The organism is Streptomyces sp. NRRL F-5630, assembly GCF_000719475.1.
Lineage (GTDB): Bacteria > Actinomycetota > Actinomycetes > Streptomycetales > Streptomycetaceae > Streptomyces.
On sequence record NZ_JOGO01000007.1, the window covers coordinates 111,415 to 168,949 of the forward strand.

Consider the following 57,535-nt stretch of genomic DNA (forward strand, 5'->3'; position numbering starts at 1 on the left):
TCCCTGGAGGGCAAGGCGAACCGCCTCGCCACGATGATCCGCGGCAACCTCGGCATGGCCATGCAGGGCCTCGCCGTCGTCCCGCTCTTCGCCGGCTACGACGTCGACCGCGGCACCGGCCGCATCTTCTCCTACGACGTCGCGGGCGGCCGCTCCGAGGAGCACGGCTACGCCACGACGGGCTCGGGCTCGGTCTTCGCCCGGGGCGCGCTCAAGAAGCTCTACCGCCCCGGCCTCAGCGCCGAGGAGGCGAGCGTTCTCGCCATCCAGGCCCTCTACGACGCCGCCGACGACGACTCGGCGACCGGTGGCCCGGACCTCGGCCGCCGGATCTTCCCGATCATCAGCGTCATCACGGACGAGGGCTACCGCCGTGTCTCCGAGGAGGAGACCGCCCGTATCGCCGAGGACGTGCAGCGCCGCAGGCTCGCCCAGCCGGACGGGCCGCGCGCCGAACTGCTCTGACCCCCGGCACTCCGAAGACCTCCCCCGACCCCGACAGAAAGCGACGGTCAGCCGGTGTCCACGCCGTTCTACGTCTCACCCCAGCAGGCGATGGCCGACCGGGCGGAGTACGCCCGCAAGGGCATCGCCCGAGGCCGCAGCCTCGTCGTGCTCCAGTACGCCGACGGCATTGTCTTCGTCGGCGAGAACCCCTCCAGGGCCCTCCACAAGTTCAGCGAGATCTACGACCGCATCGCCTTCGCCGCGGCCGGCAAGTACAACGAGTACGAGAACCTGCGCATCGGCGGCGTCCGCTACGCCGACCTGCGCGGTTACACCTACGACCGCACCGACGTCACCGCGCGCGGACTCGCCAACGTCTACGCGCAGACGCTCGGCACCATCTTCTCCAGCGCGGCCGAGAAGCCGTACGAGGTGGAACTCGTCGTCGCCGAGGTCGGGGACACCCCCGAGGGCGACCAGATCTACCGGCTCCCGCACGACGGCTCGATCGTCGACGAGCACGGCTCGGTCGCGGTCGGCGGCAACGCGGAGCAGATCAGCGGCTGGCTCGACCAGCGCCACCGCGACGGGATGACCCTCGCCGAGGCCCTCAAGCTCGCCGTCCAAGCCCTGGCCCGCGATGCCAACGGCAGCGAGCGCGAGATCCCGGCCGAGCGCCTGGAGGTGGCCGTCCTCGACCGTACGAGGGCGCAGCAGCGCAAGTTCCGCCGCATCACCGGAACCCACCTGGCCCGCCTCCTCGCGGGCGAGGCGGTGCCGGACGACGCGGAGGAGACCGAGGCCCCGGCCGCTCCGGCCAAGGACGAGGACGCCGACGACAGCTGAGCCCCGGCGGGCGGCCGACGGCCGTCCGGGGGACCACCACGGCCCCGTGCCCCGCGTGGGCGCGGGGCCGTCGCGCGCGGCGGGGCAGGGGACGGGGCGTCAGGCGGGGGCCGGGCCCGTCGAGCCGCGTACGACGAGTTCCACAGGCAGCGGGTCCGTACGCGGCCGCGCGCCCTCCAGGAGCGCCAGCAGCGCGGTCATGCCGCGGGCGCCGAACTCCTCGGCGGGCAGCCGCACGGTGGTCAGCTCCGGGTCCAGGGCACGGGCGAGCGTGAGGTCGTCGACGCCCGTGACCGAGAGGTCCTCGGGCACCCGCAGGCCCAGGCCGCGCGCCGCCTTCAGGACGCCCGCCGCCATCAGGTCGTCGTCGCACACGACGGCCGTGGGCCGCTCGGGCGCGTCGAGCAGCCGCAGGGCCGCCTCGCGCGCGCCCGCGATCGACAGCGGCGCGGGCACGGTGGTCAGGCCCGCCCCGGACAGCGCCCCGGCGAGGGCGGCGGCTCGGCTCGTGAAGGTCCACGAGTCCACGTCGGCGGCGAGGTGAGCGAAGCGGCGGTGGCCGAGCGCGCGCAAGTGCGCGGCGATCTCGCGCATCCCGTCCGCGAGGGCGAGGTTGACCGTGGCGGTACGGGCCCCCGGCAGCGGCTCCGCGTCCAGCATCACCAGCGGGAGCGTGTCCCCGTGGATCGCCGCGAGCGCGTCCGCCGCCATCGAGGAGGCGAGGACCCCGTCGAGTGCCGCGCGCGCGGAGTCGAAGGGGTCGCGCGCGGGGCCGACACCCTCGGGCGAGGGGTAGAGCACGAGCCCCGTGCCGTGCGCGGCGGCGACCCGGGCGGCCCCCGTGTAGACACCGGCGAAGAACTCGCTCGTGAGCGCCGGCACGACGAGCAGCGCGGTGCGCGTGCGCCCCAGCCGCAGATTCCGCGCCGCGAGGTTCGGCCGGTACCCGAGCCCGTCGGCCGTCTCCCGCACCCGCTCCGCCGTGGCCGCCCCGACCCGCCCGCGCCACTTCCCGCTCAGCACGAGCGAGACGGCCGCCTGCGAGACCCCCGCCGCGCGGGCGACGTCTCGGCTGGTGGGGCGGGAGGCGGAGTCGGGCGGGGGGCTGCCTGAGACGGGCACGGAACTCCTTGGCGGCTGGACCGGGGGGCGAGGACATGGTACGTATGGGCCCGCACGTTATACGTACAACTGAAGGGTGGGGCGGCGATGGCGAGCGGTTACCTGGGGGTGTTGCGGGCTCCGTACGCGAGCCGGCTGCTCTCCTCGACACTCCTCGGGCGGCTGCCCAACGCGGTCGGGCACATCGCGATCGTCGTCCACGTGCGCGAGCAGGGCGGCGGCTACGCACTGGCAGGCGCCCTCGCCGCCGTCTACGGGCTCGCGACCGCCGCCGGGCAGCCGCTCCTCGGACGGGCCGTGGACCTGCGCGGGCAGCGCGCCGTACTGCTGCCCGCCTCCGGCCTCTCCGCGCTCGCCATGGCCGCGTTCGCGCTCGCCGGGCTCACGTCCCGCCCGCTCGCCTACCTCCTCGTGGGCCTCGCCGGGCTCACCACCCCGCCCCTGGAAGGGGCGCTGCGCGCGCTGTGGCCGAGCGTCCTGGGCCGCGCGGACCACGTCCACACCGCGTACGCCCTCGAAGCGGTGGCGCAGGAGGTGATGTTCACCGCGGGCCCGCTCCTCGTCACGCTGCTGGTCGCGCTCCGCTCGACGACGGCGGCGCTCCTCGTCGTCAACGTCCTCGGCGTCCTCGGCGCCCTCTCCGTCGTCCTCTCGCGGCCCTCGCGCGCCTGGCGCGGCGCCGCGCGCGAGGCGCACTGGCTCGGCGCGCTGCGCTCGCCCGGCCTCCTCGCGCTGCTCGGCGCCTTCCTCTTCGTCGGCGTCGCGCTCGGCTCCATCACGGTCTCCGCGCTCGCCTACTCCGACGGGGCGGGCGGCGAGACGGCGTACGGGTGGATCATGGCCGCGCTCGGCGCGGGCGCCCTCGTCGGCGGCATCGCCTACGGCGCGCGCGAGTGGACCGGGCGCCCCGAGCCCCGCCTGCGCCTGCTCGTCGCGCTGCTCGCCCTCGGCTACCTGCCCCTGCTCCTGACACCCGGCCGGTACGCGATGACCGGCCTCACCCTGCTCTCCGGGGTCTTCCTCGCGCCCTCGCTCGCCTGCGCCTTCGTCGCGGTGGACCGGCACGCCCCGCGCGGCACCGTGACCGAGGCGTTCTCCTGGCTCGTGACGACCTTCGGCGTCGGCAACGCGCTCGGCGCCGCGCTCGCGGGCCCCGCGCTCGACGCGGGCGGCGTCCGCGCCGGCTTCGCCGTGGCGGCCTGCGGCGGGGTGCTCGCGGCGCTCGTCCTCGTCGTCACCGCCCCCGCCCTGGAGGGCGGTACGGGCCCGGCGGTCGCGCCGGAAACGACCGGGCGCTGAAGGAGAGGCAGGTCGGGCGGGGGCGCCGCGCGGGGAAAATGATCCGAACCCTCACGCCCGAGCCGGTTTCAGAAAGTGGCCTGAGGCGTAATGTTCAAGCATGGACCGCCGCATTTTCGGGCTGGAGAACGAGTACGGCGTCACGTGCACGTTCCGGGGACAGCGCCGTCTGTCTCCGGACGAGGTGGCGCGGTACCTCTTCCGCCGTGTCGTGTCATGGGGCCGCAGCAGCAATGTCTTCCTGCGCAACGGCGCCCGGCTCTACCTGGACGTGGGCTCGCATCCGGAATACGCCACTCCCGAATGCGACAACATCACCGAACTGGTGACCCACGACAAGGCCGGTGAGCGCATCCTCGAAGGATTGCTCACCGACGCGGAACGCCGCCTGCACGAGGAGGGAATCGCGGGCGACGTCTATCTCTTCAAGAACAACACCGACTCAGCGGGCAACTCCTACGGCTGTCACGAGAACTACCTCGTGGCCCGGCACGGGGAGTTCTCCCGGCTCGCCGACATCCTGATTCCCTTCCTCGTCACCCGGCAGCTCTTGTGCGGGGCCGGGAAGGTGCTCCAGACGCCCAGGGGCGCGGTCTTCTGCGTCAGCCAGCGGGCGGAGCACATCTGGGAGGGCGTCAGTTCGGCGACCACCCGTTCCCGGCCGATCATCAACACCCGCGACGAGCCGCACGCCGACGCCGAGCGCTACCGCAGGCTCCACGTCATCGTCGGCGACTCGAACATGTCCGAGACCACCATGCTGCTCAAGGTCGGCGCCACCGACCTGGTGCTGCGCATGATCGAGGCCGGTACGGTCATGCGCGACCTCACCCTGGAGAACCCGATCCGGGCGATCCGCGAGGTCAGCCACGACATCACGGGCCGCCGCAAGGTGCGCCTCGCGAGCGGCAGGGAAGCCTCCGCGCTCGAAGTGCAGCGTGAGTACTACGAGAAGGCGCTCGACTTCTGCGAGCGCCGCGGCATCAACACCGGCGTCGTCGCCCAGGTCCTCGAACTGTGGGGCCGCACCCTCGACGCGATCGAGTCGGAGGACCTCGACCGGATCGGTACCGAGATCGACTGGGTCATGAAGTACAAGCTGATCGAGCGGTACCGCGCCAAGCACAACATGACGATGTCGAATCCGCGGGTCGCGCAGATAGACCTCGCCTATCACGACATCCACCGCCGCCGGGGGCTGTACTACCTCCTGGAGAAGAAGGGGCAGGCCGCGCGGGTCTGCAACGACCTGCGCATCTTCGAGGGCAAATCCGTTCCCCCGCAGACCACGCGGGCACGGCTGCGCGGCGATTTCATCCGCCGGGCGCAGGAGCAGCGGCGCGACTTCACGGTGGACTGGGTGCACCTCAAGCTCAATGACCAGGCGCAGCGCACGGTGCTGTGCAAGGACCCCTTCAGGTCGGTCGACGACCGGGTGGAGAAGCTGATCGCCGGAATGTGACCGGCGGTTTATGAAACAGGGCGCATTTCTTTTCCCTGTGGAGAGGCGCCGAAACCTGTGAAAAGGCCGGGCACACGCTGTGCCCGGCCTTTTCCGTTCCCCGGAGCCGGTGGTCCCACCGCCCTTGAGCTGCCCGTTTCTCCGCCGAGGAGCGCGGGGGGCCCGCCGCGCGCGCCGCCCGTGCCCGTACCGCGCCGAAAAGCGCCGCCGCGTTCTCTGTCGGCGTGGTGGAAGGGCCTAGAGTGACGGAACCGTATCCGCAACACTCTGGGGATCTTGTGCATCGCCGACTCGCAGCCTTCATCATCGTGCCCGCCCTGGCACTCGTCGCCACCGCCTGCGGTGGTGACGACGACAGCAAGGACAAGGCCGATTCGTCCAGCTCGCCCTCGGCGTCCGCTCCCGCCGAGTCCTCGGCGCCCAAGCCGGTCTCCTCGGCCTCGCCGATGCCCACGGTCTCCGGCGCCAAGGACAAGCAGCCCACGATCACGATCCCCAAGGGCGACCCGAGCAAGAAGTTCGTCGTCCACTCCGAGAGCCCGGGCGACGGCAAGACCGTGAAGAAGGGCGAGTTCGTCTCCTTCGACTTCACCGGCAAGATCTGGAAGGGCGCGAAGAAGTTCGGTTCGACGTACGAGAAGGGCGGCCAGCCCCAGGTCATCCAGGCCGGCTCCGCCGGGATCATCCCCGCCTTCGCGCAGTCCCTCGCCGGGCACAAGGAGGGCGAGCGCGTCCTCGTCGTCGCCCCGCCGTCGGCCGCCTTCGGCGCCCAGGGCAACCAGCAGGCCGGGGTCGCCGCCGACGACACGCTCGTCTTCGTCGTCGACATCAACAAGATCGTCCCGACCACCGAGGTCAAGGGCACCCAGGCGTCGATCCCCTCGGACCTGCCGCAGATCAAGGTCGACGACAAGACCCACAAGGCCGACATCACGATCCCGAAGAACGACCCGCCCAAGAAGCTCACCAGCAAGGTGCTCATCCAGGGCAAGGGCGAGAAGATCGAGTCCGGCAACAACGTGATCATGAACTACAGCGGCGCCGCCTGGAAGATCAACGAGGGCAAGAAGCCCGCGACCCTCTTCGACACCTCCGCCAACCGCGGCGAGCCCTTCGTCACGCCGATCGGCACCGGCGCCGTCATCCCCGGCTGGGACAAGGGCCTCGTCGGCAAGCACGTCGGCGACCGCGTCCTCCTCGTGATCCCCCCGGCCGACGGCTACGGCGACCAGGCCCAGGGCGACACCCTCCCGGCCAAGTCCACGCTCGTCTTCGCCGTCGACATCGTCGGCGTCGCGAAGTGAGCCCGCGCGGCGGGTGCGTACGGCCCCCGTCCGCACACCGCCGCGCCGCCCGGTGACAGACTGGGCCACGAACAACGGGCCGCCCCGCCGCCTGCGGCGGGGCGGCCCTCCTGCCAACACTGGAGCACACGTGAGCATCGAGAAGCCCGAGGTCGACTTCCCCGGTGGCGAGCCCCCGGCGGCGCTGGAGATCAAGGACATCTGGGAGGGCGACGGGCCCGTGGCGAAGGCCGGGGACAACGTCCGCGTCCACTACGTGGGTGTCGCCTTCTCCACCGGCGAGGAGTTCGACGCCAGCTGGAACCGCGGCGCTCCGCTCGCCTTCCCGCTCGGCGCCGGCCGCGTCATCGCGGGCTGGGACCAGGGTGTGCAGGGCATGAAGGTCGGCGGCCGCCGCCAGCTGATCATCCCCCCGCACCTGGCCTACGGCAGCCAGTCACCGAGCCCCCTGATCAAGCCCAACGAGACGCTGATCTTCGTCTGCGACCTCGTCTCCGTCTGAGCCGAGCGCCGTCCGCGCCCCCGGCCCCGGCCGCGCCGGGGCACGGACCCCGCGGCCCCGGTCCCGTACCCCCTCGGTACGGAACCGGGGCCGCGTGCGCGGGGACCCGCGCCCGAACTTTTCCCGCGCGCCCGTGGCGCTGTACGGTCGACGCGGACGAACAGCAGAAAGGGCGTCGATGGCGATCGCCAAGGCCGAGCGGCTCATGAACCTCGCGCTGTGCCTGCTCGGGACCCGCAGGCCGCTGAGCAAGCGGGAGCTGCGCGAGTCCATCGAGGCGTACCTCGAAGCGGCCTCGGACGAGGCGTTCAACCGCATGTTCGAGCGCGACAAGGACGATCTGCGCGAACTCGGGCTCGTCATCGAGACGGTCGAGGGACTCGACGGCGAGACCGGCTACCGCGCGGGCCGCGACAGCAACCGCCTGCCGCCCATCACGCTCGACGCCGAGGAGGCCGCGGCCCTCGGGCTGGCGGCCAAGGTCTGGCAGCAGGCCAGGCTCGCCGGGGCCGCGAGCGGCGCCCTCCAGAAGCTCCGCGCCGCGGGACTCCCCGAGGACGTCGACCCCTACGGCGCCCACACCGCGCTCGAACCGCGCATCCCCGTGCACGAGGCCGCCTTCGAACCCCTCATGCTCGCCTGCCGCGACCGCCGCCCCGTCGTCTTCGACTACCGCAAGTCCACCGCTCCGCGCCCCGAGTCCCGGCACGTCGAGCCCTGGGCCCTGGAGTGCTGGCGCGGCCACTGGTACCTCGCCGGGTACGACCGCGAGCGCGGCGCCGAGCGCGTCTTCCGCCTCTCCCGGATCACCGGCAGGGTCCGCGCCACGCGCGGCGCCTTCACCAGCGAGGTCCCCCCGGTCGTCACCGTCCGCGAGACCGTGGCCGCCTGGGCGGGCGAGAGCGCCGACCGCAGCGCCTTCATCCGGCTGCGCCCGGGGTCCGGCTACCCGCTGCGGGCCAAGGCCATCAACGTACGGTCCGTGGACGGCGCCTGGGACGAGCTGGAGATCCCCTACGGGCACGGGCTCGACGCCTGGCTCGCCGAGTTCGGCCCCGACGTGGTGGTCCTGGAACCGGCCGAGTTGCGCGCCGACGTCCTGGAGCGGCTGCGCGCCGTGGCCGGGAGCTGAGCGAGCCGCCCCGCCCGGGACGGGCCGCCCGCCCGCGCCCCGTACCCCGCGAAGCCCCCACCCCCACGCCCCCGACCACGAGAAGGAGGAGGCACATGGCGGCCAACGCCATCGACCAGACCCGGCGGATGCTCTCGCTCGTCACGTACCTGCGCGAGCGCCCGGGCGCCTATGTCGCCGACGTGGCCCGGGCCTTCGGCATCACCGAGGACGAACTCATCTCCGACCTCGACGTGCTGCCGCTGTGCGGCACCAGCTTCCGCGGCGGTGACCTCCTCGACATCGACACCGACGGCGAGCGCATCTGGTGGCACAACGCCGACGACGTCGCGGCCCCGCTCCGCCTCGCCGCCGACGAGGCCACCGCGCTCCTCGTCGCCGCCCGCGCCGTCACGACGCTGCCCGGCCTGCGCGAGAGCGACCGGCAGGCGCTCCTGCGCGCGACCGCCAAGCTGGAGGCCGCCGCGGGGGACACCGCGGGCGCGAGCAGCAGGCTCTCGGTGACCTTCGAGTCCGAGGGCGGCGTCTTCGCCGAGGTGGACCGCGCCATCGCGGAGCGGCGCCGCCTGTGGCTGCGCTACTACTCGCCCGCGCGCGACGAGCTGACCGAGCGCGAGGTGGACCCCATCCGGCTCTTCGCCGTCGGCCACACCTACATGGAGGCGTGGTGCCGCCTCTCCGAGGACCGGCGCACCTTCCGCCTCGACCGCGTCGCCGCGATCCGCATCCTCGACGAGCCCTCCGCGCCACCGGAGATGGAGCTGCGCGACCTGTCGGCCGGACTCGTGCAGCCCGCCGCCGATGACCCCGAGGTCACCGTCGAGGTCACCCCCGCCGGGCGCTGGGTCGCCGAGTACTACCCGCACGACAAGGCCGAGGAACTCCCCGACGGCGGACTGCGCATCACGCTGCGCACCCCCGACCCGGCGTCCCTGCGCCGCCTCGCCCTCCGGCTCGGCGCCGACGGCCGCATCGTCGCCCCCGCCGACCTGGCCGCGAGCGCCCGCGAGGCGGCGCGGCAGGCCCTCGCCGCGTACGGCGAAGAGCTGTGAAGCCCCGCACGCCCGCCCGAGACCGCGAGAGGGAGACAGCCCCGTGACGTCCGCCGAAGGAATCCTCGAAGCGACAGGCGACACCAACGGGCGCCTCTACCGCGCCGCGTGCCCCCAGTGCAAGGCCAGCTTCGAGCTCTCCGCCGCCGCGCTGCGGCTCGCCATCGGCGGCAGCCCCAAGACCACCTTCTACTCCTTCACCTGCCCCGAGTGCGGTGAGCCGGTCCGCAAGCCGGCCGGGGAGCGGATTGTGGAACTCCTCACAGAAGGCGGCGTCAGCACGCTGCGCCTGCACTCCGCCCTCTGACCCCGGCTCCCCGCACCCAAGGAACTAGGTTCGCCCCCATGCCCTCGCCCTCCGCTCTCTCCTGGTCCATGATCGCCGTCGCCCTCGGCTTCGCCGGACTCGCTGTCCTCGGGGTTCTCGGGGTGCGCGTGTGGATCGAGGTCCGCCGCCTGGGCGCCCAGGTGGCCCGCACCGCGCAGCGCGTCAGCGAGGCGACCGGGGACCTGGAGCGCGCGGCGACCGGGCTCGCCCGGACCTCGGGCAGCCTGCCGGTCCAGCGGAGGTGAGCGATACCGGCGCAGCGACCTGTCATAATCCGTGACCCGCCAGGTACGCTGCTGGCGCGGCCCGGAGCGAGGTGCGGGTCGTGAACCGGGGAATGCGCACAGGGATGGTCCCGTGTTCACCTGTGAGCGCTACGATCGCGGAGCGTACGGAAACCGGACGAATGTCCAGCTCCCGCTCGCAGCTCCCCGTCCCCGCCGCCTCGGTGAGAAGGTAGTACGCCTATGTTGTTCGGAAAGATCGGCGCCCCGGAGATCATCCTCATCCTCGTCGTCGTGGTGCTGCTGTTCGGCGCGAAGAAGCTTCCCGACATGGCCCGTTCGCTCGGCAAGTCCGCTCGCATCCTCAAGAGCGAGGCCAAGGCGATGAAGTCGGAGGGCAAGCAGGACGAGGCCGCCCCGGCCGACCCACCGGCCGACCAGGCGGTCCCGCGTACCATCCAGGCCGCCCCCGGTGACGTGAGCAGCTCCCGTCCGGTCGCCGAGCCCTCGGACACCACCAAGCGCTGAGCGCCCACGCGGCGCCGGAGCAGGCCGGCGCCACCGAACGCACGAGATGAGGACGTGGGTTGCTGAAGTCTGCCCGCACACGCGCCGAGAAGGACCCCGAGGGGCGCATGCCGCTCATGGATCACCTCCGTGAGCTGCGCAACCGCCTGGCGAAGGGGGTCCTGGGGATCGTCGTCGTGACGATCGTGGCCGCGTTCTTCTACCAGGACATCGTCGACTTCATCACGCGTCCCATCATGCACTCGGTGGGCTGCGAGCAGGCGTTCTCCGATCTCGCGCAGAGGGAGAAGGGGGAGTGCGCCAGGATCGTCATGAACGGGCTGCTCAGCCCCTTCAGCCTGGCGATCAAGGTCTCGATCATGGCCGGGGTCATCGGCTCCTCACCGATCTGGCTCTACCAGCTGTGGGGCTTCATCGCCCCCGGCCTGCACCGCAACGAGAAGAAGTACGCCGTCGGGTTCGTCGGCGTGGGCGTCCCGCTCTTCCTCGTCGGGGCCTTCCTGGCGTACCGCACCCTGCCGACGATGGCGGAGGTGCTGATCGGCTTCACACCCGACAACACCGAGAACCAGCTCCCCCTCGACGATCTGCTGAACCTGATCACCCGCATGGTGCTCGTCTTCGGCGCCTCGTTCGAGCTGCCGCTGCTCCTCGTGATGCTCAACCTGACGCACATCCTCACCGGCAAGCGGATGCTGAGCTGGTGGCGCTGGATGATCATGGGCATCACGGTCTTCGCCGCCGTGGCGACCCCCAGCACCGACCCGGTCAGCATGCTGGCCCTCGCCGCTCCCATCTGGGTCCTCTACTTCGGCGCCACGATCTTCTCGCTCCTCAACGACCGGCGCCGCGCGAAGAACGATCCGTACGCGGGCCTCGACGACGACGAGGCCGCCCCCCTCGACCTGAGCCCCGAGGACATCGGCGAGGTCGAGCGCGTCGGCTCCCCGCGCTCCCTGCCCGAGCAGCCCGGCCGCGACCGCGTCAACGGCTATGACGACGTGACCTGAGCCCGCGCTCTGTCCCGCGAGCCCTACCGGACGGTGAGGTCACGCTCTGACCAGCGACATCACCCTCTTCGTGAACCCGACGGCGGGGCGCGGCCGGGGTGCCGCGGCAGCGCGGCCCGCGGCCCGCGTCCTCCGGGACGCGGGCTTCCGCGTGCGTACGGTCGTCGGGACGGACGCCGAGGACGCCGCCGCGCGCGCGAAGGAGGCCGTCGCCGCGGGGACGGGCGCGCTCGTCGCGGTCGGCGGGGACGGGCTGCTCTCGCTCGCGCTCGCGGCCGTCGCGGGCACCCGTACCCCGCTGGGCGTCATCGCGGCCGGCAGCGGCAACGACTTCGGGCGCTCGCTGGGCCTGCCGGTACGGGCGGCCGCCGAGGCCGCCGGGGTCATCGCGCGGGCGCTGCGCGAGGACACGCACCGCGCCATCGACCTCGGGCGCGTCGCGGGGCGCTGGTACGGCACCGTCCTCGCCACCGGTTTCGACTCACGTGTCAACGACCGCGGCAACCGGATGCGGCTCCCGCTGGGCCGCTTCCGCTACGACCTCGCGATCCTCGCCGAACTCGCCGCCTTCGCGCCCACCCCGTACCGGCTGCGCCTGGACGACGGGCCCGTGCGCGAGATCGAGGCGACGCTCATCGCCGTCGGGAACGGGACCTCGTACGGCGGGGGCATGCGGATCTGCGCGGACGCGCGCCTCGACGACGGGCTTCTCGACGTCACGGTCGTCGGCCCGTGCAGCCGCGCGACGCTCCTGAAGGTCTTCCCGCGCGTCTACCGGGGCACCCACCTCGCGCACCCCGTCGTCACGCGCTACCGGGCGGGCCGCGTCGCACTCGACGCCGCGGGCCTCACGGGATACGCGGACGGCGAGCCGCTCGGCCCCCTCCCGCTCACGGCGACGGCCCACCCCGCCGCCGTCCGCCTGCTCGCACCGCGCCCCAAGGCGACCGGGGGCTGAGCACCGGCGGGGGCGCCAAAGGGCCGGGGACGGGCGGCGGACGGGGCCGGACGGGGGCCGGGGGCGGACGCGGCCCGGCGCGTGCGGGGCTCGCGCCGCGCGCCTGTGACCTGCGACAACGGGACAGGTCGTTTTTTATGATCGTGTTCTGTCGGCAGGGGCCGGTAGGCTCGATCGCACGATGACAGAGGACCTCTCCCCGGCCGAGCGGTACGCGGCCAGCCGCCGTCGCACCGCCGAAGCCGCCACCGCGCTCGGTGCCTTCCGCGAGATGTACGAGTTCGGGCTCGACCCCTTCCAGATCGAGTCCTGCCAGGCCCTGGAGGCGGGCAAGGGCGTACTCGTCGCCGCCCCCACCGGCTCCGGCAAGACGATCGTCGGCGAGTTCGCCGTGCACCTCGCCCTGCGCCAGGGCAAGAAGTGCTTCTACACCACGCCCATCAAGGCGCTCTCCAACCAGAAGTTCGGCGACCTCAGCAAGCGCTACGGCGCCGACAAGGTCGGTCTGCTCACCGGTGACAACAGCGTCAACGCGGACGCCCCCGTCGTCGTCATGACGACCGAGGTGCTGCGGAACATGCTCTACGCGGGCAGCCCGGCGCTCACCGGGCTCGGCTATGTCGTCATGGACGAGGTGCACTACCTCTCCGACCGCATCCGGGGCGCCGTCTGGGAAGAGGTGATCATCCACCTGCCGGAGTCGGTCACGCTCGTCTCGCTCTCGGCGACCGTCTCGAACGCCGAGGAGTTCGGCGACTGGCTCGACACCGTCCGCGGCGACACCGAAGTGGTCGTCTCGGAGCACCGGCCCGTGCCGCTCTTCCAGCACGTCCTCGCCGGGCGCCGGCTGTACGACCTCTTCGAGGAGGGCGGGGGCCGCAAGCGCGCGGTCAACCCCGACCTGCTCCGCATGGCCCGCATGGAGGCCGGACGCACCGGTTACGGCGGCAAGCGGCGCGGGCGCGAGGCCGACAGGGAGCGCGAGCGCCGCCAGCGCAGCCGGACGTGGACCCCGGGCCGCCCCGAGGTGATCGACCGGCTCGACTCCGAGGGCCTGCTCCCCGCCATCACCTTCATCTTCAGCCGCGCGGGCTGCGAGGCCGCCGTGCAGCAGTGCCTCTTCGCCGGGCTGCGCCTCAACGACGAGTCCGAGCGGCTCGCCGTGCGCGAGATCGTCGAGGAGCGCACCGCCTCGATCCCGCCCGAGGACCTGCACGTCCTCGGTTACTTCGAGTTCCTGGAGGGCCTGGAGCGGGGCATCGCCGCGCACCACGCCGGGATGCTCCCGACCTTCAAGGAGGTCGTCGAGGAACTCTTCGTACGGGGCCTGGTCAAGGCCGTCTTCGCGACCGAGACCCTCGCGCTCGGGATCAACATGCCCGCGCGCTCCGTCGTGCTCGAAAAGCTCGTCAAGTGGAACGGCGAGCAGCACGCCGACATCACGCCCGGCGAGTACACCCAGCTCACCGGACGCGCCGGTCGGCGCGGCATCGACGTCGAGGGGCACGCCGTCGTGCTGTGGCAGCGCGCCATGAGCCCCGAGCACCTCGCGGGCCTGGCGGGCACCCGTACGTATCCGCTGCGCTCCAGCTTCCGGCCCTCGTACAACATGGCCGTCAACCTGGTCCAGCAGTTCGGGCGGCACCGCTCGCGCGAGCTCCTGGAGACCTCCTTCGCGCAGTTCCAGGCCGACCGCTCCGTCGTCGGCATCTCCCGCGACGTCCAGCGCAACGAGGCGGGGCTCGCGGGCTACAAGGAGTCGATGACCTGCCACCTCGGGGACTTCGAGGAGTACTCGCGGCTGCGCAGGCAGCTCAAGGACCGCGAGAACGAACTCGCCCGCGAGGGCGTCAACCAGCGGCGCGCAGCCGCTGCCGCCGCGCTGGAGAAGCTGCGCCCCGGGGACATCATCCACGTGCCCACGGGCAAGTTCGCCGGGCTCGCCCTCGTCCTGGACCCGGGCGTCCCGGCGGGGCGCGCGGTCGGCGGTCGCCGCGGGCGCGACTTCGACGCGTTCGACGGGCCCCGCCCGCTCGTGCTCACCGCCGAGCGGCAGGTCAAGCGGCTCAACAGCGTCGACTTCCCGGTGCCCGTCGAGGCCCTGGACCGGATGCGGGTGCCGAAGTCCTTCAACGCGCGCAGCCCCCAGTCCCGCCGCGACCTCGCCTCGGCGCTGCGCACCAAGGCCGGGCACCTCGTCCCCGAGCGGCACCGCAGGGGCCGCGCCGAGGCCGCGGACGATCGCGAGATCAACCGGCTGCGCGCGGAACTGCGCGCCCACCCCTGCCACGGCTGCTCCGAGCGCGAGGACCACGCCCGCTGGGCCGAGCGCTACCACCGGCTGCTGCGCGACACGAAGCAGCTGGAACGCCGCATCGAGGGCCGCACGAACACCATCGCGCGCACCTTCGACCGGATCGTCGCGCTCCTGACCGAACTCGACTACCTGCGCGGCGAACAGGTCACCGAGCACGGCAGGCGGCTCGCCCGGCTCTACGGGGAACTCGACCTGCTCGCCGCCGAGTGCCTGCGCGCCGGGGTCTGGGAGGGGCTCGGCCCGGCCGAGCTGGCCGCCTGCGCCTCCGCGCTCGTCTACGAGTCGCGCTCGGGGGACGACGCGGCAACCCCCAAGGTGCCCTCGGGCAAGGTGACCTCGGCGCTCACCGAGATGGTGCGGATCTGGGGCAGGCTCGACGCGGTCGAGGAGGACTTCGGGATCAGCCGGACCGAGGGCGTCGGCCAGCGCGAGCCGGACCTCGGCTTCGCCTGGGCCGCCTATGAGTGGGCCTCGGGCAAGGGGCTCGACGAGGTGCTGCGCGAGGCGGACATGCCTGCCGGGGACTTCGTGCGCTGGACCAAGCAGATCATCGATGTCCTGGGCCAGATCGCCGCCGCGGCGCCCGGTCAGGGGAGCACGGTGCCGAAGGCGGCCCGGCGGGCGGTGGACGAGATCCTGCGCGGAGTGGTGGCGTACACCTCGGTGAGCTGAGGAGACGTGGCGATCAATTTCAGTCGTTACTGATCGGAATTGATCCCGAAAGGAAGGAGGCGGGTCCCTTTTCCTCGCGAGGGAAAGGGACCCGCCTCCTTTTGTGCGAAAAAGTATTAGCGCATATGTGCGCCGACGGAGCCGGAAGGGTGAACGCGGTGCCTGTGACCTGCGGTGATGCCCGGCTCCCGAGGTGGGACAAGCCGCTTTCGCCGCCTCGGGTGGCGTATAAATGGGCTCGATTCTAGGTCGCGCGCGGTGCGCGGTGGGCTTGCTCGCGGAATATGACATCCGGCGCGCCGAGGCGCATTAGGCTCGCCGACGAAGCGCCCCGGTCCCCCGGTCGTGTCCTTCGGGCATGCCCGCGCCCCGGACCGGATCGCGCCGTCCTGTCCGTCCATCGCGCTCGATCGAGGGCCTCCATGGTGAGTGTCGCTTCACCCCCCGCTTCGCCTCCTGCCTCACCCCCCGCTTCATCTCCCGCCTCACCCCCGGCTTCGTCTCCCGCCCCCCGGCTGGAGCCTGTGCCGAGGATGCTGCTGACCGGCGTCCCGCTCCTGGCGGCCACCGCGGTGGCCGGCCGGCTCCTGACCGGGACCGCCAGGATCACGGCCCTCGTCGGCGGAGTGGTCGCCCTCGCGCTCGCGCTCGCCCTCACCGCCGAGGTGATCCGCGCCCAGCGGGCCCGGGCCACCGAGTACCGCGCCTTACGCCGCCGCCTCACCGAGGTCCAGGACCTCGTGGACACGAACGACGAGCGCCTCTACCACCTCACCGACGCCGTCCTGCCCCGCATCCACGAACTCGCCTGCGGCGGCATCATGGACCAGCGCATGGAAGAGCTGATCCGCGAGTACCCCAAGTGGCGCCAGGACTTCACGGACCCGGAACTCCACCTCATCAGCTCGATCATCGGCTCCCTGCACGAGATGGAGAACATCCGTCACTCCACCGTGTGGCACTACATCAACATCACGCGCAGGCTCCAGGCCGTCGCCCACTCCATGTCCGAGGAACTGCGCGAGATGGAGGAACGCCACGGCCGCGCCCCCGAGTTCTTCGACGACCTGCTCCGCGTCGACCACGCCTGCTCGATGATGATCCGCTGGGCGGACGACCTCGCCACCCTCGGCGGCGGGCGCCCCAGCCGTCGCTGGCCCGGACCCGTGTCGCTGCTCAGCACGCTGCGGGGTGCGCAGGGGCGCATCCTGGAGTTCCCGCGCATCCACATCATGGACATCCCCGACATCGACCTCAAGGGCACCGAGACGGAGGGCGTCCTCCAGGCCGTCGCCGAACTCATGGACAACGGCTGCAAGTACTCCGCGCCCAGCTCCAAGGTCTTCGTCAGCGCGATGCGCGTCGAGAAGGGCATCGCCATCTCGGTCGAGGACCAGGGCGGCAGCACCGACATGATCGACAAGATCATGTCCCGCTTCAAGAACATCTACCGCTACGCCAAGACCAACCGGGACATCGGCCAGTACCGCTACGAGACCGGCATCGGCTACTTCGTCCTGGGGCGGCTGTGCCTCAGCTACGAGATGAACCTGGAGGTCCGCCCCTCGGCCTACGGCGGCCTGCGCGCCATCCTCTTCGTGCCCGAGCACCTGATCGAGGGCATCGACATCGACTACCCCGCCCTCAAGCGCAAGCGCCTGCTCGCGCACGGCATCGGTGCCGAGGCGGTGCCCCGCTTCGACGAGAACGACGAGCCGATCGTGCCGCTCCCGCGCCGGGAGCACATCCCCTACAGCAAGTACGCGGGACCGCCGGAGCGGAACGAGGACGGCGAGGCGATCCCGCCCACGACACCGCCCGAGGCGCCGGTCTACACCGAGCGCACCCCGGAGGGCCTGCCGCAGCGCCGCCGCACGATGCCCTACCACCCGGGCGTCGGCTTCGCCCAGTACGCCACCGAGGAGGAGTACCTCGCGGAGCAGGCGAGCATCGCGGAGCAGACGGAGATCAACATGCGCGCGGCGGCAGCCGAGACCTGGAACGGCCCCGTGCGGGACCGCCAGGCGCCGTCCGGGACGGGCCGCGAGGCGGAGCACGAGGACGACCGGGAGCAGCCCGAGCCCGGTATCGCGATGGCCGCCTTCTTCGCGGCGGCCAAGGGCGGGGGCCTGCCCGAGGGAGACGGCGAGCCAGGGAAGAAGCCCGCCGACAGCCAGTACGACGACAACGAAGAGGGGGACGAGTACTGATGACGCAGTTCGATCAACTGCTCAAGGAACTGGACGACACGGTGAGCGGGATCCACCAGATCGTGGTGCTCTCGGCCGACGGGCTCCAGATCGCCCGGTACGGCGGGGAGCAGGACGCCGCCGACCGCGTCGCCGCCGCCTGCGCCGGGCTCCAGAGCCTCGCCGCGGCCGTGGGCCAGGAACTCCCCGGCTCCAAGGGCCGGATGCAGATGGTCGTCATCGAGGTGGACGAGGGCTACTTCTACCTCATGGCGGCCGGTACCGGCGCGTACCTCGCGGTCCTCGCCGACGCGCGCACCGAGGCCGGAGTCGTCGGCCACCGGATGCGCGAACTCGCCCGACGCCTCGGCCCGCACCTGACGAGCCCGCCGCGCCGGACGGGCGCCGTCCTCCGATGACCATCCCTTCCCGGCGCAGGCGCCGCAGCACGCAGGAGAGCCCGGCACCGGGCGGCACCACGCGGGGGAGCCCGCACCAGGGCGGCACGGCGGGGGAGCGGGACGGTGCGGTGGACGGCGGCCCGCGGCAGGAGGCCGTGGCGGGGGAAGGCCCCCGCACGGCCGGCGGGCCGGGGGAACCGGGGCGCTTCTACGCGCTCACCGGGGGCCGGGGCGGCGGCGAGGGGATCGACCTCGTCTCGCTCGTCCAGACCGTCGTCGTGCCCGCCGCCGGGCTCCAGCCGGAGGCCGCCGCGGTCCTGGGCCTGTGCCGGACCTCGCTCTCGGCCGCCGAGCTCTCGGCCTATCTGCGGCTCCCGTTCAGCGTCGTGGCCGCGCTCCTGGCCGGGCTCCACGCCGAAGGGCTCGTACGGGTCCTGCGCCCGGTACGGCCGTCGCACGACACAGCCGACCGTTCCCTCCTCGAAGCGGTGATGCATGGACTTCAACGACTCTGACCTCCTCCCCGGCCCCCGGACCGAGGACCTGCTCCCCGACACCGTCACGGCCGGTGTGAAGCTCGTCGTCGTCGGCGGCTTCGGCGTCGGCAAGACGACGATGGTCGGCTCGGTGAGCGAGATCAGGCCGCTCACCACCGAGGAGACGATGTCCAAGGCGAGCATCGGGGTCGACAGCCTCTTCCGCACCCGCGCGAAGACCGCGACGACGGTGGCGATGGACTTCGGCCGCATCCGCATCAACGACGAACTCGTGCTCTATCTCTTCGGCACCCCCGGCCAGGAACGCTTCTGGTTCCTGTGGAACGGCCTCTTCGAAGGGGCGCTCGGCGGGGTGGTGCTCGTCGACACCCGCCGCCTGGAGACGAGCTTCGAGGTCATGGGGCGGCTGGAGGAACAGGGCGTGCCGTACGTCGTCGCCGTCAACCGCTTCCCGAAGTCGCCCCGTTACCCGGCGGAGACGCTGCGCGCCGCGCTCGACCTGCCCGCCGAGGTCCCGATCGTGGAGTGCGACGCCCGCGAGCGCGCCTCCAGCCGGGACGTCCTGCTCACGCTCGTCCGCTACCTGGGCGCGATCGCGGAGAGGCGGGGCCCGCGGGCCTGAGCCGGCCCCCGCGCACCGTCCCCACGCCCGCCCGGCACCCGCACGCCGAGCCCTTCGCACGCCCGGCAGGCGCACGCCCCGGCATCCGTCCTGACCGGCGTCCGGCACGTCCCCGTGCCCCGCACGCGTACACCCCCGGTCCCCTTCTCCCGGAGTTCCCGTGACCACATCCGTCCCGTCCGAGGGCGCCGTCCCGCCGCCCGGCTGCCCGGCCCACGCACCCGCCGGCTCCGCCACCCCCGCCGCGCGGGCCCGTCCGCGCCCCGACTACTCCGGCGTGCCCGCCCCCGAGGGGCGCGACCCGGCGACGGAGGTGGACAACCCCAACATCGGCCCGGGCCGGGCCCGCAGACTCAACGGCCCGGACGCCGAGCGCGACCAGCAGGGGCTCTACGACACGCTGCGGCTGGAGTACGGCGAGGTCGCCCCCGTGCTGCTGCCCCGGGACGTGCCCGCCTGGCTCGTCCTCGGCCACGAGGAGAACCGTTTCGTGTGCGCGCACCCGGAGCTGTTCACCACGGACGGCCGCGAGTGGCGCCTGCTCCAGGACGGCACCGTCGGCCCCGACCACCCCATGGCGCCCATCTTCATGTGGCAGCCCGTCTGCGCCTTCGTCGAGGGCGAGGAGCACGAGCGGCTGCGGGAGCCGCTGGAGGAGAACCTCCGCGTCACCGACCTGCGCGAACTGCGCAGGCTCGTGCAGCGGGGCACGTACGCCCTCCTCAACGACCTGTGCGAGGAGGGCTTCTGCGACCTCACCGAGGACTACTGCGAGCGCCTCCCGATGATCGTCCTGCTCGGTCTCTTCGGCATGTCGCACCTGTACGACGACCGCTTCCTCGAAGCGGCCCGCGACCTCATCAAGGGCACCGAGACCGCCAACGCGAGCAACGAGCACCTCATGAAGCTCTTCCGCGCCGAGGTCGAGCGGGCGCGCGTGGAGCCCGGAGACGACTTCGCCTCGCAACTCCTCGCTCACCGGGCCGGGATGAGCGCGCGCGAGGTCTCCGAGCACCTGCGGATCGTCCTCATCGCCGCGTACGAGACCACGGCGAACCTCCTCGCCAACGCGATGCGCATCCTGCTGGTCCAGATGGAGGTGCGCGGCCGGGTCGGCGCCGGGCGGCTCAACATCTACGAGGCGATCGAGCAGGCCCTGTGGGACGAACCGCCCTTCAGCGCCATGCTCGGCCGCTACGCGCTCCGGGACGTGGAGGTCGGCGGGCGGCTCATCAGGAAGGGCGACGCCGTCATGCTCGGCTACGCGGCGGGGAACGTGGACACGCGCGTGCGTCCCGCGCTGGAGGCGCCGGTACGGGACAACCGCTCCCACCTCGCCTTCGGCCGCGGCCCGCACGCTTGCCCGGGGCAGTACCTCGGCCGGCAGCTGTGCCAGCTCGCCCTGGACGACCTGCTCGCCTGGCTCCCCGACATGCGCCTCGCCGTGCCCTCCTCGCAACTGCGCTGGTCGGGCTCGCTGCTCAGCCGCCACCTCGTCGAGCTCCCGGTCCGCTTCGAACCGCGCTCCCAGCGCGACGAGGAGAGCATCGGCACCTTCGGGCTGCCGCTCCCCAAGGGCGTGGGCCTCTTCCCGCCACCCGACGAGGAGCACGACCTGATGCCCGTCGAGATCCCGGAGAGGATTCTCGAGGCCGAGCGGGAGGCCGGGGAGTGGCGGGCGGCCAGGATGCGGCGCGAGGACGCAGCGCGGGCCGGGCAGGACGGTCCCGCCCCGGCGGAAGCGGCGGCAGGTGGCGCGGGCGCGGAGGCCGGGGGCCCGTTCCCGGGGCCGCGCCGTCCGCTGCGGGCCTGGCTGCGGCGCTGACGCTGCCTCAGCCGCGCGCGGGGCGGGCCCAGCGCAGCGGGTCCTGCCAGGCGGTGAGCGTGCGCCCGCTCGTGAAGCGGCGCAGCTCACCGCTCAGCGGGTCCGTGAACTCCATCGCTCTGGCGAGGAGTTGGAGCGGGCGGCGGTAGTCGGTCGGGTCCGGGTCCGTGACGTACGGGTAGAGCGGGTCACCGAGGAGGGGCAGGCCGAGGCCGTTCATGTGGGCCCGTAGCTGGTGGGTGCGCCCGGTGCGGGGGAGCAGCCGGTAGCGGGCGAGGAGCGGGGGAGTGCCGGCGAGAGCGGGGGCGGTGCGCACGCCGAGCAGTTCGACGCGGGTCTCGCTGTTCGGCTCGGCGCCGGGCACCTCGCGTGCCGCCATCTCGCCGCGCTCCTTGACGAGGTGGCTGCGGACCGTGCGGGGCAGGCGCAGCGCGGGCGCGTGGGCGGCGACCGCCTCGTACTCCTTGCGCACCTCCTTGCGCGCGAAGAGCGACTGATACGCGCCGCGGTCCCGGGGCCGGACGACGAAGAGGACGAGTCCCGCGGTGAGGCGGTCGAGGCGGTGCGCGGGGCTCAGCGCGGGCAGGGCGAGGTCGCGGCGCAGGCGGGCGAGGGCGGTCTCGGTGATGTGGCTGCCGCGCGGGGTGGTGGCGAGGAAGTGCGGTTTGTCGACGACCAGGAGGTGGTCGTCCCGGTGCACGACGCGGAGCGGAAAGGGGACGGCGGGCTCGGGAGCGCGGGTGCGGTGGAACCAGTAGGTGGCGCCGGGGCCGCGCTCCTCGCCGTGGGCGGGGCGACCGCTCGCGTCGACGAACTCGCCGGTCCCGAGCATGGCGTCGATGACGGCGGGAGGCACGGGGAGCCGGGCGCGCAGGTACGCGCGCAGGGTGCCCTCGTGGGTGTCGGGCACGCGCAGACGGATGGCGTCGATGCCGTCCCGCTGGGGGAGGGGCGAAGGGGGAGGGGGACGGCGCGGCACGAGGCCAGCGTACGGGGACGCCGCGGGTTCCTCGCGCGGTGCGGGCCCTGGTGGTGGCTCGTCGCGAGAACCGGGGAAGCGCTCAGGCCGCGTCGGCGCCTTCCTGTTCGGCCTCGATGCGGGCGTTCCAGTCGCGCTTGCTGGCCTGCCAGCCGGCTTCTTGCGATGGTCGGCTTCGCCTCCGGGAGCGCTTAAGCCGGTGTCGAGTCTCCCGACGTGCTCGGCCGCTCGTTCCTCACGGCCTGCGCGCGACGGGCGCCTCGACACCGTCGCGCTCCCTTCGGCTCTGCCGACCTGCTCGGCCCTGCGGGCCTCGGGGAGTGGGCCCGTGTCTCTCAGGCCGCGTCGGCGCCTTCTTGTTCGGCCTCGATGCGGGCGTTCCAGTCGCGCTTGCTGGCCTGCCAGCCATCCTCGTTGTGGCCGAGGCGCCAGTAGCCGGAGATGGAGAGGCGGTCGCGGGTGATGCCGCGGTCGAGGCGGAGGTGGCGGCGGAGGTCCTTGACGAAGCCGGCCTCGCCGTGGACGAAGACCTGGACCGTCGCCGGGTCGCACTCCACGGTCCGTACGGCGGCGACGAGCGCCTCGCCCGGCGGGCGCTCGCCCCGGTGCAGCCAGGTCAGGTTCACCCCGGCCGGGACGTCGAGCTTCTGCTCCTCCGCGGCGTCCGCGACCTCGATGAAGACCTCGCCCTTCGCGTCGGCGGGCATGTTCTCGACGGCCGCCGCGATCGCGGGCAGCGCGCTCTCGTCCCCGGCGAGCAGGTGGCTGCTCGCCTCCGGCTCCGGGCGGTAGGCGCCGCCGGGACCGGCGAAGTACAGGACGTCGCCCGGCTTCGCCGCCGCCGCCCAGGGGCCCGCGAGGCCCTCGCCGCCGTGCACGACGAAGTCGACGGTCAGCTCGCGGGCCGCCGCGTCCCAGCGCCGCACGGTGTACGTCCGGGTCACGGGCCACTGCTCGCGCGGGAAGTCCGCCCGCACCCGGGCCATGTCGAAGGGCTCGGGGTACGTGACGCCCTCGCGCGGGAAGATCAGCTTGATGTAGTGGTCCGTGTACTCGTCGGCGGCGAACTCGGCGAGCCCGTCGCCCCCGAAGACCACCCTGACCATGTGCGGAGTGAGCTGCTCGGTGCGCAGCACCCGCCCACTGTGGGTGCGTCCGCCCTTGCGCGCGGGCCGTTCGGCGTCAGCCATGGGGGTCCCCCCGATCGATCTGCTTAGGTAAGCCTAAGCTAGCACTTCACCGGGTGAGGGTGTGCAGTACACGATCGAGCGAGCTGCCGAGCCCCCAGCGCTCCCCGAGGGCCGCGAGCACTTCCCCGTCGCGCGGCTCGTCCGGCAGCCGCTCGTCGAGGTCCTCGGGCACGGGGATGTCGCGCGCGACCCGGACCACGGCGGGGGCCACGTCCAGATACGGGGCCGACTCGACGAGGCGGCGGCGCTGGGCCGGGGTGATCTTCGATGCGGGGTCGGCGGCGGCGGCACGGATGCCGTCGAGATCGCCGTACGCCGCGAGGAGCTTCGCGGCGGTCTTCTCGCCGATCCCGGGGACCCCGGGCAGACCGTCGCTCGGGTCGCCCCGCAGGGTCGCGAGGTCCGCGTACCCGGGCCCGTCGACGCCGTACTTCTCGCGCAGCAACGCCTCGTCGGTGACCTGGAGGCTGCCGACGCCCTTGAGGGGGTAGAGGACGCGGACGCCGCGCGCGTCGTCGACGAGCTGGAAGAGGTCGCGGTCGCCCGTGACGATGTCGACCGGGCCGTGCGCGCGGGTGGCGAGGGTGCCGATGACGTCGTCGGCCTCGTATCCCTGGACGCCGAGCCGCGCGATGCCGAGCGCGTCGAGGACCGCCTCGATCACCGGTACCTGCGGCGAGAGGGTGTCGGGCACCTCCTCCTCGTCGGGGCCCGTCTCGCTCTCCTCGGCGACCCGGTGCGCCTTGTAGCCCGGGATGAGGGAGACCCGCCACTCGGGCCGCCAGTCGGCGTCCATGCAGGCCACGAGGGCGTCGGGGCGGTGGTCCTGGACGAGTCGCGCGATGAAGTCCAGGAGCCCCCGCACCGCGTTGACCGGGGTCCCGTCCGGGGCGCGCACCGAGTCGGGGACGCCGAAGTAGGCGCGGAAGTAGAGCGAGGCGGTGTCGAGGAGCATGAGCCGGGGAGTCTGCGTCACGCGTGGCATCTTGCCGCACCCGCCGCGGTGTGGCCGAACCTTTTCGCCGCGCGCCCGCCCCTGTGTGTGGGCGCACACCCCACACCATAACGAGGAGGTAACGCAAGGACTTTGGTCTGATCGGAGAGTGATCTGGGTCACATAATCGTTTGATGGGTATAGCTCCGGGCAGCAGCGCCCCCGGAGCGAACCCGACGCGCCGACTGGAACGACTCGGGTCAGCGGAAGGAATCCGCAAGCTTCACGGCTCGCCGCGACTGGGGGTGGCGAGCCGCTTTTCGTGCGACCCGAGAGGTGTTTGTGGCAAAGCTACAAGCAGAGAACTTGTTCAAGGTCTTCGGCAGGCAAGCCGAGGCCGCAGTCGGCCGGCTGAAGGACGGCGCCGCGCGCGAGGACCTGCGCGCCGAAGGCATCACGGCCGCCGTGATCGATGCCTCCTTCTCCGTGGACGAGGGCCAGATCTTCGTGGTGATGGGCCTGTCCGGATCGGGCAAGTCCACGCTGCTCCGGATGCTCAACGGGCTCCTGGAGCCCACCGCGGGCCACGTCCGTTTCGACGGGCAGGACCTCACCGAGCTGAGCGCCGCGGGGATGCGCGAGGTGCGCGCGAAGAAGATCAGCATGGTCTTCCAGCACTTCGCGCTCTTCCCGCACCGCAGCGTCCTGGAGAACGCCGCCTACGGCCTCCAGGTGCAGGGCGTGCCGCGCGAGGAGCGCGAGCGCCGCGCCACCGAGGCGCTGGAACTCGCCGGGCTCAAGGGCTGGGAGAAGTCCTGGCCGGACGAGCTCTCCGGCGGTATGCAGCAGCGCGTGGGCCTCGCCCGCGCCCTCGCGACCGACGCCGACCTGCTGCTCATGGACGAGTCCTTCAGCGCACTGGACCCGCTGATCCGCCGTGACATGCAGGACCAGCTCGTCGAACTCCAGAAGCGCCTGAAGAAGACCATCGTCTTCATCACCCACGACCTCAACGAGGCCATGCGGCTCGGCGACAAGATCGCCGTCATGCGTGACGGCCGCATCGTGCAGACCGGGACGGCCGAGGACATCCTCGTCACCCCGGCCAATGACTACGTTGCCGCCTTCACCCAGGACGTCGACCGCTCCCGCGTGCTCACCGCCGGGGCCATCATGGCCGACGTGGACACCGTGTACGGGACCACTGGACCGGGCGGCGAGGAACTGCGCGCCCCCGCCGACGTCCTCGCCGCGGCACCGGCCACGGTGCGCGAGACCACCCCCATCTTCCAGCTCTTCGGCCCGAGTTCGACCAGCGGTGTGCCGATCGCCGTGACCGACGCGGACGGCTCGCTCGTCGGCGTCGTCCCCCGCGATCGTCTGCTCGCGGTCCTCGGCGAGCCGATGAACCCCCAGGAGCAGGGCGCCACGCTCGCCACGACTCCGGAACAGCGCCACGAGGGCGCCACCGGAAAGGTGAGTGCACGTGCCTAGGCTTCATCTCGGGGACTGGGTCGCCTCGATCGTCGACTGGCTCCAGACCAACCTCTCCTGGCTCTTCGACTTCATCGTCACGTGCTCGAAGGGCATGTACGACGGCGCCAACGCCGTGCTCACCGCCCCCGAGCCGCTGCTGCTCGCCGGGATACTCGCGGTCCTCGCGTTCTGGCTGCGCGGGCTCACCGCCGGGGTGCTCTCCTTCGCCGGCTTCGCGCTGATCGACTCGCTCGAACTGTGGGAACCGGCGATGAACAGCTTCGCGCTCGTCATCGTCGCCACCGTGATCGCATTGGTCATCGGGGTGCCCCTCGGCATCTGGACCGCGAGATCGCAGCGGGCGAGTGCCATCGTGCGGCCCCTGCTCGACTTCACGCAGACGATGCCCGCCATGGTCTACCTGATCCCGGCGATCTTCTTTTTCGGGGTCGGCGTCCCGACCGGCATCGTGGCCACGATCATCTTCGGCTTCGCGCCCGCCGTGCGCATGACCGAACTCGGCATCCGGCAGGTCGACGACGAACTCGTCGAGGCGGCCGACGCCTTCGGCACCACGCCGCGCAAGACGCTCCTCGGCGTCCAGCTCCCGCTGGCCCTGCCGACGATCATGGCCGGTGTCAACCAGGTCATCATGCTCAACCTGTCGATGGTCGTCATCGCGGGCATGGTCGGCGCGGGCGGCCTCGGCGGCTCCGTCTACCAGGCGATCGGCAACGTCGACATCGGGCTCGGCTCCGAGGCCGGGGTCTCCATCGTCGTCCTCGCGATCTTCCTCGACCGCGTCGTCGCTGCCCTCGGTCAGCAGATATCCCCGCTCGGCCGCCGCGCCGCCGCGCGCGTGCGCGCCATGCAAGGCCTGAAGATCTGGAACTACCGGCCCCGTCCGACCGTCGCGGTCATCGGTGTCGTGATCCTCGGGCTCGTCGCGGGCGGCATGGGCGTCTTCGGCGGTTCGGACGACGCGAAGACCGTCGACGCCACGGACGTCGGCAAGGGCAAAACCATCAGCGTCGGCTACATCCCCTGGGACGAAGGCGTCGCTTCGACCTTCCTCTGGAAGGAGCTCCTCGAACAGCGCGGCTTCAAGGTGGACGCCAAGCAGTACGAGGCGGGTTCGCTCTACACCGGGATGGCCAACGGACAGGTCGATTTCCAGACCGACTCCTGGCTGCCGACGACCCACGCCCAGTACTGGAAGAAGTACGGCGACAAGCTGGAGGACCTGGGTGCCTGGTACGGCCCGACCTCGTTGGAGATCGCTGTTCCTTCGTATGTCAAGGGTGTGAAGTCCACGGCGGATCTGAAGGGCAAGGAGTCGGAGTTCAAGAAAGGATTACGGCCTGTCGAAGTACAAGGTGATCGACGGTTCGACGCCGGGGATGCTGGCGGAGCTGGACCGGGCGTACAAGAAGAAGGAGCCGATCGCGGTCACGCTGTGGTCGCCGCACTGGGCGTACGACAAGTACGACCTGACGAAGCTGAGCGACCCGAAGGGCAGCTGGGGCAAGGGCGACGCCGGCAAGGGCAAGCAGCAGGACGCCGTCAAGTCCTGGATCAAGAAGAACCCGGGCATCGTCGACAAGCTCGCCCCCGTGCAGAAGACCGACGTCAACGTCGGCAAGGGCAAGACGGTCAACATGGGCTTCATCCCGTGGGACGAGGGCATCGCCTCCTCGTACCTCTGGAAGGAGATCCTGGAGCGTCGCGGCTTCAAGGTCTCGGCCAAGCAGTACGAGGCCGGAGCGCTCTACACGGGCATGGCCAACGGCCAGGTGGACTTCGAGACGGACTCCTGGCTGCCCCACACGCACAAGCAGTACTGGGACAAGTACGGCGACAAGCTGGAGGACATGGGCGGCTGGTACGGCCCGACCTCGTTGGAGATCGCTGTTCCTTCGTATGTCAAGGGTGTGAAGTCCACGGCGGATCTGAAGGGCAAGGAGTCGGAGTTCAAGAAAGGACGCCGGCAAGGGCAAGCAGCAGCAGGCGGTCCAGGGCTGGATCGAGGAGAACCCCGGCATCGTCGACAAGCTCGCTCCGGTCAAGGGCGGCTCCTCCGCCTCCGCCGTCGACTTCAAGAACGACGCGGGCAAGGACGAGCGCGACCGCGCGATCAACGTCGCCTGGTTCCCCTGGGAGGAGGACATCGCCGCCACGTACCTGTGGAAGCACGTCCTCGAAGAGCGCGGCTACAAGATGAACCTCAAGCAGTTCGAGGTCGGCCCGATGTACGCCGCGATGTCCCGCAACCAGCTCGACGTCCAGTTCGACGGCTGGCTGCCGTACACCCAGAAGAACTACTGGGACAAGTACGGGAGCAAGCTGACGAAGATCGGTGAGTGGTACTCGCCGACCTCGCTGGAGATCGCCGTGCCGAGCTACGTGAAGGACGTCAGCTCCCTCGCCGACCTCAAGGGCAAGGGCGACACGTTCGGCGGACGCGTCATCGGCATCGAGCCGGGCACCGCGACGATGGACATCCTGAAGAACAAGGTCCTGCCCTCGTACGGCCTCGACAAGGAGTACAAGGTCGTCGACGGCTCGACCCCCGGGATGCTCTCGGAGCTGAAGCGGGCCTACGCCAAGAAGGAGCCGATCGCGGTCATGCTGTGGTCGCCGCACTGGGCGTACAACCAGTACGACCTGACCAAGCTCAAGGACCCCAAGGGCTCCTTCGGCAAGGGCGACCGCCTCACCACCGTGGCCTCCAAGCAGTTCCCGAAGCAGTACCCGCAGTTCACGAAGTGGCTCAAGGACTTCAGGATGAGCGACAGCCAGCTCTCGGACCTGGAGAACGAGCTGCACAAGCAGGGCACCGGGCACGAGGAGAAGGCCGTCGACAACTGGGTCGAGAAGAACCCGGGCATCGTCGACAAGATGGCGCCGATGTAACCCGGCCGCGCCCCGCTCCGCGTCCGCGGGCGGGGCCGGGGCGGGAGAAGTGGAGTGGTGAGGCGGGCTTCCGCCGAGTGCGCGCACGGACACCTGGCGGGGGCTCCGCCGCTCCGCTCCGCCCCCGGCCGCCGCTCCACCGTGGACGGCCGGGGCTCCACACCGTGAGGGCGGGACCCATCCCGGGGTCCCGCCCTCACGGGCGTCCGCGGGTGGGCCGACTCCCGCACTCGGCTCCCCTCGCGCGCCGCGACTGCGTAGGCTGCTCACATGCCCCGGTGGACGGGGCCCGCGGGAGGGAGCGGCAGCGATGGACGAGAAGGAAGCCCCGAGGGTCGGCAACGCCGTACGCCGTCGCCGGCGTGCCCTCGAACTCACCCTCGCCACCGTGGCCCGCCGCTCGGGCCTCTCGGTGCCCTTCCTCAGCCAGATCGAGAACGAACGCGCCCGGCCGTCCACCCGTTCCCTGCGGGCCGTCGCGCACGCGCTGGAGACGACCGTCGACGAGTTGTTCGCCGCCGCCGACCCCGCACACACCGTGGACGTCGTCCGCAGCGACGACGAGGACACCGCGCTGATGGCCCCGGCCCCCGGCGTGCGCTCCCTCGTACGGGGCCAGCACCAGCTCCAGGCGATGGAGTACTGCGGCGACCAGGACTCGGGCCGCGAGTTCCAGTACCGCAACGACTCGCTGCTCTACGTCGCGGACGGCGCGGTCACCGCCGAGGCGGAGGGCCGTGTCCACCAGCTGTGCGCCGGGGACGCTCTCTACCTCAGCGGCGGCGTGCGGCACAGGTGGCGAGCCACCGAGCCCGACACGCGGCTCCTCGTCGTCGCGGTCGGCGACCACATCGAGGCGGGCGAGGCGCCGCCCCGGTAGGGCGCTCGACCGCTCCGGCAGGGGCGCCACCGCTCCGGGGAGGGCGGCGTCGCTCCGGTAGGGCGCTCAGGCCGCCGTCGCGGGGCGGGTGCCCAGTTCCTGTGCCGCGCCGAAGGCCGCCGCGCACCACGCGAGCAGCAGGAAGACGTAGAGCCCCGCGGCGAGCCAGCGGCAGGCGGCCAGTCCCGTGTGTGCGGCGAGCTGGGTCGCCCCCGTGACGCAGGTGCCGACGGGGAACGTGAACGCCCACCACGTCGACGAGGGCCGCAGGCCCTGGGCGAGCGCGCGGGCCACGAGCGCGGCGGCGATGAGCAGCCACAGCAGCGCGAAGCCCATCACGGGGACCCCGTACACGACCGAGAAGATCCGCAGGCCCTCCGCGGTGCCGCCGGGCAGCACCCCGCGCGCCGCCTCCGCGATCGCGCCCGTCGCCGTCACCGACTGGCCGAGCGGCCCGAGGACGAGGAAGAGCGAGGGCGCGAGCCGCGTCGGCCAGCCCCCGCCCGTCAGCAGCCGCGCCCCCACGAGCGGGAGCACGACGAGGACCGCGAGCAGCGAGGTGCCGAAGAGGGCCAGACACCCGTACACGAGCGTCTCGCGCGCCTGCCCGGCGGGCAGCTCCGTGACCAGCCCGGGACCCGTGGACGCGGCGACCATCGGCGCCACGAGCGGCAGCAGCCACACCGGCGAGACATCGGCGAAGCGCGCCCGCGCGTGCACGATCATCAGCACGGGGATCCCCGCCGCGACGACGACGGCCAGTACCGCGCCGACCACGAAGAGCACCGCGGCGACAGCCATGGCCGGGCCGTGCCCGAGCACGTCGGCGCCGACCCGCCGCGTCGCGGCCGAGAGCGCGAGGAAGGCCATCGCGAGACAGCCGTAGAACGGGGCGACGGCGGGGGAGCGCAGGTGCGCCCGCGCCTGGTCGCGGTGGTGCGCCCAGTGCGCGCCGCGCGCCACGAGCACGGCGAGCAGCGCGAGCGCGGCGAGCGCCCAGAACGCCGTGCACAGCCCGCGCAGCCCCCCGACGTGCTGCGGCAGTCCGCCGCCCGCCGTCGCGAGCATCGCCGTACCCATCACCGCCGCGTAGTGGTTCGGCCCGAAACCGCGCAGCCGCGAGTCGGGAGGGGGCGCGGAGGTGCCGGTGGGCGGGGCCACGGCGAGGGACGAGAGGCTCATTCCGCCATGTTCTCCGGCCCTCCGGACCCCTCACCAGGGACAATGCGGCTATGACCACATAAGCTCGGCTTATGAGCGGGCGGAACGGGCGTGCGGCGGACGGTGGTTCGGGCGGCGGGCGGAGCGAGGCGCCGCCACGGAGCGTGAGCGGGATCACGGGCGGGGAGCAGGGCCCGCTCGCCCGGCGCGTTCCCGACCTCGGGCTGCTCGAAGTGCTCCTCGCCGTGGAGCGGCTCGGGAGCCTCGGACGCGCGGCGAAGGAACTCGGCATCACCCAGCCCGCCGCCTCGGGGCGGGTGCGGAGCCTGGAGCGGCAGCTCGGGGTCGGGCTCGTCGCGCGCTCGCCGCAGGGCTCGCGGCTCACGCCGACCGGCCTGCTCGTGGCGGGCTGGGCGCGCCGGGTGACCGAGGCGGCGGAGGCCTTCGACGCGGGGGCGCGGGCGCTGCGCGGGCGGCGGGACTCGCGGCTGCGGGTCGCGGCCAGCATGACGATCGGCGAGTACCTGCTGCCCGGCTGGCTCGTCGCGCTGCGCGCCCTGCGGCCGGACACGGCGGTGTCGCTGCGGGCGGGCAGTACGCGCACGGTCGTGGAGGGGCTGCTCCACGACGAGGCCGACCTCGGTTTCGTGGAGGGGCTCGGCGTTCCGGCGGGCATGGACGGCGCAGTCATCGCCCGTGACCGGCTGCTCGTGCTCGTACGTCCCGGGCACCCGTGGACCGCGCTCACCGCCGGTCTCGACCCCGCCCTCCTCGCCGCGACGCCGCTGATCCTGCGCGAGGAGGGCTCGGGGACGCGCGAGGTCCTGGACGCCGCGCTCGCCCCCTACGGCGGCCCGGAGCGCCCGTTGCTGGAGCTGTCCTCGACGACCGCGCTGAAGTCCGCGGCGCTGAGCGGCGTGGGCCCGGCGGTACTGAGCGAGCTGGTCGTGCGCGACGAGGTGGGCGCGGGCACGCTGGTGCCCGTCCCCGTACGGGGGGTGGGGCTCGGGCGGGTGCTGCGGGCCGTGTGGCGGCGCGGGGAGCGGCCCTCGGGGGCGGCACGGGACCTGCTGTCGCTGACGCGGGGGAACGGGTAGGGCGCGAACGGCGCGCGGCCGGCTCAGACAGTGAGGCCCGCCGGGGCCGCCGCCGCCCGGACGAGACCCTCGGTCACCCGCAGGTCCGTGTGATCCATCTCCGGGTGCCACTGGACGCCCAGGGTCCAGGCGGGGCCGGGGAGTTCCACGGCCTCGACCGTGCCGTCCGGGGACTCCGCGCCGACCACGAGGCCCCGGCCGAGGAGGTCCACGCACTGGTGGTGGTGGGTCGCGACCCGGACGGGCCCGGGGACGAGGTCCGCGTAGCGGGTGCCGGGGCGGGGATGGACGGCGTGGCTGCCGAAGACGCCCCGGCCGCCCTCGTGGCCCGTCATGTGCTGGCGCAGGGTGCCGCCGAGCGCCACGTTCAGGAGCTGCATGCCCCGGCAGATGCCGAGCAGCGGGGTGCCGCTCGCCAGGGCAGCCGCGATGAGGGCCAGCTCCCACGCGTCCCGCTCCGGCGCGGGCGGGCCGCACTCCGGCTCGCGCGCGGCCCCGTACCTCGCCGGGTCCACGTCCGCGCCGCCCGCGATCACGAGCCCGTCGAGGCGCGCGACGAGCGCCGCCGCCCGCGCGGGCGCGTCCGGCGGCAGCAACACGGCGGTGCCGCCCGCCTTCCGCACGAGCCCGGGGTACTGGGCGGGCAGCAGCGCGGCCGGGAGGGTCCACTCGCCCCAGCGGGCCTCCGCCTCCCAGTACGTGCTGATCCCGATGACGGGCTCCGCGCCCCACGCCGCCTCGGACACCCCGGACCACCTTCCGTCACCGTCGGGCTTCAAAGGTACGGTCCCACACCTTTGTGTCGCACGGGTTTCCCCCGGCCGGCGGTCGCGCTCAGCTCAGGAAGCCCCGCAGCAGCGCCGCCGTGCCCGCGCAGTGCTCCCGCATCCGCTCGCGCGCCCCGGCCGCGTCGCCCGCGAGGATCGCCCGCGCGAGCGCGCCGTGCTGGGCCTGGGAGTGCTCCAGGCCGCGGACGAGGAGCGGGATGCGGTCGAGCAGGTCGTTGACGGCCGCGCGCACCGAGGCGTACGAGGCGGCGAGCGAAGCCGACCCGGTGCGCTCGGCGAGGCCCAGGTGGAGCAGCGTGTCCTCGCGCCGGTAGGCCGCGACGGGCTCCAGCGGGGCACTGTCGAGCGCGGTGAGGCTCGCCGAGAGCCACGCCCGCAGTGGGGGCCCGTGCACCGGGTCGGCGGCCCGCCGCGCGCACAGCTCGGCGGCCCCCGTCTCCAGGACCTCGCGGTGCGCGAGCACGTCCTCCAGGTCCACGCCCGCCCGCCGGGGAGCACGCGTCCCGCCCCGCACGAAAGTGCCCCCGTACCGCCCCCGCCGGGACTCGACCAGGCCCTCGGTGTGCAGGACGGAGATGACCTCCCGCAGCGTCGCCCTGCTCACCCTCAGCCGCTCCGCCAACTCCCGCTCGGGCGGCAGTCTTTCACCCGGGGCGACGAGGCCGAGGCGCAGCACCTGGAGCACCTGTTCCAGGGCCTCCTCGAAACCGTTGCCGCCCCGCACGGGCCGCAGGACCCGGCCGAGACCGCCGTCCCGCTCCTCTTCCGCCCCGCCGGACACGGCCCCGCCCCCTTCCGTCCAAAGGTCCCCGGCCCTACCTTAAGGTTCCCGGCTCACCCAAGGAGACCTCCGTGGCGGACCGCACCACCTCCCCCCGTACCGCTCCCCTCAGCGTCGAGGAGCTGACCGCGCAGGTGAGGGCGGGCGAGGTGGACACGGTCGTGCTCGCCTTCCCCGACATGCAGGGCCGCCTCCAGGGCAAGCGCTTCGCCGCCCCCTTCTTCCTCGACGAGGTGCTGCCGCACGGCACCGAGGGCTGCGACTACCTCCTCGCCGTCGATGTCGAGATGAACACCGTGGACGGCTACGCGAGTTCGTCCTGGGAGCGGGGGTACGGCGACTTCGCGCTCGCCCCCGACCTCGCGACGCTGCGCCGCGTCCCCTGGCACCCCGGCACCGCGCTCCTCCTCGGCGACCTCGCCACGACCGACGGCGCCCCCGTCACCGTCGCCCCGCGCCAGATCCTGCGCCGCCAGCTCGACCGCCTCGCCGAGCGTGGCCTCGTGGCACGGGCCGGGACCGAGCTGGAGTTCCTCGTCTTCAACGACACGTACGAGCAGGCATGGGACCGGGGCTACCGCGACCTGACCCCGGCGAACCAGTACAACATCGACTACTCGGTGCTCGGCACGGGCCGCGTGGAGCCGCTCCTGCGCCGCATCCGCAACGAGATGGCGGGCGCCGGGCTCACCGTCGAGTCCGCGAAGGGCGAGTGCAATCCGGGCCAGCACGAGATCGTCTTCCGCTACGACGAGGCGCTCAGGACGTGCGACCAGCACGTCCTGTACAAGACCGGGGCCAAGGAGATCGCCGCCCAGGAGGGGCGCGCGCTCACCTTCATGGCGAAGTTCAACGCACGCGAGGGCAACTCCTGCCACATCCACCTCTCGCTCGCGGACGCGGACGGCGCGTCCGCGATGCCGGGCGAAGGACCGCTCGGCATGTCGCCGCTCATGCGGCACTTCCTCGCGGGACAGCTCGCGGCGCTGCGCGATTTCACGCTCCTGTACGCGCCCACCGTCAACGCCTACAAGCGCTTCCGGCCGGGCTCCTTCGCGCCCACCGCCGTCGCCTGGGGCCCCGACAACCGCACGTGCGCCCTCCGCGTCGTCGGCCACGGGCAGGGGCTGCGCTTCGAGAACCGGCTCCCCGGCGGCGACGTCAACCCTTACCTCGCCGTCGCGGCGATGATCGGCGCGGGACTCCACGGCGTCGAGCGGGAACTCGAACTCCCCGAGCCCTGCACGGGCAACGCCTACGAGTCCGGCCTCCCGCGCGTCCCCGGCACCCTCCACGAGGCCGCCGCGCTCTGGCGGGAGAGCGCCCTCGCCCGCGAGGTCTTCGGCGAGGACGTCGTCGCCCACTACGCCAACATGGCCCGCGTCGAACTCGACGCCTTCGACGCCGCCGTGACCGACTGGGAACTCCGCCGCTCCTTCGAACGGCTCTGAAGCGGTACGCGCGCCGGGCGGTGCCGGGGCCGCCCGCCCTCGCCCGCCCCGCGCCGCCAGTGCCGCCTGCCCCGTCACGTTCCTCCCGCCCGCTCCCGTACCACCGCACCGCATCCAGCCCCGCGAGGACTCCGCCATGCCCGACGCCCCCACCGACCTGCCCGTCCTCAACCCCGCCACCGAGGAACTCCTCGCCACCGTCCACGCCGCGAGCCCCGAGGAGGTGGACCGCGCCGTCCGCCGCGCGATGGCCGCACAGCACCGCTGGGCCGGCCTCGCCCCCGCGGACCGCGCCCGGCTCCTGCGCCGCTTCGCCGCCGCGGTGGACGCGCACGTCGAGGAGCTGGCCCGCCTGGAGGTCGCCGAGGCCGGGCACACGCTCGGCAACGCCCGCTGGGAGGCGGGCAACGTGCGCGACCTCCTGGAGTACGCCGCCGGGGGAGTGGAGCGCCTGACCGGACGCCAGATCCCGGTCGCTGGCGGCGTCGACCTCACCTTCCTCGAACCCCTCGGCGTCGTCGCCGTCATCGCTCCCTGGAACTTCCCGCTGCCCATCGCGGGCTGGGGCAGCGCCCCCGCGCTCGCCGCCGGGAACGCCGTCATCCTCAAGCCCGCCGAGACCACCCCGCTCACCGCCCTGCGCCTCGCGGAACTCGCCCTGGAGGCGGGCCTGCCCGAGGGCCTCTTCCAGGTCCTGCCGGGCACCGGGCCGGGCGCGGGCGAGGACCTGGTGCGGCACCCGGGCGTGCGCAAGGTCGTCTTCACCGGCTCGGCCCGTACCGGCAAACGCGTCATGGCGCTCTGCGCGGAGCAGGTCAAACCGGTGACGCTCGAACTCGGCGGCAAGAGCCCCAACCTCGTCTTCGCCGACGCCGACCTCGAAGCCGCCGCCTCCTCCGCCCCCATGTCCTTCCTCGACAACGCGGGGCAGGACTGCTGCGCCCGCACCCGCCTCCTCGTCGAACGCCCCGTCTACGAGGACTTCCTGGCCCTGCTCGAACCGGCCCTGCGCGCCGTCGTCGTCGGCGACCCGGCCGACCCCGACACGCAGATGGGCCCGCTCATCTCGGCGCGGCAGCGCGCACGCGTCGCCTCGTACGTCGGTCCCGGCCTCGACGTCGTACGGGGCGACGCGCCCGAGGGGCCGGGCTTCTGGTACCCGCCGACACTCGTGCTCGGCGCGCGCCCGGAGGACCCCGTGGCGGTCGAGGAGGTCTTCGGGCCCGTCGCCGTCGTGCTGCCCTTCGACGGCGAGGAGGAGGGCGTACGGCTCGCCAACGCGACCCCGTACGGGCTCTCGGGCTCCGTGTGGACCCGCGACGGCGCCCGCGCGCTGCGCGTCGCGCGCGGCATCGCGGCCGGGAACCTCTCCGTCAACTCGCACAGCAGCGTCCGCTACCACACCCCCTTCGGCGGCTACGGCGAGTCCGGGCTCGGGCGGGAACTGGGCCCCGACGCGCTCGCCGCCTTCACCGAGACCAAGAACGTCTTCATCAGCACGGAAGGCTGAGGACCACCCCATGAGCGCACAGCAGCAGGACACGCCCCCCGCCGCCGACACCCCCGTCTGCCGCCGCCTCGTCGGCCGCACCGCCGTCGTCACGGGCGCGGGCAGCGGCATCGGCCTCGCGACCGCGCGCAGGCTCGCCTCCGAGGGCGCCCACGTCGTCTGCGCGGACCTCGACGAGGAGACCGGCAAGGCGGCCGCCGAAGAGACCGGCGGGCTCTTCCGCCGTACCGACGTCACCGTCCCCGAGGACGTCACCGCCCTCTTCAAGACGGCCTTCGACACGTACGGCAGCGTCGACGTCTCCTTCCACAACGCGGGGATCTCGCCCCCCGAGGACGACTCGATCCTCACCACGGGCCTCGACGCCTGGCGCCGCGTCCAGGAGGTCAACCTCACCTCCGTCTACCTGTGCTGCCAGGCCGTCCTGCCCTACATGCGCCAGCAGCGGCGCGGCTCCATCATCAACACGGCCTCCTTCGTCGCCCGCATGGGCGCGGCGACGAGCCAGATCTCCTACACCGCCTCCAAGGGCGGCGTCCTCGCCCTGTCCCGCGAACTCGGCGTGCAGTTCGCCCGCGAGGGCATCCGCGTCAACGCCCTGTGCCCCGGGCCCGTGAACACCCCGCTGCTCCGCGAACTCTTCGCCAAGGACCCCGAGCGCGCCGCGCGCCGCCTCGTGCACATCCCCGTCGGCCGCTTCGCGGAGGCCACCGAGATCGCCGCCGCCGTCGCCTTCCTCGCGAGCGACGACTCCTCCTTCGTCAACGCCGCCGACTTCCTGGTGGACGGCGGAATCTCCGGCGCGTACGTAACTCCCCTCTGAACCAGGCATGTACGGTGCATGACATCCGGGGTCGCCCCTCCTGTGGCCCGTGTCCACGGGACGGCGGCGGCCCCGCGCTCCGCCCTGCCGTCGGACAGATCGGACCCCCCATGCGCCGCACCGCCCCCCTGCTCGCCTCGCTCGGCCTCGCCGCCGCCGCGCTGCTCTCCACCGCCGTCCCCGCCGGGGCCCATTCCCCGGCCCCTCGCGCGCACTGCCCCCGGCTCAGCGAGAAGCTCCCCTGGTACGGGCACAACAGGGCCGCCCTCCAGCGCGTCGTCGACGAGCGCGGCACGTGCGCGCACCCGGCCCTCGCGAGCGAGCACTACGAAGGGCCGCGCCCCGTCGCGGCCTTCGACTGGGACAACACGATCTCCAAGAACGACATCACCGACGCGACGATCGCCTGGTCCCTGCGGCACGACAAGATCCTGCGCCCGCGCGACTGGAAGGACACGAGCGCCTGGCTCACCGACGAGGCCGCCGCCGCGCTCACGCAGGCGTGCGGCACGGACGTCCCCGTGGGCGCCCCGCTGCCCACCTCGCGGCGGACCGCCTGCGCCGACGAGATCTTCGAGATCCGCAGCGCCGCCCGCACCATGAGCGGCGCCGAAGCCTTCGCGGGCACCTGGAACCACCGCCGCACCGTCCCCGAGTACGCCTGGGTCCCCCAGCTCTTCGCCGGGCACACCCCCGCCGAACTCACCGACTACACGCGCCGCGCCCGCGCCGAGGCCCTCGCCGCGCCCGTCGGCGCCACCCAGCGCGTCGGCACGCACACCCTCCCGGGGTACGTGCGCTACTACGCGCAGCAGCGCGACCTCGTCCGCACCCTCCAGCGCGCCGGCTTCGACGTCTACATCGTCTCGGCGGGCTCCGAGCCGGTCACCGAGGTGTGGTCGGCGGGCATCGGCATCGACAAGAAGCACACCATCGCCATCCGCAGCCTCCTCGACCGCCGCGGCCGCATCACCACGCTCAACGAGGGCTGCGGCGGCGAACCCGCCTCCAAGGGCGCCGACATCCCCTACATCGACGGCAAGCGCTGCTGGATCAACCAGGAGATCTTCGGCGTCAAGGGCCCGCGCGCCTGGCAGCGGCAGGACTTCGCCCACCGCATCGCGATCGGCGGCGGCGACGCCGACACCGACGTCACCTTCGTGGGCGACGCGACGGGCGCGCACCTCGTGCTCAACCGCAACAAGAACGAGATCATGTGCCGCGCCTACGACAACGAGGACGGCCGCTGGCTCGTCAACCCGATGTTCATCGAGCCACTGCCCCGCAAGAAGGACGCCTATCCCTGCGCGACGACCGCGCGCACCGAGGAGGACGGCAGCCACGGACCCGCGCGACGGGACGACGGCTCGGTCATCCCCGACCAGCGGGACAGCGCCTTCGGCGGGGCCTGAGAAGGAGTCACCCCAGCGAGCCTGAAGTACCGGCTCCGGACGCGGCGGAGGGGCGCGTGGCACGGCCGCGCGCTCCAGTCCGCGGTAACCGGCGCGGCGAGCGGGTGAGTTCACCCGGCCGAACGGGCGAAACGACCTAAAGTTGCCACCATGGAGACGCCCCCCGCCCGGCCGGGCTGGTACCCCGACCCCCACGGCACCCACGGCGAACGCTGGTGGGACGGCGCCACATGGAGCCCCGACGTCCGCGCGCCCGGCCCCTCCTGGCGCGTGCCCGGAGGCCGCGGCGGCTCCCCGGGCCGCGCGGTGCTCCTCGCCCTCCTCCTCGGCGGCGCCGTGCTCCTCGCCGGGATCGTCGTCGGCATCGCCGCGCTCAGCACCCGCGAGGACCCCCTCGTCCGCGTCACCGACGCGGCGGACGGCGAACGGGGGAGCAGCACCCCGGGCGGGGCGGGCGTCACGCTCCACGGCATCGTCCTGCCCGTCCCCGAGGGCTGGCGCGCGGAAGGCCCCGCACTCGTCACGGGCCGCCCGCACCGCTGCGGCGACGACGGCGACTGCACCCCGGGCCGCATCACCGTCACCGCCGTCCCCGGCCGCCCCGGAGCCGCCCGCGCCCGCGCCGAGCGCGACAACGAGGCGGCGGCCGAGGCCGCCTACCCCGGCGCGAGCCACCGCCTCGCCGCGGCCGGTCCCGTCCAGGCCGCGGGCCGCGAGGGCTGGCTCGTGCGTCGGGTGTGCGCGCCCCGCGAGGGCGTCGGCGGCTACGTCCAGTCCCTCGTCTTCCCCTCGCCCCACGAGCCGGGCACGCTCCTCGTCGTACGGGCCCGGCTCGACGCGGACGCGGACCCGGCCGGACCTCAGGTGCTCGACGAGACGGCGGAGGGCATCAAGATCGCCGACTGACCCCGCGGAGAAGGGGGTTCAGAGGAACGTGCGCCCCTCGCCGCGGTACGTCGGCACCGTCTGCGTCACCGCTTCGCCCCGCACGAGGTGCAGCCGGTCGAAGCGCTCGCACAGCTCCCCGGCCTTCGCGTGCCTGAACCACACCCGGTCGCCGACGAGCAGATCGTCGGCGACCGCGCCCAGTAGCGGCGTCTGCACCTCGCCGGGCCCCTCCCGCCGGTCGTACGAGAGCCCCCCGGGCAGGTACGGGACCGGCAGCCGGTCCCGCCCGGCCACCCCCGACGCCGGGTAGCCGCCGCCGAGCACCGTGACCACGCCGACGCCCGGACGGCGCACGACGGGCATAGCGAAGAGCGCCGCCGGACGCCCCGTGAACGACGTGTAGTTGTCGAAGAGCCGCGGCACGTACAGCCCCGAACCGGCCGCGATCTCCGTCACCGCGTCCTCGGCCGCCGTGTGCTGCACACTCCCGGTCCCGCCGCCGTTGACGAACTCCAGGCCGGGGGCGACCGCGCGCACCGCGCGCACCACTTCGGCCCGGCGCGCGGCCAGTTCACGGCGCGCGGCGGCCTGCATGAGCCGTACGGCCCGCGACCGCAACGGACGCCCCGCCAGCTTGTCGCCCACGCCCGCCACATGGCCCTCGTACGCCATGATCCCGACGAGCCGGAAACCCGGCGTGCGCGCCACCGCGCGCGCCATGTCCGCGACCTGCGCGGGCGAGTGCAGCGGAGAGCGGCGCGCGCCCACCCGTACCCGGCCGCCCCACAGCCGCAGCGAGGTGTCCAGTTCGAGGCACACCCGGATCTCCTCGGTGCCGCTGCCACGGGCGGCGTCGATGAGCCCGAGCTGCGCCGGGTCGTCGACCATGACTGTCACGGCGGCGGCCAGCCGTGCGTCGGCGGCGAGTTCGGCGTAGGCGGAGCGGTCGGTGGAGGGGTAGGCGAGCAGCACGTCGTCGAAGCCCTCGCGGGCCAGCCACAGCGACTCCGCGAGCGTGAACGACATGACCCCCGCGAACCCGGGCCGCGCGAGGACCCGTTCGAGCAGGGCGCGGCAGCGCACGGACTTGCTCGCGACCCGGACCGGCTTGCCCTGGGCGCGGCGCACGAGGTCGTCGGCGTTCGCGTCGAAGGCGTCCAGGTCGACGAGCGCCAGCGGCGCTTCGAGGTGGGCGGTGGCCCGGTCGTAGCGGGCCCGGTCGGCTGCGCGGGCGGTCATGGGCGCAGCCTGCCAGACCCCCCTACCGATGGGTAGAGAGCGGAACGAACCCACCGCGCCCCAGGGGATGTTCCGGGCCAAAGCGACGGCCCGCGCGCACGGGCCCCGGCGCGCTCCGGGACCCCGTAAAGTGACCGGCACCCGAGCCGCCGCGCCCGCCCGCCGCGCGGGCCCGGGCACGTCGGCGAGCGGAAGGACACGGGCAGCGCATGAGCACGGACGCCCGGCCACTCCCGCCCACACCGGACCGCCCCGCCTCCCCGCCCGCCACCACCCCCCGCGTCCCCCTGCCCCGTCTGCGCCCACCGCGCACGGCGAGCGGAGAGGGGGAGAGCGCGGAGACGCGGGAGCCCACAGGTGCGGAAGCGCGCGAACGGGGAGTGTCGCTGACGGCCGGGACGACGTGCCGGGAGCGGGGCGGTGCGGAGGCGCGGGAGCTGGGTGGCGCGGGGGTGCGGGAGGCCGCTGGCACGGGGGCGCGGGAGCCGGGTGGCGCCGAGGACGGCGCGCCGGGCCGCATACCGCCGTACCCGCGGCATCGCCCGCACCCGGCCGTCACCCCGGGCCCCGTGCCGCTTTCCGGGCCTCCCGCCCAGCCCCCGCAGGCCGCGGCGACCCTCGCGACCGAGCCCCCGCGCTCCGTACCGGCCCCGGCGGCCGGGCCCCCGCTCCCGCCGCTGCCCCCACCCGCGCCCGCGTTCCCCGCTCCCGGCGACCTGCCCGCGCCGACCGGAAGCGCCCCCGCCGCCCCCGTGGTGCCGCGCCGCTCGCGCGTCTCCGCCGCCGTCTGCCTCGTCCTCGGGCTCGGGCTCCTCGGCGGGGCCGTCGCGGGGGGCGTGCTCGCCGGGGAGACAGAGCCCCTCGTGCCGACGCGGTACGAGGCCGCCGCCCGGCTGTGGCACAGCGTCCCCGTCGACACGCTCTTCCCGCCCGTCGTGCACGACGAGAGCGCGGGGCCCGGGGGCGCCGACCGGACCTGGACGCGCGTCGCCGTCGCCCCCGACAGCGGCTGCGCGCGCGCCTTCGACCCGCTGCTGCGCCAGGCCCTCGCCCCCGCCGGTTGCCTGCGGCTGCTGCGCGCCACGTACACCGACGCCACCCGCAGCCACCTCACCACCGTGGGCCTCCTCTTCACCAGGACCGACCCGGCGGGAATGACCTCGCTGCGCGCCCGCTTCCGCACCGAGCACCTCGACACGCGCACCGACCTGCTGCCCCTTCCCTACGGACCGCGGGGCACCCTCGCCGAGGGCTTCGGCGCCCGGCAGCGCGTGAGCTGGAGCCTCGCCGTGCGCACCGACCTGCCCGTTGTGGTCTGGGCCGTCTCCGGCTTCGCCGACGGACGGTCCTTCACGGCCCCGGTCCCCGCCGCGCACGCGACACGCGAGGGCGAGGAGGGCACCGTCGCCCTCTCCGGGCTCGGCCACGACACCGCCGCGCTCGCGTCCCAGGCCGACCGCGCCCTCACGAGGGCCGCCGGCGCCGTCCACCCGTCCGAGGAGCCCCTCCGGTGAGAGCCCCGCGCACTCTGCTCGTCGGGGCCGCGGGCCTCGCCCTCGTCCTCCTCCCCGCCCACAGCGCGGCGGCCGACGGCATCCGCGCGCAGCAGTGGGGGCTCGCCGCCGTGCGGGCGCAGGACGCCTGGACCACGACGAAGGGCGAGGGCGTCACCGTCGCCGTGCTCGACACGGGCGTCGACGCCCACCACCCGGACCTCGCCGGAAACGTGCTGCCCGGCAAGGACCTCGTCGGCTTCGGCGCGCACGCGGGCGAGGAGCACTGGGCCGAGCACGGCAGCGCGATGGCCGGGATCATCGCCGCGCACGGCCACGGGCCAGGGGCGAACGACGGCGTCATGGGCATCGCGCCCGAGGCGAAGATCCTGCCCGTACGGGTCATCCTGGAGGACGACGACCCGCAGCGGCCCCGCGCCGGGCGCACCCGGGGCGAGGCGCTCGCCGAGGGCATCCGCTGGGCCGCCGACCACGGCGCCGACGTCATCAACCTCTCGCTCGGCGACGACAGCACCGAGGCACGCCCGCAGCCGGAGCAGGACGCGGCCGTGCGGTACGCGCTCGGCAAGGACGTCGTCGTGGTCGCCTCCGCGGGCAACGACGGTGAGAAGGGCGACCACGTCTCGTACCCGGCGGCCTACCCCGGCGTCATCGCGGTCACGGCCGTCGACCGCTACGGCCAGCACGCGCGCTTCTCGACGCGCCGCTGGTACGCGACCGTCGCGGCCCCGGGCGACGACATCGTGACCCTCAACCCCGACCTGCGCTACTACGAGGGCTGGGGCACGAGCGCCGCCGCCGCCTTCGTCTCCGGCACGGTCGCCCTCCTGCGCGCCGCGCACCCCGACCTGCCCCCCGACCGCGTCCGGGCCCTGCTCGAACAGACCGCGAGCGCGCGCCCGTCCGGCGGCCACGACGACGCGCGCGGCTTCGGCACGGTGGACGCGCGGGCGGCGCTCGCCGCTGCGGCGAAGGAGGATCCGGACCCCCCGCGCACGGCGACGGAACGCGCCCGCTACTTCGGCAAGGGCCCCACCCCGATCCCGGACGGGAACGGCGGAACGCTCCCCTGGACGGTCCCGGCGGCAGCGACCCTCGGCGCGGTGTTCCTGGGCGCGGCGGCGCTGCTGTGGCGGCGCGGGGGAGCGGCACGGTAGGGGGCTCGGGAGGCCGGGTCGGCCCGTCCGTCAGGCGACGGCGGTGGGCGGTCCGGGGCGACCGGCAACCCGCCCGGCGAGGTGGACGGGCGGGGAGGCCCGGGCCGACCGGTCCGCGCGTCGGCGGCGTCCGGTGCCTCGGTAGGGTCGTCGCGTGGTGAACAAGAACATCCCTGATTCCGGCTTCGGCGACGACGACGGCTCGGCCGATCCCGCGCTCGGCGCGGCGCTCGCCGCCTGGGCCGAGGACCGTACGGCGACCGGACCCGTCCTCGCGGCACTGCGCGGCGCGCGGCTCCTCGTCCCCGTCGTCGCCGTGCTCGGGGAGACCGAGGAGGCGCCCGACGGTCTCCAGCGCGAGAAGAACAGCGAGATGGCGGTGCCCACGCTCAAGGCCGGCGACCGCACCGCGCTGCCCGCCTTCACGTCCACGGCGAGCCTCGCCCGGTGGGACCCGGCGGCCCGCCCCGTCGCCGTCCCGCTCCACCAGGCGCTCCAGGCGGTCGCGCACGAGCGGGCCGACACCCTCGTGCTCGACCTCGCCGGGCCCGTCCCCTTCGAGGTGAGCGGCGGCGCCCTCCGCGCGCTGGCGGAGGGCAGGGACAGCGCGGCACCGCTCGCGGACCCGGCCGTCACGGAGGCGGTACGGGACGCCCTCGCCGCCGAGCCGGCGGTGCTCCGCGCCCACCTGCTCCCCTCCCGCACGGCGGACGGCACGCTCGCCCTCGTCCTGGCCGAGGGAGCGGAGACGGAACCGGTCGCACGCGCGGTCGCCGCCACCCTCGCCGCCCACCCCGTCCTGCGCGAGCGCCTGGAGCGCGGCCTCGAACTGGCCCTGCTCCCGCCGGGCACGACGATGCCGGGGCAGCCGCTCTTCATCCGCTGAGACGGGTGAGACGGGGAGGGGCGGGGCGCGGACCAGGGTTTCCGGCTGCGGGTGGGCCCGGAGCCGACGCTCACCGCGCCGCGCCGCGCCCCCACCAGCTCAGCCGAAAACCGCCCCCGTGTACTTCTCGCCCGGTCCCTGGCCCGGCTCGTCCGGGACGATGCTGGCCTCGCGGAAGGCGAGCTGGAGGGACTTGAGGCCGTCGCGGAGCGGGGCCGCGTGGAAGGAGCTGATCTCGGTGCCGCCCGCGTCGAGCAGCCCCGCGAGCGCGTGGATCAGCTTGCGGGCCTCGTCGAGGTCCTTGTGCGCCTCGCCGTCCTCGGCGAGCCCCAGCTTCACCGCCGCCGCGCTCATCAGGTGCACCCCGACGGTGGTGATCACCTCGACGGCGGGCACCTCCGCGATGTCCCGGGTGACGTCGTCGTAGTCGGCTGCGGGCGTCGCTTCGCTCATCGCGGGGCGCTTCCTTCGCTTGCGTACAGTGGGAGGGGCGGCACAGCGCCCGCGCTCCCCTCGCGGGCGGGCGCCCGCGAGCCCCGTCAGCCTAGTGGCCGCCCCTGCGCGGCCCGGGCCCCCGTGCCCCGGCCGCGCAGGGGGCTCCGCCCCCCTACGCCCTGGTATGCTGGAAGAACGACCGGCCGGAGTGTGTCAGTGGTGCCCGCGAGGGAGCCCGGGACTTCGGCCACAAGTGGAGGCTCCGCACTCCCACCTGACCACCCTCACGGGCGGCGGGTCACCGGTCAGACGGCACCGCACCCGAGGCGGTGGGCGTCCGAAGTCGCGCCCCGCGAACACGCGGCGGTGCTCCGGTCAGTACAGGAGCCCCGCTCGTGATCGTCCGGGGCATTTTTCGTGTTCCGGCGCGGTTGGTCTCAGAAGAAGCGAAAGATGTGCGGCTGTCTGCCAGGCGGCCGTGCGGTGCTACCGAGGAGGATCCATCAGCGCCGAGCCCCGCATCGCCGAGCCCCGTATCAACGACCGGATTCGTGTTCCCGAGGTACGACTCGTCGGCCCCAGTGGTGAGCAGGTGGGCATCGTCCCGCTCGCGAAGGCCCTGGAGCTGGCGCAGGAGTACGACCTGGACCTGGTCGAGGTCGCGGCGAACGCCCGTCCGCCCGTGTGCAAGCTCATGGACTACGGGAAGTTCAAGTACGAGTCGGCCATGAAGGCCCGTGAGGCGCGCAAGAACCAGGCGCACACGGTCATCAAGGAGATGAAGCTCCGGCCGAAGATCGACCCGCACGACTACGACACCAAGAAGGGTCACGTCGTCCGGTTCCTCAAGCAGGGTGACAAGGTCAAGATCACGATCATGTTCCGTGGTCGCGAGCAGTCCAGGCCGGAGCTCGGCCGCCGGCTGCTCCAGCGCCTCGCGGACGACGTCCAGGATCTCGGCTTCATCGAGTCGAGCCCGAAGCAGGACGGCCGCAACATGATCATGGTTCTCGGCCCGCACAAGAAGAAGACCGAGGCGATGGCCGAGGCCCGCGAGGCCCAGGCCGCCCGCAAGGCCGAGCGGCAGGGGCGTGGCGCCTCCGCCGACGACCAGGACGAGGACCTCTCCGGCGCGGACGAGACCGCCGCCGAGCAGGAGCACGCCGAGGCCTGATCCGGGACAGCCGTCCCGGTGACACGGATACAACTGACGCCCCCGCGCGTCCGGTCCCCCCGGGGACCGGCTGGGGGCGTCACCGACGAGGAGATAACGGCGCCATGCCGAAGAACAAGTCGCACAGCGGTGCCAGCAAGCGCTTCAAGGTCACGGGCTCCGGCAAGGTCCTGCGCGAGCGGGCAGGCAAGCGCCACCTGCTGGAGCACAAGTCGTCCCGCCTGACGCGCCGCCTCACCGGCAACGCCGAGATGGCCCCGGGCGACGCCAAGAAGATCAAGAAGCTTCTCGGCAAGTGAGGCCGGGCCCCCTCGCCGGGGGCTCGCAGCCCCGTACCGGGACCCAATCGAACCGGGCCGTGTGAACACCCCGCGGCCCCGCTACAAGGAGTAATCAAGTGGCACGCGTCAAGCGGTCAGTCAACGCCCACAAGAAGCGCCGGGCGATCCTGGAGCAGGCCAGCGGTTACCGCGGGCAGCGCTCGCGCCTGTACCGCAAGGCGAAGGAGCAGGTCACCCACTCCCTCGTCTACAACTACAACGACCGCAAGAAGCGCAAGGGCGACTTCCGTCAGCTGTGGATCCAGCGCATCAACGCCGCTGCCCGCGCCAACGGCATCACCTACAACCGCTTCATCCAGGGTCTGAAGGCCGCCAACATCGAGGTGGACCGCAAGATCCTCGCCGAGCTGGCCGTGCACGACGCCGGTGCCTTCGCGGCCCTCGTCGAGGCCGCCCAGAAGGCGCTGCCCGAGGACGTCAACGCTCCGAAGGCCGCCGCCTGATCAGGGCGATCGCCCAGGCAGGCTTCGCGCGCCGCGCGTCGGCGCGCCGCTCCACCGGACCCGCAGGCCCGCGACGGCCTGCGGGTCCGGTGTGTTCCGGCGGCGCTCCGTGGCCCGCCTCCGCCCCCGGCTCGCGTCCCGTCCCTCGGCGCGCATTCCCCCTGCCGCCCGCGTCCGCCCCGTTCCCGTACGCCCGTCCCCGTACGTCCCCGAGAGTGAGCACATGCCGGCCCCCGAGCTGACCTCCCTGCGCTCCCCCCGCGTCGTCGCCGCGCGACGGCTCGCGAAGCGGAGCTTCCGCGGCAAAGAGCGCCGCTTCCTCGCCGAGGGCCCGCAGGCCGTGCGGGAGGCCGCGGGGCACCTCGTCGAGGTGTACGCGACCGAGGACGCCGCGCGCCGCCACCCCGAACTCCTCGACGACGCGCGCGCCCGGGGCGTCCCGGTGTTCAGCGCGAGCGAGGAGGTGCTCGCCGCGATGGCCGACACCGTGACCCCGCAGGGCGTCGTCGGGCTGTGCCGCTTCCTCGACACCGGCTTCGCCGACGTCCTCGCCACGCGCCCCCGCCTCGTCGCCGTCCTCGCGCACGTCCGTGATCCGGGCAACGCCGGTACGGTGCTGCGCTGCGCGGACGCCGCCGGAGCGGACGCGGTGATCCTCACCGACGCCTCGGTGGACGTCTACAACCCCAAGTGCGTGCGCGCCTCGGTCGGGTCGCTCTTCCATCTGCCCGTCGTCACCGGCGTGCCCGTCGAGGAGGCCGTCGCCGGCCTGCGCGGGATCGGGGTGCGGGTCCTGGCCGCCGACGGCGCGGGCGCCGACGACCTCGACGACGAACTCGACCGCGGCACGATGGGCGGCCCGACCGCGTGGGTCTTCGGGAACGAGGCGTGGGGCCTGCCCGAGGAGACCCGCGCGCTCGCCGACGCGGTGGTCCGCGTCCCGCTGCACGGCAAGGCGGAGTCCCTCAACCTCGCGACGGCCGCCGCGGTCTGCCTCTACGCCTCGGCACGCGCCCAGCGCGGACGAACGGCCTAGATGCGCTGTCCCGGCACGTGGGTGACGCGCGTGCCGGGGCCGCACCCCTCGGCAGCCCGGTCGCGGGCGCACCCCGGCGCGGGGCCGTCCGCTCCGCGACGCGGTCAGGCCCCGCCCCGCCCCGATAAGGTGTCTCCTTCCAGCCCCTTCGGGGACCCGCGAAGCGGTCGGGAAGGTGGGATACGGGGATGGCGGACGGCGGCACGGAGGGCGGGGCCCGCGAAGTCGTGGTGGGGGAGTGGCGCGGGCGGGTACGGGCCCCCGCCGCCGCGGAGGAGACGGCGGCGAGCGTCCCCGCGCCCCGCCCCGCGGCCTCCCTCAGGCCCGACGACCTTCCCGACGGGCTCGTCGTCGCGGACGCGCGCGGGATCGTGACGTGTTTCAACTCCGCGGCGGAGCGGATCACGCGGGTGCCGGCCGAGGAGGCCCTCGGCAGCCCTCTGGAGGAGGTGCTGCCGCTCGAAGACCTCCACGGGCAACGGTGGTGGCGGCTCACCGACCCGTACGGGGGGCTCGCGATCAGGACCCGGCAGCCGGAGAAGAACCTGCTGCTCCCCGGGGGCCGCGAGGTCCTCGTCTCCGCCCAGTACGTGCGCACCCGCCCGCGCGGGCGGCTGGAACGGCTCGTCGTCTCGCTGCGCGACACCGGCGCGAGGCGCCGCACGGAACGCAGCCACGCCGAGCTGATCGCGACCGTCGCCCACGAACTGCGCTCCCCGCTCACCTCCGTCAAGGGCTTCACGGCGACGCTCCTCGCCAAGTGGGAGAGGTTCAACGACGACCAGAAGCGGCTCATGCTGGAGACCGTCGACGCGGACGCCCACCGTGTCACGCGGCTCATCACGGAACTCCTCGACATCTCCCGCATCGACGCGGGCCGCATGGAACTGCGGCGCCAGCCCGTGGACATCGCGGGCGCGGCGGCCCGGCACGTGCAGGCGCACATCGCCGCGGGCCGCTCCCCCGGACGCTTCCTCGTCTCCGTGCGCCGCCCGCTGCCCGCGCTGTGGGCCGACCCCGACAAAGTCGACCAGGTCCTGAGCAATCTCCTGGAAAACGCGGTGCGCCACGGCGGCGGAACTGTCACGATCGACATCGCGCCCACGGGGGGCGGCGAGGGACCGGAAGGGACCGTGATCACGGTGAGCGACGAGGGGCAGGGCATCCCCGAGGAGTCGATGAACCGTGTCTTCACCCGCTTCTGGCGCGGCTCCAAGCGCGGCGGCACCGGCCTCGGCCTCTACATCGTGAAGGGCATCGTCGAGGTGCACGGCGGCTGGATCACGGTCGGCCGGGCCCCGCGCGGCGGCGCCTGCTTCCGCTTCATGCTGCCCGTGGCGCTGCCGGCCCACCTCCAGTAGCGCGACGGGCCCCCTGCGAGGCCGCCTCGCCCCGTCCCCCTGGGAGGGACGGCGCCGGGGCCGCCCACCCGGGCCGCCCCTCATCCTCCCCCCGGTAGACTCGGTCTTTGGCACGTCCGCGTCCCCTTTCGTGGACGAATCGTCCACAGACCGAGACGGGACTCTCAGCCACCCACGTCGGAAGCACGGGAAGAAATGTCGGCACCCAACAAGTCGTACGACCCAGTAGAGGTCGAGGCGCTGAAGCCGGACGAGATCGCGCGGATGCGGGACGAGGCGTTCGCCGCCTTCGCCGCGGCCGCCGACCTCGACCAGCTCGCCCAGGCCAAGACCGCCCACACCGGCGGCACCTCGCCGCTCGCCCTCGCCAACCGCGAGATCGGCGCCCTGCCCCCGCAGGCGAAGGCCGAGGCGGGCAAGCGGGTCGGCCAGGCCCGCGGCGCCGTGAACAAGGCGCTCGCGGCGCGCCAGGCCGAGCTGGAGGCCGAGCGGGACGCGCGTGTCCTCGTCGAGGAGACCGTCGACGTCACGCTCCCGTACGACCGCGTCCCCGCCGGAGCGCGCCACCCGCTGACCACGATGATGGAGCGCGTCGCCGACGTCTTCGTCGCGATGGGCTACGAGGTCGCCGAGGGCCCCGAGGTGGAGGCCGAGTGGTTCAACTTCGACGCGCTCAACTTCACCCCGGACCACCCCGCCCGGCAGATGCAGGACACCTTCTTCGTCCAGGGCCCCAAGGGCACCGAGGGCGACGAGTCCGGCGTCGTGCTGCGCACCCACACCTCGCCCGTCCAGGCCCGCTCGCTCCTGGAGCGCGGCGCGCCCGTCTACGTCGTCTGCCCGGGCCGCGTGTACCGGACCGACGAGCTGGACGCCACGCACACCCCGGTCTTCCACCAGATCGAGCTGCTCGCCGTGGACGAGGGCCTGACGATGGCCGACCTCAAGGGCACGCTCGACCACATGGTCCGCTCGCTCTTCGGCCCCGACATGACGACGCGGCTGCGCCCCAACTACTTCCCCTTCACCGAGCCGTCCGCCGAGATGGACATGCTCTGCTACGTGTGCAAGGGCGAGTCGGTCGGGAACCCGGACCGCCCCTGCCGCACCTGCTCCAGCGAGGGCTGGATCGAGCTGGGCGGCTGCGGCATGGTCAACCCGAAGGTCCTCACGGCCTGCGGCGTCGACCCGGAGAAGTACAGCGGATTCGCGTTCGGCTTCGGCATCGAGCGCATGCTGATGTTCCGCCACAACGTCGAGGACATGCGAGACATGGTCGAGGGTGACGTCCGTTTCACCCGGCCGTTCGGGATGGAGATCTGATGCGGGTCCCGCTTTCCTGGCTGCGGGAGTACGTCGATCTCCCCGCCACCGAGACCGGTCGTGACGTGCAGGCCAAGCTGGTCTCCGCAGGGCTTGAGGTCGAGACCGTCGAGCAGCTCGGCGCCGGGCTGAAGGGCCCCCTGGTCGTCGGCCAGGTCCGCGCCATCGAGGAGCTGGAGGGCTTCAAGAAGCCCATCCGCTTCTGCCACGTGGACGTGGGGGACGCCAACGGCACGGGTGAGTTGCAGGAGATCGTCTGCGGCGCCCGCAACTTCGCCGTCGGCGACAAGGTCGTCGTGGTCCTGCCCGGCGCCGTGCTGCCCGGCGACTTCGCGATCGCCGCGCGCAAGACGTACGGCAAGACCTCGCACGGCATGATCTGCTCGGCCGACGAGCTCGGCATGGGGAGCGACGGCACGCACGGCATCATCGTGCTGCCGCCCCAGTACGAGGTCGGCACCGACGCCATCGAACTGCTGGAACTCGTCGACGAGGTCCTCGACATCGCCGTCACGCCCGACCGGGGCTACTGCCTCTCGATGCGCGGCATCGCCCGCGAGACCGCCATCGCGTACGGGCTCCCGCTGCGCGACCCGGCGCTCATCGACGTGCCGGGGCCCAACGCTCACGGCTACCCCGTCGAGATCGCGGACCCCTTCGGCTGCGACCGCTTCACGGCCCGCACGGTCGCGGGGCTCGACCCCGAGGCCCGTACCCCGATCTGGATGGCCCGCCGCATCCAGAAGGCCGGGATGCGGCCCGTCTCGCTCACCGTCGACATCACCAACTACGTGATGCTGGAGCTGGGCCAGCCGCTGCACGCCTACGACCGCTCCCAGGTGCGCGGCCCGATCGGTGTGCGCCGCGCGCGGGCCGGCGAGACGCTCAAGACGCTCGACGGGCAGACGCGCACGCTCGACACCGAGGACCTCGTCATCACCGACGAGCGCGGGCCCATCGGGCTCGCCGGGGTCATGGGCGGCGCCGAGACCGAGATCGCGGACCAGGGCGCCGGACTCGGCACCACCGAGGTCCTCGTCGAAGCCGCGCACTTCGACCAGATCGCCATCGCCCGCGCCTCGCGCCGCCACAAGCTCGCCTCCGAGGCGTCCCGGCGCTTCGAGCGCGGCGTCGACCCGGAGGCCGCCTCGGCCGCCGCGCAGCGCACCGTCGATCTCCTCGTGCTCCTCGCGGGCGGCACGGCCGACGCGGGCGTCACCGAGGTCGTCGCGCCCTCCGCGCCGCGCACCGTCACGATGCCGGCCGGGCACCCCGACCGCGTCGCGGGTGTCGACTACGGTCGCGAGACCGTCGTCCGCCGCCTCCAGGAGATCGGCTGCGACGTCTACGGCAACTCGGCCGCGTGGAACGCGTCCGGGGGGAGCGGCGGCCGGGAGGCGGGCGGGCAGGACGAGCTGATCGTCACGATCCCCTCGTGGCGGCCCGACCTCACCGCGCCCAACGACCTCGCCGAGGAGGTCATCCGCCTGGAGGGCTACGAGAACCTGCCCTCCACGCTGCCCCGGCCCCCCGCCGGGCGCGGCCTCACCGAGCGCCAGCGCTTCCACCGCCGCGTGGGCCGCGCGCTCGCCGGGCGCGGGTACGTCGAGGCGCTCACCTACCCGTTCCTCGGGACCGACGCCTTCGACGCGCTCGGCCTCGCGGACGACGACCCGGCCCGCCGCGTCGTGCGCCTCGTCAACCCGCTCTCGGACGAGGAGCCCGCGCTGCGCACCACGCTGCTGCCCGGGCTGCTCGCGGCCCTGCGCCGCAACGAGGGCAGGGGCAGCCACGACCTCGCGCTCTTCGAGACGGGGCTCGTCTTCCACCCGCGCGCCGACGCGGCCGTGCCCGAGCGCCTCCCCGTGGCCCACCGCCCCGAGGACACGCAGCTCGACGAGCTGAACGCGGCCCTGCCCGAGCAGCCCCGGCACCTCGCCGTGGTCCTCGCCGGTGCCCGCGAGCGGTCCGGCTGGTGGGGCAAGGGCCGACCGGCGGACTGGGCCGACGCCATCGAGGCCGCGCGCACGGCGGCCGCCGAGGCGGGTGCGGACCTCGTGGTCCGCAAGGGCGCGTACGGTCCCTGGCACCCGGGGCGCTGCGCCGAGCTCGTCGCCTTCGTGGACGGCGCCGAGCGCGTCATCGGGCACGCGGGCGAACTGCACCCGCGCGTCATCAAGGCGCTCGGCCTCCCGGCCCGCGCCTGCGCGACCGAACTCGACCTGGACGCCCTGGAGCGGGCGGGAGCCGGACCCGTGCAGGCCCCGCGCATCTCGAACTACCCCGTGGCCACGCAGGACGTCGCCCTCGTCGTCCCCGTCGACGTCCCGGCCGCCGAGGTCGAGTCGGCGCTGCACGAGGGCGCGGGTGAACTCCTGGAGTCGCTGCGCCTGTTCGACGTCTACACGGGCGACCAGCTCGCCGAGGGCCACAAGTCGCTCGCCTACGCGCTGCGCTTCCGCGCGCCCGATCGCACCCTGACCGTCGAGGAGGCGACGACCGCGCGCGACGCGGCGGTGGCGCTCGCGGCGGAGCACACGGGGGCGGTGCTGCGCGGGGCCTGACCCCTCGTCGGGGAGCCCGGCTCCCCGCACCGGCGTGATCGGCCGGGTCCTGTCCTCGACGACGGGGCCCGGCCGATGTGCGTGCCGGTGCCCGTGCCGCCCCGTGCGGAGGAGACCCGCGGAGGAGACCCGCGGTGGGGGCCTGCGGGGGTGAGGGGCACGCGGTGCGGGGTGTGCCACTCGTTCCGGTGAACGTCGCACACGCTTTCCGGTGAACGCGCGAACACGCGGACGCGGGACGGGCGAGGCCTGCGGCCCGCGCAGGCCTCCCCGCGAGGAGAGGCGCGGAACAGCGTCGGGGAAACCCGAAACCCCTCCGGCCGGGGGGGGGAGAGGCCGGAGGGGCCGGGCGGCTGGGGCGCCGCCCGCCGGGCCGGCGTGGAAGCGGCTGCGGCAGGCGGGACGGCGCCGGTGGGGACGCCGTACTTGTCGAGGGGGGAGCCCGGCGTCCGCGAGACACAGTCAAGCGCCCCCGCGCACCCCGCGAAAGCGCGCGCGGAGCTCCGGTGCGTGCGCTCCTTTCACACCCCGTGTGAATCCCGCTCCCTTACGCTGTGCCACAACGAGTGTTCGCTCGCTCACCCGCAGCGATGGCAGCGCCTCACCCCCCTCCCGGAGACAGCATGGAGCCCAACTCCCTCCTCGACGCGATCCTCGACGAGGCCGCGATCTCGCACGCCGGCCTCGCCGCCCACGTCAACCGGGCGGGCGCGGCCCGCGGGCTGTCCCTGCGCTACGAGCACACCGCCGTCTCGCGGTGGCTGCGCGGCCAGCGCCCGCGCGGGCAGGTCCCCGACCTCATCTGCGAAGTCCTCTCGCGCCGCCTCGCCCGGCCCGTCACCCTCGACGACATCGGCCTGGGCATCCCGGGCGAGCCCGCCGCGGCGCGTCCGGGCTCCCTCTGCGGCTTCGTCGAGCGCGCCACCGCGTTGTGGCGCTCCGACCAGCAGCAGCGCCCGCACGTCCTCGGCGCGCCCGCCGTCACGGGCACGCCCGCGATCGTCCCCGTGTGGGAGTGGGAGAACCCGCCCGAGGACACCGACGTCTCGCGCGGCGGCCCCCGCCGCGTCTCGGGCGCCGACATCGAGATGCTCCGCGCGGCCCGCGCCCACTACGAACAGCTCTACCGCAAGGCGGGCGGCGTCGTCATCCGCCCCCGCGTCGTCTCCTTCCTCAACGCCGAGGCCGCCCCGCTCCTGCGTGGCAGCTACGGCGACGACACGGGTCGCGCCCTGCACCGCGCGACGGGCGCGCTCGTCGCCGTCGCCGGGATCTGCGCGTACGACGCCGACGCGCACGGTCTCGCCCAGCGCTACTTCCACCAGGCGCTCCGGCTCGCCAAGGCGAGCGGGGACCGGGCCTTCGGCGCCTACGTCATCGCGCTCCTCGTCAACCAGTCGCTCCACCTCGCGGCGCACCGGCAGGCCGTCGCCTTCGCCGAGGCGGCCCTGCGCGCGGCCGGACGCGCGGTGTCCCCCGCGCTCGCCTCCGACTTGCACGCGATGCAGGCCAAGGCGTACGCGCACCTCGGCGACGCGGGCGGCGCCCTCGACTGCATCCGGCGCGCCGAGACCGCGGCCGAGCGCATCCGCCGCGGTCACGAGCCCGACGAGACCGGGTACGTGCAGCCGGGGCTCGTCAACGTGCAGGTCGCCGAAGCCCTGTTGAGCCTCGGGGACCTGCGCGGGGCGCGTGAGCACGCGCGGGCGGCCGTGGCCAGCCCGGCGCACGACAGGGGCCGCGTGCACCGCCTCGCGATGCTCAGTCACATCGAGCTGCGCCAGGGCGAGACGGACGGGGCCGTCGAGGCGGCGGTCGAGATGGCCGAGCGGGCCACGGGGATGGAGTCCAGGCGGCTGCGCGAGCGCCTGCGCGCGGTGCGCGAGCACCTGGTGCGCACCGGGGGCAGCGGCACCGGGCAGGCGGCGGAGCTCATCGACCGGGCCTTGCGGGTGCCGGTGTGAGCCGCGGTGACCGGCGGAGGGCGGGGGTGCGCCGGGGTGGGCGTGCCCGGGGTGGTGGATGCGCCGCCCGGTGTGCTCCGGTGAGCGGCCCAGGCGCCCGTCCGGCACGCGGCGGGGACTGCGATAGTGCCACCTCCTCATGAAAGGTGGCAGAAACGTGCGTTGGACGAAACAGAGCGAACAATTTGTGTATGGAAATCGCTGGTTTCGCGTGCACCTCGCCGATGTGGAGTTGCCGGACGGTCGCCACCTCGACCACTTCCTGATCCGGCAGCGTCCGGTCGCGGCGGCGACCGTCCTCAACGAGGCCGAGGAAGTGCTCCTGTTGTGGCGGCACCGCTTCATCACCGACACGTGGGGCTGGGAGCTGCCCGCGGGGGTGGTCGAGGACGGGGAGGACCCCGAGCGGGCCGCGGCGCGCGAGCTGGAGGAGGAGTCGGGCTGGCGTCCGGGTCCTCTCCAGCACCTGCTGAGCACCGAACCGTCGAACGGGCTCAGCGACGCGGTCCACCACGTGTACTGGGGCGAGAGCGCCGAGTGGACGGGTGAGCCCGTCGACGGCTTCGAGTCCTCGCGCCGCGAGTGGGTCCCGCTCAAGCTCGTGCCCGACCTCGTGAGCCAGGGCCAGGTCCCCGCGGCCACGATGGCGGCGGCGCTGCTCCTGCTGCACCGGATGCGGGAGGAGTGAGGTGCGCGCCCGCGCGGCGCGGGGCGGGGGCGGCCGAAGGCGGGGTGTCCCTCGCCCGGACCGGCCGCCCGCTCTCGTACCGGCCCGTGTCGTCCCGGCCAGTGTCTTCCCGGACCGCAAAGGCGAAGCGGGAGCGCCGCTCGCCGCGAAGTGGCTCCGCGCGGCCCGCTTTCCCGGGCGCCGCAAGGGTGCACGGAAGTAAACCACTTTTCGGGCGATATGGGTCCAATGATGTATTTCGCGCGGATTTCCCGTCTCTCGGTTGCCGGAACGCGCCGGAGCGCGCCGCATGGAAGAAGTGGCGCGCGTCTCTCGTGATGGGGACCCCGGCCCTTTCACCGCGCGCTCTCGCAGGAAGAGGGCACTCATGACTTCAGACGAGGGCTTCCTCAGCGTGGACCAGCTCGTGGGCCTGACCGCGTACGACCGGGACGGGGCCAAGGTCGGCAGCGTCGAGCAGGTCTACCGCGACGACCGCACCGGCCGCCCGGAGTGGGTGACGGTGAAGACCGGCCTGTTCGGGATGAAGGAGAGCTTCGTCCCGCTGGAAGGTGCGCGCTCGGACGCCGAGGGTCTGCACCTGGAACACGACAAGAACGCGATCAAGGACGCCCCCCGTCTCGACGCCGGGCAGCACCTGGACGCGGCCGGTGAGGAGGAGCTGTACGCCCACTACGGGATGACGGCCACCGGCGGCATGACCGGTGGGGGCGAAGGCAGGGAAGGCGCCGCCGCACCCGGCGGGATGGACACCGAGGACGAGTCCCTCGCCGGCACCGGCCAGCAGGCCGCGGCGGGCACCTCGGCGGACCAGGCGGGGATGAGCGGGGCCGGCTCCGGTCTCGGCCCGGCCAACCCGAACGAGGCGACGGGCGAGAGCACCGAGCGTGAACTCGCGGGCGCCGGTTCCCGCAGCTCCTGGGAAGGCGAACCCGGCGGGGAGATGATCCGCTCGGAGGAGCGGCTGCGGGTCGGGACCCAGGAGGAGGAATCCGGCCGGGCCCGGCTGCACAAGGTCGTGGTGACGGAGAACGTGACGACGACGATCCCGGTCAGTCACGAAGAGGCCAGGCTCGTGCGCGAACCGATTCGCGAGGGCGACGCGGTGGACGCCTCGATCGGCGAGGAGAACGCCGAGGTCACCCTGCACGCCGAGCGCCCGGTGATCCGCAAGGAGGCGGTCCCCGTCGAACGGGTCCGCCTGGAGGCGGAGCGCGTCACCGAGGAACAGGAGGTCAGCGACTCCGTCCGCAAGGAGCGCGTCGACTACGACGACGGCTCGGCGGGTCCCGGACGGAGCACCGAGCGGGGCGCGCCGCCCGAGGAGTACTGACCTCCCCTGCCAGGCCCGCGTGAGGGCTGAGCAACGACCGAGACGCCCGCATCGCGGGTGTGGCCCCCGGTGTCCCCTCGGGATGCCGGGGGCCTCTCGCGTGCGCGTTCAGTCGGCGACCGCGCGGCTCCAGCGACGCGCTCACGATGCCCCCTCTCCGTGACGGTTCAGTCGGCGACCGTGCGGGCTTCCACCTTCGGGAGGGCGACGCGGTCCGCCGGGATCAGCGAGTACCCCACGAGATCCACTCGGCCCTCGTACACGTGCCCCGCGTTGCGCAGCACGCCCTCCCGTACGAAACCGGCCCGCTCGGCGACGGCCTGCGAGGCGAGGTTTCCCGTCGCCGCCCGCAGTTCGAGGCGCTCGAAGCCGCACTCGCCGAGCAGCCACCCCGCGACCGTCCGCGTCGCAGCGACAGCGACGCCCTGCCTCCGGGTCCAGGGCGCGACCCAGTACCCGACCTCGCTGACGAGTCCGGTCCAGCGGGTCGAGTTCAGGCCGATCGCCCCGAGGAAACGGCCGCTCTCGCGGCTCGTCACGGCCCAGTGGATGCCCTCGCCCGAGGTGCGCAGGTGGTGGCTGAAGTCGGTGCACCAGCTCCGGGCCGCCTCCAGGCCGTACGGGCGCGGCAGCGGCAGCCAGCGCAGTATCTCCTCGTCGGAGCACGCCAGCCGGACGTCCTCGACGTCTCCCGCGCCGAAGGCCCGCAGCCGGAGGTTCCCCGAGACCAGCTCCGTCTCGGGGAAGACGTTGTCCGTCCACGTACCGCCCATGCCACGCTCCCCACCTCGTCACCCACGGGCGTCCGCCCTGGTGGCGGGGAGGCTAGCAAGGGGAGAGGGGCTGGTGCCGGGGATAAAAAGCGGGGGCGGGGAGCCGTCGGCCCCGCGCCCCGTCCCGCCGGTCCTGCCCCGGCCTACTGGTACGCGTAGAACCCGGAGCCGGACTTGCGGCCGAGACGGCCCGCCTCGACCATACGGCGCAGCAGGGGCGGCGCCGCGTACAGGGGTTCCGCGTACTCGGCGTACATGCCCTCGGAGATCGAGACGATCGTGTC

51 protein-coding genes and 1 pseudogene (2 of these 52 running past the window's edge) are annotated in these 57,535 nt (G+C 73.4%); 41 read left to right on the forward strand and 11 right to left on the reverse strand.

From position 1 onward, the window contains the following. Positions 1-465, forward strand: partial view of a proteasome subunit beta gene (prcB, locus tag IF99_RS0105510; RefSeq protein WP_030995194.1) — the 3' portion only. The gene continues 378 nt to the left of window position 1, outside the view; only the last 465 of its 843 coding nucleotides appear in the window; the start codon falls outside the window, past its left edge; it ends in the stop codon at positions 463-465. Between the two features lie 54 nt (positions 466-519). Beyond that, positions 520-1,293: a proteasome subunit alpha gene (prcA, locus tag IF99_RS0105515; protein WP_030995195.1), complete on the forward strand. Its 774-nt coding sequence runs from the start codon at positions 520-522 to the stop codon at positions 1,291-1,293. A 99-nt stretch (positions 1,294-1,392) separates the two neighbouring features. Here the strand turns inward: prcA and IF99_RS0105520 are convergent, their stop codons facing one another. Continuing rightward, positions 1,393-2,415 carry a LacI family DNA-binding transcriptional regulator gene (locus IF99_RS0105520; protein ID WP_030995196.1) on the reverse strand — a complete coding sequence of 341 codons (1,023 nt, stop codon included), beginning with the start codon at positions 2,413-2,415 and terminating at the stop codon, positions 1,393-1,395. Positions 2,416-2,502: 87 nt separating this feature from the next. On the opposite strand from IF99_RS0105520, the gene IF99_RS0105525 reads away from it, so the two are divergent. From IF99_RS0105525 to IF99_RS0105605, 17 genes are all read left to right on the forward strand, one after another. Next, the gene (locus tag IF99_RS0105525) at positions 2,503-3,714 is read left to right on the forward strand and encodes an MFS transporter (RefSeq protein ID WP_030995197.1); all 1,212 of its coding nucleotides are present in this window, start codon (positions 2,503-2,505) and stop codon (positions 3,712-3,714) included. Positions 3,715-3,814: 100 nt separating this feature from the next. Next, the gene (pafA, locus tag IF99_RS0105530) at positions 3,815-5,176 is read left to right on the forward strand and encodes a Pup--protein ligase (protein ID WP_030995198.1); all 1,362 of its coding nucleotides are present in this window, start codon (positions 3,815-3,817) and stop codon (positions 5,174-5,176) included. A gap of 278 nt (positions 5,177-5,454) precedes the next feature. Further along, positions 5,455-6,480, forward strand: coding sequence for an FKBP-type peptidyl-prolyl cis-trans isomerase (locus tag IF99_RS0105535; protein WP_030995200.1), 1,026 nt, complete (start codon positions 5,455-5,457; stop codon positions 6,478-6,480). 130 nt (positions 6,481-6,610) lie between these two features. After that, positions 6,611-6,982 carry an FKBP-type peptidyl-prolyl cis-trans isomerase gene (locus tag IF99_RS0105540; protein WP_030995201.1) on the forward strand — a complete coding sequence of 124 codons (372 nt, stop codon included), beginning with the start codon at positions 6,611-6,613 and terminating at the stop codon, positions 6,980-6,982. 178 nt (positions 6,983-7,160) lie between these two features. After that, positions 7,161-8,114 carry a helix-turn-helix transcriptional regulator gene (locus IF99_RS0105545; RefSeq protein ID WP_030995202.1) on the forward strand — a complete coding sequence of 318 codons (954 nt, stop codon included), beginning with the start codon at positions 7,161-7,163 and terminating at the stop codon, positions 8,112-8,114. A 95-nt stretch (positions 8,115-8,209) separates the two neighbouring features. Beyond that, positions 8,210-9,166: a helix-turn-helix transcriptional regulator gene (locus IF99_RS0105550; protein ID WP_030995203.1), complete on the forward strand. Its 957-nt coding sequence runs from the start codon at positions 8,210-8,212 to the stop codon at positions 9,164-9,166. A gap of 43 nt (positions 9,167-9,209) precedes the next feature. Continuing rightward, complete coding sequence (locus IF99_RS0105555; RefSeq protein ID WP_037826481.1) at positions 9,210-9,473, forward strand: hypothetical protein; 264 nt, start codon at positions 9,210-9,212, stop codon at positions 9,471-9,473. 38 nt (positions 9,474-9,511) lie between these two features. Then, the gene (locus IF99_RS0105560) at positions 9,512-9,739 is read left to right on the forward strand and encodes a hypothetical protein (RefSeq protein ID WP_030995205.1); all 228 of its coding nucleotides are present in this window, start codon (positions 9,512-9,514) and stop codon (positions 9,737-9,739) included. A 225-nt stretch (positions 9,740-9,964) separates the two neighbouring features. Then, positions 9,965-10,246, forward strand: coding sequence for a Sec-independent protein translocase subunit TatA (gene tatA / locus IF99_RS0105565; RefSeq protein WP_030995206.1), 282 nt, complete (start codon positions 9,965-9,967; stop codon positions 10,244-10,246). A 59-nt stretch (positions 10,247-10,305) separates the two neighbouring features. Next, positions 10,306-11,256, forward strand: a complete 951-nt coding sequence (tatC, locus tag IF99_RS0105570; RefSeq protein ID WP_030995207.1) for a twin-arginine translocase subunit TatC — start codon at positions 10,306-10,308, stop codon at positions 11,254-11,256. 46 nt (positions 11,257-11,302) lie between these two features. Next, positions 11,303-12,214, forward strand: a complete 912-nt coding sequence (locus tag IF99_RS0105575) for a diacylglycerol kinase (RefSeq protein ID WP_030995208.1) — start codon at positions 11,303-11,305, stop codon at positions 12,212-12,214. A gap of 181 nt (positions 12,215-12,395) precedes the next feature. Continuing rightward, positions 12,396-15,203, forward strand: coding sequence for a DEAD/DEAH box helicase (locus IF99_RS0105580; protein ID WP_030995209.1), 2,808 nt, complete (start codon positions 12,396-12,398; stop codon positions 15,201-15,203). A 533-nt stretch (positions 15,204-15,736) separates the two neighbouring features. Next, positions 15,737-17,413, forward strand: coding sequence for an ATP-binding protein (locus tag IF99_RS0105585; protein WP_030995210.1), 1,677 nt, complete (start codon positions 15,737-15,739; stop codon positions 17,411-17,413). Beyond that, positions 17,413-17,811, forward strand: coding sequence for a roadblock/LC7 domain-containing protein (locus IF99_RS0105590; RefSeq protein WP_030995211.1), 399 nt, complete (start codon positions 17,413-17,415; stop codon positions 17,809-17,811). Before IF99_RS0105585 ends, IF99_RS0105590 begins: the two co-directional genes overlap by 1 nt. Beyond that, positions 17,808-18,308 carry a DUF742 domain-containing protein gene (locus IF99_RS0105595; RefSeq protein ID WP_030995212.1) on the forward strand — a complete coding sequence of 167 codons (501 nt, stop codon included), beginning with the start codon at positions 17,808-17,810 and terminating at the stop codon, positions 18,306-18,308. Before IF99_RS0105590 ends, IF99_RS0105595 begins: the two co-directional genes overlap by 4 nt. Continuing rightward, entirely contained in the window at positions 18,289-18,912 is a 624-nt protein-coding gene (locus IF99_RS0105600) for a GTP-binding protein (protein WP_030995213.1), read from the forward strand. Before IF99_RS0105595 ends, IF99_RS0105600 begins: the two co-directional genes overlap by 20 nt. Positions 18,913-19,072: 160 nt before the next feature. Beyond that, entirely contained in the window at positions 19,073-20,737 is a 1,665-nt protein-coding gene (locus IF99_RS0105605; protein ID WP_030995214.1) for a cytochrome P450, read from the forward strand. Positions 20,738-20,744: 7 nt separating this feature from the next. Here IF99_RS0105605 and IF99_RS0105610 read toward each other — a convergent pair whose 3' ends face one another. The 3 genes from IF99_RS0105610 to IF99_RS0105620 all read right to left on the reverse strand — a co-directional run bounded on the left by IF99_RS0105610 (position 20,745) and on the right by IF99_RS0105620 (position 23,861). Next, positions 20,745-21,716, reverse strand: a complete 972-nt coding sequence (locus tag IF99_RS0105610; protein ID WP_030995215.1) for a pseudouridine synthase — start codon at positions 21,714-21,716, stop codon at positions 20,745-20,747. Between the two features lie 335 nt (positions 21,717-22,051). Continuing rightward, the gene (locus IF99_RS0105615; RefSeq protein WP_030995216.1) at positions 22,052-22,906 is read right to left on the reverse strand and encodes a siderophore-interacting protein; all 855 of its coding nucleotides are present in this window, start codon (positions 22,904-22,906) and stop codon (positions 22,052-22,054) included. Between the two features lie 46 nt (positions 22,907-22,952). Next, positions 22,953-23,861, reverse strand: a complete 909-nt coding sequence (locus tag IF99_RS0105620; protein WP_030995217.1) for a 5'-3' exonuclease — start codon at positions 23,859-23,861, stop codon at positions 22,953-22,955. A 321-nt stretch (positions 23,862-24,182) separates the two neighbouring features. On the opposite strand from IF99_RS0105620, the gene IF99_RS0105625 reads away from it, so the two are divergent. From IF99_RS0105625 to IF99_RS0105635, 3 genes and pseudogenes are all read left to right on the forward strand, one after another. Next, on the forward strand, positions 24,183-25,334 hold the full coding sequence (locus IF99_RS0105625; RefSeq protein WP_199806457.1) for a quaternary amine ABC transporter ATP-binding protein: 1,152 nt from the start codon (positions 24,183-24,185) through the stop codon (positions 25,332-25,334). Next, a pseudogene (locus tag IF99_RS31585) lies at positions 25,327-28,229 on the forward strand (glycine betaine ABC transporter substrate-binding protein). Before IF99_RS0105625 ends, IF99_RS31585 begins: the two are co-directional and overlap by 8 nt. Before the next feature lie 310 nt (positions 28,230-28,539). Beyond that, entirely contained in the window at positions 28,540-29,109 is a 570-nt protein-coding gene (locus IF99_RS0105635) for a helix-turn-helix domain-containing protein (protein WP_030995219.1), read from the forward strand. Between the two features lie 66 nt (positions 29,110-29,175). Here IF99_RS0105635 and IF99_RS0105640 read toward each other — a convergent pair whose 3' ends face one another. Then, a complete protein-coding gene (locus IF99_RS0105640) occupies positions 29,176-30,291 on the reverse strand; it encodes a TDT family transporter (RefSeq protein ID WP_030995220.1) in 1,116 nt (371 codons plus the stop codon). 71 nt (positions 30,292-30,362) lie between these two features. On the opposite strand from IF99_RS0105640, the gene IF99_RS0105645 reads away from it, so the two are divergent. Further along, positions 30,363-31,367, forward strand: coding sequence for a LysR family transcriptional regulator (locus tag IF99_RS0105645; protein ID WP_030995221.1), 1,005 nt, complete (start codon positions 30,363-30,365; stop codon positions 31,365-31,367). A 23-nt stretch (positions 31,368-31,390) separates the two neighbouring features. Here IF99_RS0105645 and IF99_RS0105650 read toward each other — a convergent pair whose 3' ends face one another. Together IF99_RS0105650 and IF99_RS0105655 are read right to left on the reverse strand one after the other, a co-directional pair. After that, positions 31,391-32,113: a gamma-glutamyl-gamma-aminobutyrate hydrolase family protein gene (locus tag IF99_RS0105650; RefSeq protein WP_030995222.1), complete on the reverse strand. Its 723-nt coding sequence runs from the start codon at positions 32,111-32,113 to the stop codon at positions 31,391-31,393. Between the two features lie 88 nt (positions 32,114-32,201). Further along, positions 32,202-32,936, reverse strand: coding sequence for a FadR/GntR family transcriptional regulator (locus IF99_RS0105655; RefSeq protein ID WP_030995223.1), 735 nt, complete (start codon positions 32,934-32,936; stop codon positions 32,202-32,204). 71 nt (positions 32,937-33,007) lie between these two features. Between IF99_RS0105655 and IF99_RS0105660 the strand changes: the two genes are divergently transcribed. The 5 genes from IF99_RS0105660 (at position 33,008) to IF99_RS0105680 (ending at position 39,038) form a co-directional block, all read left to right on the forward strand. Next, positions 33,008-34,387: a glutamine synthetase family protein gene (locus IF99_RS0105660; RefSeq protein WP_030995224.1), complete on the forward strand. Its 1,380-nt coding sequence runs from the start codon at positions 33,008-33,010 to the stop codon at positions 34,385-34,387. Between the two features lie 136 nt (positions 34,388-34,523). After that, positions 34,524-35,897, forward strand: a complete 1,374-nt coding sequence (locus tag IF99_RS0105665; RefSeq protein ID WP_030995225.1) for an aldehyde dehydrogenase family protein — start codon at positions 34,524-34,526, stop codon at positions 35,895-35,897. A 10-nt stretch (positions 35,898-35,907) separates the two neighbouring features. Further along, positions 35,908-36,720 carry a 3-oxoacyl-ACP reductase gene (locus IF99_RS0105670; protein WP_030995226.1) on the forward strand — a complete coding sequence of 271 codons (813 nt, stop codon included), beginning with the start codon at positions 35,908-35,910 and terminating at the stop codon, positions 36,718-36,720. A gap of 110 nt (positions 36,721-36,830) precedes the next feature. Continuing rightward, positions 36,831-38,132 (forward strand): haloacid dehalogenase-like hydrolase, encoded by a 1,302-nt coding sequence (locus tag IF99_RS0105675; RefSeq protein ID WP_030995227.1) that lies wholly within the window; start codon positions 36,831-36,833, stop codon positions 38,130-38,132. A 150-nt stretch (positions 38,133-38,282) separates the two neighbouring features. Then, entirely contained in the window at positions 38,283-39,038 is a 756-nt protein-coding gene (locus IF99_RS0105680) for a DUF2510 domain-containing protein (RefSeq protein ID WP_030995228.1), read from the forward strand. A gap of 18 nt (positions 39,039-39,056) precedes the next feature. Here the strand turns inward: IF99_RS0105680 and IF99_RS0105685 are convergent, their stop codons facing one another. Then, positions 39,057-40,259 carry an amino acid deaminase/aldolase gene (locus IF99_RS0105685; protein ID WP_030995229.1) on the reverse strand — a complete coding sequence of 401 codons (1,203 nt, stop codon included), beginning with the start codon at positions 40,257-40,259 and terminating at the stop codon, positions 39,057-39,059. Between the two features lie 209 nt (positions 40,260-40,468). Here IF99_RS0105685 and IF99_RS34695 point away from each other — a divergent pair, with 209 nt between their 5' ends. The 3 genes from IF99_RS34695 (at position 40,469) to IF99_RS0105700 (ending at position 43,816) form a co-directional block, all read left to right on the forward strand. After that, positions 40,469-41,773, forward strand: a complete 1,305-nt coding sequence (locus IF99_RS34695; RefSeq protein WP_234340592.1) for a hypothetical protein — start codon at positions 40,469-40,471, stop codon at positions 41,771-41,773. Beyond that, entirely contained in the window at positions 41,770-42,930 is a 1,161-nt protein-coding gene (mycP, locus tag IF99_RS0105695) for a type VII secretion-associated serine protease mycosin (RefSeq protein ID WP_030995231.1), read from the forward strand. The genes IF99_RS34695 and mycP overlap by 4 nt, the downstream gene beginning before the upstream one ends. A 154-nt stretch (positions 42,931-43,084) precedes the next feature. Next, positions 43,085-43,816: an SseB family protein gene (locus tag IF99_RS0105700; RefSeq protein WP_030995232.1), complete on the forward strand. Its 732-nt coding sequence runs from the start codon at positions 43,085-43,087 to the stop codon at positions 43,814-43,816. 99 nt (positions 43,817-43,915) lie between these two features. Here the strand turns inward: IF99_RS0105700 and IF99_RS0105705 are convergent, their stop codons facing one another. Then, positions 43,916-44,269 (reverse strand): DUF1844 domain-containing protein, encoded by a 354-nt coding sequence (locus tag IF99_RS0105705; protein WP_007829083.1) that lies wholly within the window; start codon positions 44,267-44,269, stop codon positions 43,916-43,918. Between the two features lie 460 nt (positions 44,270-44,729). Here IF99_RS0105705 and infC point away from each other — a divergent pair, with 460 nt between their 5' ends. From infC to IF99_RS0105755, 10 genes are all read left to right on the forward strand, one after another. Beyond that, positions 44,730-45,425: a translation initiation factor IF-3 gene (gene infC, locus IF99_RS0105710; protein ID WP_030995233.1), complete on the forward strand. Its 696-nt coding sequence runs from the start codon at positions 44,730-44,732 to the stop codon at positions 45,423-45,425. A 104-nt stretch (positions 45,426-45,529) separates the two neighbouring features. Next, positions 45,530-45,724 (forward strand): 50S ribosomal protein L35, encoded by a 195-nt coding sequence (gene rpmI / locus IF99_RS0105715; protein ID WP_007829094.1) that lies wholly within the window; start codon positions 45,530-45,532, stop codon positions 45,722-45,724. Positions 45,725-45,822: 98 nt separating this feature from the next. After that, on the forward strand, positions 45,823-46,209 hold the full coding sequence (gene rplT, locus IF99_RS0105720) for a 50S ribosomal protein L20 (RefSeq protein ID WP_008748864.1): 387 nt from the start codon (positions 45,823-45,825) through the stop codon (positions 46,207-46,209). A 223-nt stretch (positions 46,210-46,432) separates the two neighbouring features. Beyond that, entirely contained in the window at positions 46,433-47,245 is an 813-nt protein-coding gene (locus tag IF99_RS0105725) for a TrmH family RNA methyltransferase (RefSeq protein WP_030995234.1), read from the forward strand. Between the two features lie 188 nt (positions 47,246-47,433). After that, entirely contained in the window at positions 47,434-48,606 is a 1,173-nt protein-coding gene (locus tag IF99_RS0105730; protein WP_030995235.1) for a sensor histidine kinase, read from the forward strand. Positions 48,607-48,801: 195 nt separating this feature from the next. Next, a complete protein-coding gene (gene pheS, locus IF99_RS0105735; RefSeq protein WP_030995236.1) occupies positions 48,802-49,929 on the forward strand; it encodes a phenylalanine--tRNA ligase subunit alpha in 1,128 nt (375 codons plus the stop codon). Further along, the gene (pheT, locus tag IF99_RS0105740) at positions 49,929-52,493 is read left to right on the forward strand and encodes a phenylalanine--tRNA ligase subunit beta (RefSeq protein ID WP_030995237.1); all 2,565 of its coding nucleotides are present in this window, start codon (positions 49,929-49,931) and stop codon (positions 52,491-52,493) included. Before pheS ends, pheT begins: the two co-directional genes overlap by 1 nt. A 623-nt stretch (positions 52,494-53,116) precedes the next feature. Further along, complete coding sequence (locus IF99_RS0105745) at positions 53,117-54,457, forward strand: hypothetical protein (RefSeq protein ID WP_030995238.1); 1,341 nt, start codon at positions 53,117-53,119, stop codon at positions 54,455-54,457. A gap of 157 nt (positions 54,458-54,614) precedes the next feature. After that, a complete protein-coding gene (locus tag IF99_RS0105750) occupies positions 54,615-55,145 on the forward strand; it encodes an NUDIX hydrolase (protein ID WP_030995239.1) in 531 nt (176 codons plus the stop codon). Between the two features lie 367 nt (positions 55,146-55,512). Beyond that, the gene (locus tag IF99_RS0105755; protein ID WP_030995240.1) at positions 55,513-56,478 is read left to right on the forward strand and encodes a PRC and DUF2382 domain-containing protein; all 966 of its coding nucleotides are present in this window, start codon (positions 55,513-55,515) and stop codon (positions 56,476-56,478) included. A 167-nt stretch (positions 56,479-56,645) separates the two neighbouring features. On the opposite strand, the gene IF99_RS0105760 is transcribed toward IF99_RS0105755, so the two are convergent. Both IF99_RS0105760 and IF99_RS0105765 read right to left on the reverse strand, forming a co-directional pair. Further along, positions 56,646-57,251, reverse strand: a complete 606-nt coding sequence (locus IF99_RS0105760; RefSeq protein ID WP_030995241.1) for a GNAT family N-acetyltransferase — start codon at positions 57,249-57,251, stop codon at positions 56,646-56,648. 143 nt (positions 57,252-57,394) lie between these two features. Next, a protein-coding gene (locus IF99_RS0105765) for a 3-hydroxybutyryl-CoA dehydrogenase (RefSeq protein ID WP_030995242.1) crosses the window boundary here: on the reverse strand, positions 57,395-57,535 show its 3' portion. It continues 732 nt past the right edge of the window; the window shows 141 of its 873 coding nt (coding positions 733-873); its start codon lies beyond the right edge, outside the window — the gene reads right to left on this strand; its stop codon occupies positions 57,395-57,397.

Coding starts and splice junctions, on each gene's coding strand:
- IF99_RS0105675 (WP_030995227.1), top strand. CDS start 36,831: ATGCGCCGCACCGCCCCCCTGCTCGCCTCGCTCGGCCTCGCCGCCGCC.
- IF99_RS0105685 (WP_030995229.1), bottom strand. CDS start 40,259: ATGACCGCCCGCGCAGCCGACCGGGCCCGCTACGACCGGGCCACCGCC.
- IF99_RS0105670 (WP_030995226.1), top strand. CDS start 35,908: ATGAGCGCACAGCAGCAGGACACGCCCCCCGCCGCCGACACCCCCGTC.
- IF99_RS0105665 (WP_030995225.1), top strand. CDS start 34,524: ATGCCCGACGCCCCCACCGACCTGCCCGTCCTCAACCCCGCCACCGAG.
- IF99_RS0105595 (WP_030995212.1), top strand. CDS start 17,808: ATGACCATCCCTTCCCGGCGCAGGCGCCGCAGCACGCAGGAGAGCCCG.
- IF99_RS0105550 (WP_030995203.1), top strand. CDS start 8,210: ATGGCGGCCAACGCCATCGACCAGACCCGGCGGATGCTCTCGCTCGTC.
- IF99_RS0105545 (WP_030995202.1), top strand. CDS start 7,161: ATGGCGATCGCCAAGGCCGAGCGGCTCATGAACCTCGCGCTGTGCCTG.
- IF99_RS0105725 (WP_030995234.1), top strand. CDS start 46,433: ATGCCGGCCCCCGAGCTGACCTCCCTGCGCTCCCCCCGCGTCGTCGCC.
- IF99_RS0105525 (WP_030995197.1), top strand. CDS start 2,503: ATGGCGAGCGGTTACCTGGGGGTGTTGCGGGCTCCGTACGCGAGCCGG.
- IF99_RS0105585 (WP_030995210.1), top strand. CDS start 15,737: ATGCTGCTGACCGGCGTCCCGCTCCTGGCGGCCACCGCGGTGGCCGGC.
- IF99_RS0105645 (WP_030995221.1), top strand. CDS start 30,363: ATGAGCGGGCGGAACGGGCGTGCGGCGGACGGTGGTTCGGGCGGCGGG.
- IF99_RS0105590 (WP_030995211.1), top strand. CDS start 17,413: ATGACGCAGTTCGATCAACTGCTCAAGGAACTGGACGACACGGTGAGC.
- rpmI (WP_007829094.1), top strand. CDS start 45,530: ATGCCGAAGAACAAGTCGCACAGCGGTGCCAGCAAGCGCTTCAAGGTC.
- pafA (WP_030995198.1), top strand. CDS start 3,815: ATGGACCGCCGCATTTTCGGGCTGGAGAACGAGTACGGCGTCACGTGC.
- pheT (WP_030995237.1), top strand. CDS start 49,929: ATGCGGGTCCCGCTTTCCTGGCTGCGGGAGTACGTCGATCTCCCCGCC.
- IF99_RS0105755 (WP_030995240.1), top strand. CDS start 55,513: ATGACTTCAGACGAGGGCTTCCTCAGCGTGGACCAGCTCGTGGGCCTG.
- IF99_RS0105745 (WP_030995238.1), top strand. CDS start 53,117: ATGGAGCCCAACTCCCTCCTCGACGCGATCCTCGACGAGGCCGCGATC.
- IF99_RS0105730 (WP_030995235.1), top strand. CDS start 47,434: ATGGCGGACGGCGGCACGGAGGGCGGGGCCCGCGAAGTCGTGGTGGGG.
- IF99_RS0105615 (WP_030995216.1), bottom strand. CDS start 22,906: ATGGCTGACGCCGAACGGCCCGCGCGCAAGGGCGGACGCACCCACAGT.
- IF99_RS0105640 (WP_030995220.1), bottom strand. CDS start 30,291: ATGAGCCTCTCGTCCCTCGCCGTGGCCCCGCCCACCGGCACCTCCGCG.
- IF99_RS34695 (WP_234340592.1), top strand. CDS start 40,469: ATGAGCACGGACGCCCGGCCACTCCCGCCCACACCGGACCGCCCCGCC.
- IF99_RS0105620 (WP_030995217.1), bottom strand. CDS start 23,861: ATGCTCCTCGACACCGCCTCGCTCTACTTCCGCGCCTACTTCGGCGTC.
- IF99_RS0105580 (WP_030995209.1), top strand. CDS start 12,396: ATGACAGAGGACCTCTCCCCGGCCGAGCGGTACGCGGCCAGCCGCCGT.
- IF99_RS0105760 (WP_030995241.1), bottom strand. CDS start 57,251: ATGGGCGGTACGTGGACGGACAACGTCTTCCCCGAGACGGAGCTGGTC.
- IF99_RS0105560 (WP_030995205.1), top strand. CDS start 9,512: ATGCCCTCGCCCTCCGCTCTCTCCTGGTCCATGATCGCCGTCGCCCTC.
- IF99_RS0105635 (WP_030995219.1), top strand. CDS start 28,540: ATGGACGAGAAGGAAGCCCCGAGGGTCGGCAACGCCGTACGCCGTCGC.
- IF99_RS0105600 (WP_030995213.1), top strand. CDS start 18,289: ATGGACTTCAACGACTCTGACCTCCTCCCCGGCCCCCGGACCGAGGAC.
- IF99_RS0105680 (WP_030995228.1), top strand. CDS start 38,283: ATGGAGACGCCCCCCGCCCGGCCGGGCTGGTACCCCGACCCCCACGGC.
- pheS (WP_030995236.1), top strand. CDS start 48,802: ATGTCGGCACCCAACAAGTCGTACGACCCAGTAGAGGTCGAGGCGCTG.
- IF99_RS0105705 (WP_007829083.1), bottom strand. CDS start 44,269: ATGAGCGAAGCGACGCCCGCAGCCGACTACGACGACGTCACCCGGGAC.